45 protein-coding genes and 1 pseudogene (2 of these 46 cut by a window edge) are annotated in these 57,671 nt (G+C 73.7%); 21 read left to right on the top strand and 25 right to left on the bottom strand.

Annotation, left to right across the window (positions count from 1 at the left end; genetic code table 11):
* A protein-coding gene (locus tag ABTY04_RS05120) for a M56 family metallopeptidase (RefSeq protein WP_352211936.1) crosses the window boundary here: on the top strand, positions 1–849 show its 3' portion. 90 nt of this gene lie to the left of the window's left edge; only the last 849 of its 939 coding nucleotides appear in the window; its start codon lies off the left edge, out of view; its stop codon occupies positions 847–849.
* Here the strand turns inward: ABTY04_RS05120 and ABTY04_RS05125 are convergent.
* Entirely contained in the window at positions 842–1,612 is a 771-nt protein-coding gene (locus ABTY04_RS05125; protein ID WP_352211937.1) for a dienelactone hydrolase family protein, read from the bottom strand. The genes ABTY04_RS05120 and ABTY04_RS05125 overlap by 8 nt on opposite strands.
* A 357-nt stretch (positions 1,613–1,969) precedes the next feature.
* Here ABTY04_RS05125 and ABTY04_RS05130 point away from each other — a divergent pair, with 357 nt between their 5' ends.
* The gene (locus tag ABTY04_RS05130) at positions 1,970–2,599 is read left to right on the top strand and encodes a TetR/AcrR family transcriptional regulator (protein WP_352211938.1); all 630 of its coding nucleotides are present in this window, start codon (positions 1,970–1,972) and stop codon (positions 2,597–2,599) included.
* A 12-nt stretch (positions 2,600–2,611) separates the two neighbouring features.
* Here ABTY04_RS05130 and ABTY04_RS05135 read toward each other — a convergent pair whose 3' ends face one another.
* A complete protein-coding gene (locus ABTY04_RS05135) occupies positions 2,612–4,096 on the bottom strand; it encodes an LVIVD repeat-containing protein (RefSeq protein WP_352211939.1) in 1,485 nt (494 codons plus the stop codon).
* Between the two features lie 78 nt (positions 4,097–4,174).
* Between ABTY04_RS05135 and ABTY04_RS05140 the strand changes: the two genes are divergently transcribed.
* Positions 4,175–4,837 carry a DUF305 domain-containing protein gene (locus ABTY04_RS05140; protein WP_352211940.1) on the top strand — a complete coding sequence of 221 codons (663 nt, stop codon included), beginning with the start codon at positions 4,175–4,177 and terminating at the stop codon, positions 4,835–4,837.
* Between the two features lie 52 nt (positions 4,838–4,889).
* On the top strand, positions 4,890–6,257 hold the full coding sequence (locus ABTY04_RS05145; protein WP_352211941.1) for an FAD-dependent oxidoreductase: 1,368 nt from the start codon (positions 4,890–4,892) through the stop codon (positions 6,255–6,257).
* A 247-nt stretch (positions 6,258–6,504) separates the two neighbouring features.
* On the opposite strand, the gene ABTY04_RS05150 is transcribed toward ABTY04_RS05145, so the two are convergent.
* Complete coding sequence (locus ABTY04_RS05150; RefSeq protein WP_352211942.1) at positions 6,505–7,863, bottom strand: wax ester/triacylglycerol synthase family O-acyltransferase; 1,359 nt, start codon at positions 7,861–7,863, stop codon at positions 6,505–6,507.
* Between the two features lie 215 nt (positions 7,864–8,078).
* Here ABTY04_RS05150 and ABTY04_RS05155 point away from each other — a divergent pair.
* The 3 genes and pseudogenes from ABTY04_RS05155 (at position 8,079) to ABTY04_RS05165 (ending at position 10,908) form a co-directional block, all read left to right on the top strand.
* Positions 8,079–9,166, top strand: a pseudogene (locus ABTY04_RS05155) (WD40/YVTN/BNR-like repeat-containing protein).
* A 23-nt stretch (positions 9,167–9,189) separates the two neighbouring features.
* Positions 9,190–9,876, top strand: a complete 687-nt coding sequence (locus ABTY04_RS05160) for a uracil-DNA glycosylase (RefSeq protein WP_352211943.1) — start codon at positions 9,190–9,192, stop codon at positions 9,874–9,876.
* Between the two features lie 111 nt (positions 9,877–9,987).
* Complete coding sequence (locus ABTY04_RS05165; protein WP_352211944.1) at positions 9,988–10,908, top strand: sirohydrochlorin chelatase; 921 nt, start codon at positions 9,988–9,990, stop codon at positions 10,906–10,908.
* Positions 10,909–11,034: 126 nt separating this feature from the next.
* Here the strand turns inward: ABTY04_RS05165 and ABTY04_RS05170 are convergent, their stop codons facing one another.
* The 6 genes from ABTY04_RS05170 to ABTY04_RS05195 all read right to left on the bottom strand — a co-directional run bounded on the left by ABTY04_RS05170 (position 11,035) and on the right by ABTY04_RS05195 (position 18,995).
* Positions 11,035–12,102, bottom strand: coding sequence for a lactonase family protein (locus ABTY04_RS05170; protein ID WP_352212148.1), 1,068 nt, complete (start codon positions 12,100–12,102; stop codon positions 11,035–11,037).
* 76 nt (positions 12,103–12,178) lie between these two features.
* Positions 12,179–13,315, bottom strand: coding sequence for a nitric oxide synthase oxygenase (locus ABTY04_RS05175; protein WP_352211945.1), 1,137 nt, complete (start codon positions 13,313–13,315; stop codon positions 12,179–12,181).
* A 297-nt stretch (positions 13,316–13,612) separates the two neighbouring features.
* On the bottom strand, positions 13,613–15,106 hold the full coding sequence (locus ABTY04_RS05180) for an FUSC family protein (RefSeq protein ID WP_352212149.1): 1,494 nt from the start codon (positions 15,104–15,106) through the stop codon (positions 13,613–13,615).
* Between the two features lie 305 nt (positions 15,107–15,411).
* Positions 15,412–16,083, bottom strand: coding sequence for a class I SAM-dependent methyltransferase (locus ABTY04_RS05185; RefSeq protein ID WP_352211946.1), 672 nt, complete (start codon positions 16,081–16,083; stop codon positions 15,412–15,414).
* A gap of 112 nt (positions 16,084–16,195) precedes the next feature.
* Positions 16,196–18,355 carry an FUSC family protein gene (locus ABTY04_RS05190; RefSeq protein ID WP_352211947.1) on the bottom strand — a complete coding sequence of 720 codons (2,160 nt, stop codon included), beginning with the start codon at positions 18,353–18,355 and terminating at the stop codon, positions 16,196–16,198.
* Positions 18,356–18,401: 46 nt separating this feature from the next.
* Positions 18,402–18,995, bottom strand: coding sequence for a histidine phosphatase family protein (locus tag ABTY04_RS05195; protein WP_352211948.1), 594 nt, complete (start codon positions 18,993–18,995; stop codon positions 18,402–18,404).
* A 132-nt stretch (positions 18,996–19,127) separates the two neighbouring features.
* Between ABTY04_RS05195 and ABTY04_RS05200 the strand changes: the two genes are divergently transcribed.
* Positions 19,128–19,832: a YoaK family protein gene (locus ABTY04_RS05200; RefSeq protein WP_352211949.1), complete on the top strand. Its 705-nt coding sequence runs from the start codon at positions 19,128–19,130 to the stop codon at positions 19,830–19,832.
* 89 nt (positions 19,833–19,921) lie between these two features.
* A complete protein-coding gene (locus ABTY04_RS05205; protein ID WP_352211950.1) occupies positions 19,922–20,557 on the top strand; it encodes an RNA polymerase sigma factor in 636 nt (211 codons plus the stop codon).
* Here ABTY04_RS05205 and ABTY04_RS05210 read toward each other — a convergent pair.
* Genes ABTY04_RS05210 through ABTY04_RS05220 form a run of 3 tightly spaced genes read right to left on the bottom strand, consistent with a single transcriptional unit; the run spans position 20,484 to position 24,526 of the window.
* The gene (locus ABTY04_RS05210; protein ID WP_352211951.1) at positions 20,484–21,506 is read right to left on the bottom strand and encodes a MerR family transcriptional regulator; all 1,023 of its coding nucleotides are present in this window, start codon (positions 21,504–21,506) and stop codon (positions 20,484–20,486) included. The genes ABTY04_RS05205 and ABTY04_RS05210 overlap by 74 nt on opposite strands.
* A gap of 36 nt (positions 21,507–21,542) precedes the next feature.
* Positions 21,543–22,916, bottom strand: a complete 1,374-nt coding sequence (locus ABTY04_RS05215; RefSeq protein ID WP_352211952.1) for a cryptochrome/photolyase family protein — start codon at positions 22,914–22,916, stop codon at positions 21,543–21,545.
* The gene (locus tag ABTY04_RS05220) at positions 22,913–24,526 is read right to left on the bottom strand and encodes an SDR family oxidoreductase (protein WP_352211953.1); all 1,614 of its coding nucleotides are present in this window, start codon (positions 24,524–24,526) and stop codon (positions 22,913–22,915) included. Before ABTY04_RS05220 ends, ABTY04_RS05215 begins: the two co-directional genes overlap by 4 nt.
* Positions 24,527–24,659: 133 nt before the next feature.
* Here ABTY04_RS05220 and ABTY04_RS05225 point away from each other — a divergent pair, with 133 nt between their 5' ends.
* Both ABTY04_RS05225 and ABTY04_RS05230 read left to right on the top strand, forming a co-directional pair.
* Positions 24,660–25,139, top strand: coding sequence for an Lrp/AsnC family transcriptional regulator (locus ABTY04_RS05225; RefSeq protein WP_352211954.1), 480 nt, complete (start codon positions 24,660–24,662; stop codon positions 25,137–25,139).
* Positions 25,140–25,238: 99 nt separating this feature from the next.
* Positions 25,239–26,600, top strand: a complete 1,362-nt coding sequence (locus ABTY04_RS05230; RefSeq protein ID WP_352211955.1) for a cytochrome P450 — start codon at positions 25,239–25,241, stop codon at positions 26,598–26,600.
* Between the two features lie 6 nt (positions 26,601–26,606).
* Here ABTY04_RS05230 and ABTY04_RS05235 read toward each other — a convergent pair whose 3' ends face one another.
* Both ABTY04_RS05235 and ABTY04_RS05240 read right to left on the bottom strand, forming a co-directional pair.
* A complete protein-coding gene (locus ABTY04_RS05235) occupies positions 26,607–27,467 on the bottom strand; it encodes a hypothetical protein (RefSeq protein WP_352211956.1) in 861 nt (286 codons plus the stop codon).
* A complete protein-coding gene (locus ABTY04_RS05240; protein WP_352211957.1) occupies positions 27,464–32,683 on the bottom strand; it encodes a caspase family protein in 5,220 nt (1,739 codons plus the stop codon). The genes ABTY04_RS05235 and ABTY04_RS05240 overlap by 4 nt, the downstream gene beginning before the upstream one ends.
* Before the next feature lie 212 nt (positions 32,684–32,895).
* Between ABTY04_RS05240 and ABTY04_RS05245 the strand changes: the two genes are divergently transcribed.
* Positions 32,896–34,020, top strand: a complete 1,125-nt coding sequence (locus ABTY04_RS05245; RefSeq protein WP_352212150.1) for an FAD-dependent oxidoreductase — start codon at positions 32,896–32,898, stop codon at positions 34,018–34,020.
* Here ABTY04_RS05245 and mltG read toward each other — a convergent pair.
* Together mltG and ABTY04_RS05255 are read right to left on the bottom strand one after the other, a co-directional pair.
* A complete protein-coding gene (gene mltG, locus ABTY04_RS05250) occupies positions 34,017–34,901 on the bottom strand; it encodes an endolytic transglycosylase MltG (protein WP_352211958.1) in 885 nt (294 codons plus the stop codon). The genes ABTY04_RS05245 and mltG overlap by 4 nt on opposite strands.
* Before the next feature lie 63 nt (positions 34,902–34,964).
* Positions 34,965–36,899, bottom strand: a complete 1,935-nt coding sequence (locus ABTY04_RS05255; protein WP_352211959.1) for an ABC transporter ATP-binding protein — start codon at positions 36,897–36,899, stop codon at positions 34,965–34,967.
* Between the two features lie 86 nt (positions 36,900–36,985).
* Here ABTY04_RS05255 and ABTY04_RS05260 point away from each other — a divergent pair, with 86 nt between their 5' ends.
* The 4 genes from ABTY04_RS05260 (at position 36,986) to ABTY04_RS05275 (ending at position 44,207) form a co-directional block, all read left to right on the top strand.
* Complete coding sequence (locus ABTY04_RS05260; protein WP_352211960.1) at positions 36,986–37,486, top strand: MarR family winged helix-turn-helix transcriptional regulator; 501 nt, start codon at positions 36,986–36,988, stop codon at positions 37,484–37,486.
* 27 nt (positions 37,487–37,513) lie between these two features.
* Positions 37,514–40,450: an FAD-binding and (Fe-S)-binding domain-containing protein gene (locus tag ABTY04_RS05265; RefSeq protein ID WP_352211961.1), complete on the top strand. Its 2,937-nt coding sequence runs from the start codon at positions 37,514–37,516 to the stop codon at positions 40,448–40,450.
* Between the two features lie 134 nt (positions 40,451–40,584).
* Positions 40,585–42,429 carry an ABC transporter transmembrane domain-containing protein gene (locus ABTY04_RS05270; RefSeq protein ID WP_352211962.1) on the top strand — a complete coding sequence of 615 codons (1,845 nt, stop codon included), beginning with the start codon at positions 40,585–40,587 and terminating at the stop codon, positions 42,427–42,429.
* On the top strand, positions 42,426–44,207 hold the full coding sequence (locus ABTY04_RS05275; protein ID WP_352211963.1) for an ABC transporter ATP-binding protein: 1,782 nt from the start codon (positions 42,426–42,428) through the stop codon (positions 44,205–44,207). The genes ABTY04_RS05270 and ABTY04_RS05275 overlap by 4 nt, the downstream gene beginning before the upstream one ends.
* Positions 44,208–44,305: 98 nt before the next feature.
* Here ABTY04_RS05275 and ABTY04_RS05280 read toward each other — a convergent pair whose 3' ends face one another.
* The gene (locus tag ABTY04_RS05280) at positions 44,306–45,097 is read right to left on the bottom strand and encodes a metal-dependent hydrolase (RefSeq protein WP_352211964.1); all 792 of its coding nucleotides are present in this window, start codon (positions 45,095–45,097) and stop codon (positions 44,306–44,308) included.
* A gap of 145 nt (positions 45,098–45,242) precedes the next feature.
* Here ABTY04_RS05280 and ABTY04_RS05285 point away from each other — a divergent pair, with 145 nt between their 5' ends.
* The 3 genes from ABTY04_RS05285 to ABTY04_RS05295 all read left to right on the top strand — a co-directional run bounded on the left by ABTY04_RS05285 (position 45,243) and on the right by ABTY04_RS05295 (position 49,181).
* On the top strand, positions 45,243–47,765 hold the full coding sequence (locus ABTY04_RS05285; RefSeq protein WP_352211965.1) for a DEAD/DEAH box helicase: 2,523 nt from the start codon (positions 45,243–45,245) through the stop codon (positions 47,763–47,765).
* 79 nt (positions 47,766–47,844) lie between these two features.
* On the top strand, positions 47,845–48,747 hold the full coding sequence (locus ABTY04_RS05290; protein ID WP_352211966.1) for an acyl-CoA thioesterase: 903 nt from the start codon (positions 47,845–47,847) through the stop codon (positions 48,745–48,747).
* A 32-nt stretch (positions 48,748–48,779) separates the two neighbouring features.
* The gene (locus tag ABTY04_RS05295; protein WP_352211967.1) at positions 48,780–49,181 is read left to right on the top strand and encodes a YchJ family protein; all 402 of its coding nucleotides are present in this window, start codon (positions 48,780–48,782) and stop codon (positions 49,179–49,181) included.
* On the opposite strand, the gene ABTY04_RS05300 is transcribed toward ABTY04_RS05295, so the two are convergent.
* Together ABTY04_RS05300 and ABTY04_RS05305 are read right to left on the bottom strand one after the other, a co-directional pair.
* The gene (locus ABTY04_RS05300) at positions 49,145–50,041 is read right to left on the bottom strand and encodes a DUF6397 family protein (RefSeq protein WP_352211968.1); all 897 of its coding nucleotides are present in this window, start codon (positions 50,039–50,041) and stop codon (positions 49,145–49,147) included. The two genes, ABTY04_RS05295 and ABTY04_RS05300, sit on opposite strands and share 37 nt — an antisense overlap.
* 90 nt (positions 50,042–50,131) lie before the next feature.
* On the bottom strand, positions 50,132–50,530 hold the full coding sequence (locus ABTY04_RS05305) for a roadblock/LC7 domain-containing protein (protein ID WP_030296771.1): 399 nt from the start codon (positions 50,528–50,530) through the stop codon (positions 50,132–50,134).
* A 107-nt stretch (positions 50,531–50,637) separates the two neighbouring features.
* Here ABTY04_RS05305 and ABTY04_RS05310 point away from each other — a divergent pair, with 107 nt between their 5' ends.
* Positions 50,638–51,066 carry a PPOX class F420-dependent oxidoreductase gene (locus ABTY04_RS05310; RefSeq protein ID WP_352211969.1) on the top strand — a complete coding sequence of 143 codons (429 nt, stop codon included), beginning with the start codon at positions 50,638–50,640 and terminating at the stop codon, positions 51,064–51,066.
* A 32-nt stretch (positions 51,067–51,098) separates the two neighbouring features.
* Here the strand turns inward: ABTY04_RS05310 and ABTY04_RS05315 are convergent, their stop codons facing one another.
* Genes ABTY04_RS05315 through ABTY04_RS05335 form a run of 5 tightly spaced genes read right to left on the bottom strand, consistent with a single transcriptional unit; the run spans position 51,099 to position 56,202 of the window.
* Complete coding sequence (locus ABTY04_RS05315; RefSeq protein WP_352211970.1) at positions 51,099–51,782, bottom strand: GTP-binding protein; 684 nt, start codon at positions 51,780–51,782, stop codon at positions 51,099–51,101.
* Complete coding sequence (locus tag ABTY04_RS05320; RefSeq protein ID WP_502996560.1) at positions 51,782–52,171, bottom strand: DUF742 domain-containing protein; 390 nt, start codon at positions 52,169–52,171, stop codon at positions 51,782–51,784. The genes ABTY04_RS05315 and ABTY04_RS05320 overlap by 1 nt, the downstream gene beginning before the upstream one ends.
* A 17-nt stretch (positions 52,172–52,188) precedes the next feature.
* Entirely contained in the window at positions 52,189–52,632 is a 444-nt protein-coding gene (locus tag ABTY04_RS05325) for a roadblock/LC7 domain-containing protein (RefSeq protein WP_352211971.1), read from the bottom strand.
* Complete coding sequence (locus ABTY04_RS05330; protein WP_352211973.1) at positions 52,632–55,349, bottom strand: sensor histidine kinase; 2,718 nt, start codon at positions 55,347–55,349, stop codon at positions 52,632–52,634. The genes ABTY04_RS05325 and ABTY04_RS05330 overlap by 1 nt, the downstream gene beginning before the upstream one ends.
* Positions 55,350–55,395: 46 nt before the next feature.
* Positions 55,396–56,202, bottom strand: coding sequence for an MHYT domain-containing protein (locus tag ABTY04_RS05335; protein ID WP_352211974.1), 807 nt, complete (start codon positions 56,200–56,202; stop codon positions 55,396–55,398).
* Positions 56,203–56,390: 188 nt separating this feature from the next.
* Between ABTY04_RS05335 and ABTY04_RS05340 the strand changes: the two genes are divergently transcribed.
* A complete protein-coding gene (locus tag ABTY04_RS05340; RefSeq protein ID WP_352211975.1) occupies positions 56,391–56,990 on the top strand; it encodes a class I SAM-dependent methyltransferase in 600 nt (199 codons plus the stop codon).
* 67 nt (positions 56,991–57,057) lie between these two features.
* On the opposite strand, the gene ABTY04_RS05345 is transcribed toward ABTY04_RS05340, so the two are convergent.
* A protein-coding gene (locus ABTY04_RS05345; RefSeq protein WP_352211976.1) for an oxygenase MpaB family protein crosses the window boundary here: on the bottom strand, positions 57,058–57,671 show its 3' portion. Its footprint extends 301 nt past the window's final position; only the last 614 of its 915 coding nucleotides appear in the window; its start codon lies beyond the right edge, outside the window; its stop codon occupies positions 57,058–57,060.

Consider the following 57,671-nt stretch of genomic DNA (forward strand, 5'->3'; position numbering starts at 1 on the left):
GAGCCCGTCGTCGCCTTGTGGGTGTGGCAGTGCGTGGTGGGCGCGGTGCTCCTGTGCTTCGCGCTGTCGATGCTGCTGAGCGCGGCCGCCGCCTGGCTGGCGGTCCGGGGCCGGCTCTTCGCGGCGGCCCCGCACGGGGTGGTCGACGCGTACGCGCTGGGCCCGACCGGCGGCCCCTGGGCCGTGGGGACCGCGCTGGCGCTGGCGGGCGGCGGGCTGTGGACCGGAGCCCGGCTGACCCGGGAGGTGCTGCGGGCCCGGGCCCGGCGCCGGGCGCGGGGCGCCGAGCTGCTCGTACGGGCGCCGCTGCTGCCCGGGGAGGACCCGGCCGGGGCGCGGCTCGTCGTACTGGAGGGGACGCGGCCCGACGCGTGGTGGCTGCCGGGCGCGGCCCCGCAGCTGGTGGTGACCACGGCCGCGCTCGGGCGGCTCAAGGGGAGCCAGCTGGATGCGGTCCTGGCGCACGAGCAGGGGCATGCGCAGGCCCGGCACGACTGGCTGCTGCACTGCTCGCGGGCGCTGGCGGGGGGATTCCCGCAGGTGCCGGTGTTCGCGGCGTTCGAGGCGGAGATGCACCGGCTCGTCGAACTGGCCGCCGACGACGTGGCCTCGCGGCGGTACGGGAGGCTGACGATCGCGCTCGCGCTGGTCGGGCTCAACGAGGACCGGGGGGTGTTCGGGCCCTTCCCGGACCCGCAGCCCCACGTGTCGCAGCGGGTGCGGCGGCTGCTGTCGGCCGCGTCCCGGCTGTCGGCGGGCCGCCGGCTGCGGCTGACGGCACTGGCGACGCTGGTCCCGGCGGTACCGCTGGTGGTGGCCCTGATGCCGGGCCTGAGCGCCCTCACCTGAGCGCGCCCGGGCCTGCGGCGGGGTCCTGCCGGCCGAGCTCGGCGGCGAACAGCTCGCACACCCGCCCCCACGAGTCCTCGGCGGCGGCCTTGTCGTACGGTTCGCGCCCGGGGAAGAAGAAGGCGTGCCGGGCGCCCGGATAGACGATCTCCTCGTGGCGTACGCCGGCCGCCGTGAGCGCCCCGGCGATCTGCGTGCGCTGCTCGGCGTCGATGACGTGGTCGAGCTCCGCGAAGAACATGAGCACTCGCACGTCGCGGTCGGCGATGGCCCCGGTGGCCTCCAGCAGCGGCTCGGGACGGCTCAGCGCGGTGCCGGCCGCGGGCAGCCAGCCGGGGTAGAAGACCGCCGCCGCAGCAAGGTCGAGCCGGGTGGCCGCGAAGTAGGCGATGTGCCCGCCCAGGCTGAACCCGAGCACCGCGGTCCTGTCCGCGGCCTGCTCGTGGGCGCGGACGTGGGCGATCGCGGCGCGCAGGTCTTCCTCGACGCCGTCACGGGTCAGGCGCCCGAGCAGCTCGAAGGCGCGTTCCCTGTTGGCGGCGCTCTCGGTCAGGCCGGAGGCGGTCTCGGCGCCGGAACGGTGGTAGAGGTCCGGGGCGATCGCAACGTAGCCGAGCGCGGCGACCTGCCGGACGATGCCGCGGACGTCCTCGGTCACCCCCCAGAGCTCCGAGCCGACGAGCACGGCCGGGTGGCTGCCGGATCCCGCGGGGCGGGCCAGGTACGCGGTCATCGGCGCGGCGCGGCCGGTCGTGATCTCCACTTCACGTGCAACGATCTCGCATGCCATCGGGATCCCCTCGCGCAGAGCGTGAAACGGTCAACTCCCCGAGCCTGCCACGGCACTGACGGAGTGTGGGCATCCGTATCAACGCCCGGACCGGCATGCGGAGCGGCGTACGACGAACCGGGTCGCGCGGAGTCTGCACGCGCAGGCCGTCTCTACACCGCGGCTCCCACATCGTGCGGGTGCGCATCGGTGCCGGGTCCGGGTAGGCCGAAATCCGTCGTCCCGTGGGGTGTGGGCGTCCCTGCTCTGGGCGATCCCCCGCGTCGCCCAGAGCAGGCGACCCCGTGCGCTGAGTATATTGGCCGGGAGCCAGTCAACGCAGGAGTAAGCATGTCCCCGCGCAGCGCATCGGTCAATGAAGAATTGCGCAGACGTTCCCGGGAGCGACTGCTCCAGGCCACGGTCGAACTCGTCGCCGAGCGCGGCTACGAGGCCACGACGCTCGGCGACATCGCCGACCGGGCGGGCGCGGCCCGCGGCCTGGTCTCGTACTACTTTCCGGGCAAGCGGCAGCTGCTCCAGTCGGCGGTGCACCGGCTGATGCACCTCACGCTGGAAGCGGCCCTGGAGCGGGAACCGCGCAGCGACGACGGCCGCGAGCGGCTCGCCCGGGCCGTCGACGCGGTACTCGGGCTCGCCCGGGACGAGCCGCTGCTGATGCGGACGCACATGGCGGGCATCCTCCAGGCCGAGGGGTTCGTGCAGTGCCCGGAGCAGCAGCGGCTGGCGGAGCTGCTCCGGGACACGGTCACGCGGTACGGCTCGGCGGACGTGGACACCGACTACCCGCTGCTGCGGGCGCTGCTGATGGGTGCGGTGGTCGCGGTCCTCCTGCCGGGGGCTCCGATGCCGCTGGCGCGGCTGCGGGCGGAGCTGTTCCAGCGCTACGGGCTGGACTGGGAGCTCGGCGTCCCGCCGGACGGCGGACCGCCCGGCGGAACGTTTCCGTCAACGGACTAACACCGGCCGGCGTCAGTGATAGGCGGGCTGGCTCTGCACGTTGAGCCGGTCCATCCACACCCACTTCGCGCTCTCGGTGCGCCAGTCGTCGATCCGCAGCACGTCGAGGCCCTTGACGATGTCGTTCGAGTAGATGTGGCCGTTGTAGTAGTACGCCGACCAGGACCCGCCGAGCCCGAGCTTGTCCGTGGTCAGCGGCCCGCGCTCGAAGTAGCCGATCTCCCGGGGCCGCGCGGAGTCGGTGAAGTCCCACACCGAGACGCCGCCCTGGTACCAGGCCTGGACCATGATGTCGCGGCCGCCGCCGACCGGGATCAGCGAGCCGTTGTGGGCCACGCAGTTCTCGGTGTCGGCCTGGAGGCGCGGGATCTTGAAGTAGCTGCGGAACACGAGCTTGCGCTGATCGCCGCGGCCGGTGATGTCGTAGATGCCGTCGGCCCCGCGGTTCGGGCCGGTGGCCTCGTTGCAGGTGGCGCCGCCACCGCCGCCGAGCTCGTCGGTGAACACCACCTTGTCGGCCTTCTCGTTGAAGGTCGCCGAGTGCCAGAACGCGAAGTTCACGTTGTCCTGCACCCGGTCGATGACCCGCGGCTGCTCGGGCTTGCTGATGTCGAAGAGGATGCCGTCACCCATGCAGGCGCCGGCCGCCAGCTTCTTCGCGGGCAGCACGGTGATGTCGTGGCAGCCGGTGGTCTTCGAGACGCCGGGGTTGGTGGGCGCGCCCGGGTTGCCGCCGTCCGGGAAGAGGACGGGGAAGGCGACGACCGCCGCCTGCGTGGGGTTCTTCTTCGGTACCTTGACCACGGAGATGCCGTCGTGCGGCGGCTGGCAGTCGGGGAACGCCTCGTTCGGGGAGTACGAGGCCACGTAGAGGTAGATATCGCGCTCGCCCGGCACCAGGGTGTGGGTGTGGGAGCCGCAGGCGGTCTCGACGGACTTGATGTACTTGGGGTTCTTCTTGTCCTTGATGTCGAAGATCTTGATGCCCTCCCACGAGGACTTCTCCGTCGCGGGCTGCGAGACGCTGTTGCAGGAGTCGTCGCTGCGCGAGGAGTCGGTGGAGAGGAAGAGCAGGTCCCCCTGGACGGACACGTCGTTCTGGCCGCCGGGGCAGAGCACGCGGCTGACGACCTTCGGGGCCTTGGGGTTGCCGATGTCGTAGACCGTGAAGCCGTTGTAGTTGCCGGCGTAGGCGTACTTGCCCTGGAAGGCCAGGTCGGAGTTGATGACGCCGGGGTCGGCGCTCGGGATGTTGGCCAGGGGTTTGACGTTGGCGCTGTGCACGATCTCGTCCTGGCCGGGGATCTCGCCCGGGGCGAGCGCGCGGCCGGTGGCCGGTTCCGGCCCCTGCGAGGAGGCGCTCCCGGGGGATAAGTCCCCCGGATCCGGGGTGGCGGCCGCGGGACCGGCCGTGAACAGCGCGGTGAGCAGCCCGGCCGCGGCCACGGCCGCCCCCAGACTCCTGTGCCGCACTCTGGTGGTGTGCTTCGAGGTCACTGTGCCCTCCCATGGGAGTCCGATCGGTTCCGTTCGGCGTGGGAACGGAACCAGGACCCCGGCAGTATGTTCCTTTCCATGGACATGGCAAATGGCTTACTCGGCCGAACCATCCGCGCGGTCGTCGCCGCGGGGATCCTGCTCGCCCTGGCCGGCTGCCGGGACGGCGGCGACGGGGCGAAGGACGGCGGGGCGAAGGGCGGTGCGGCGGCGGTCATCGCCCCCGGCAGGCCGGGCGAGAAGGCCCGGACCCTCTCCCCGGAGGAAGCCGGCCGGCGGCTTCCCGACGACAGCCCCAACGCGGCGGACCGGGCCTACGTGCAGCACATGGTCGATCACCACCGGCAGGCCCTCACCATGAGCGCGCTGGCCCCGGCGCGGGCCTCGGCGGACGGGGTCAAGCGGCTCGCCGAACGGATCTCGGCGGCCCAGCAGCCCGAGATCGGAGCGATGGAGAAGTGGCTGGCCCGCTACCCGGCCCCCTCCGGAGCCCCGGCCGGCCACGACCACGGCGCGATGCCCGGCATGGCCACCGCGCAGCAGCTGAAGGAGCTCGGCGAGGCGAACGGGACCGACTTCGACCGGCTCTTCCTCACCCTCATGACCGCACACCACGAGGGCGCGGTGAAGATGGCGGGCGAGGCCCTGGCCGCCGGAAACAACGGGGCGGTGGAGGAGATGGCCAACGAGGTGGTGGCCACCCAGACCGCCGAGATCCACCGGATGCGCGCGATGGGCTGACGTCCGCGGGGCCCGGTGTCATGCTGGGAGCACCTGCGGGAGGAGCTCCGCCGTGCTTCGTGTCGCCGTCGTCGGTTCGGGCCCCAGTGGGGTCTACGCCGCTCAGACACTGGTCCAGCAGCGTGAGGTGCCGGGCATCCGCGTCGACGTGCTGGACCGGCTGCCCGCGCCGTACGGGCTCGTGCGCTACGGGGTGGCCCCCGACCACGAGAAGATCAAGTCGCTCCAGGGCAGCCTGCGCACCGTTCTGGAGGACGAGCGGATCCGCTTCCTCGGCAACGTCGAGGTCGGCGGGCCGCGGCTGTCGCCTCAGCGCCTGCTGGAGCTGTACCACGCGGTGGTGTATTGCGTGGGCGCCGCCCGCGACCGGCTGCTCGGGATCCCCGGCGAGGAGCTGGCCGGAGTGCACTCCGCGACGGCTTTCGTCGCCTGGTACAGCGGGCACCCGGACGCCGTGGGCGAGACCTTCGACCTGTCCTCGGTGGGCTCGGCGGTGGTCGTCGGCGCGGGCAACGTCGCCGTGGACGTGACGCGGATGCTGGCCCGGGGCGAGCCGGAACTGGCCCCGACCGACATGCCGCAGCCGGCCCTGGGCGCGCTCGCGGAGAGCGGGGTGACGGCTGTGTCGATGGTGGCCCGGCGCGGGCCCTCGCAGGGCAAGTTCACCACCAAGGAGCTGCGGGAGCTGGGCACCCTGCCGGGTGTGGCCGCCGTCGTGGACCCCGCCGAGCTCGCGCTCGACCCCGCGTACGCCGACCCGGCCGCGGCGGCCGCTCTGCCCGCGCCGGCCCGGCGCAACCTGGAGGTGCTGCGCGGCTGGGCGGAGCAGGACCCGGGCGACGCCCGGCGCCGGATCGGCCTGCGGTTCTACCTGCGCCCGGTGGAGGTGCTGGCCGGCCCCGGGGGCCGGGTCTGCGGGATGCGCTTCGAGCGGACCACCCCGGACGGCCGGGGCGGGGTCGCCGGGACAGGCGTGTACGAGGACATCGAGGCGCAGCTGGTGCTGCGTTCGGTGGGGTACCAGGGCGTGCCGCTGCCCGGCCTGCCGTTCGACCCGGTGAAGGCCACCGTCCCGCACGCCGCGGGCCGGGTGGTGCGCGCCGGCCGGGCCTCGGTCGGCGAGTACGTGGCGGGCTGGATCAAGCGCGGCCCGACCGGGGTGATCGGCACCAACCGGCCCTGCGCCAAGGAGACGGCGTCCTCGCTGCTCCAGGACGCGGCCGCGCTGGCCCGGCGGGAGCTGCCCGACGACCCGCTGGACGCACTGCGGGCGGCGGGACTGCACCCGGTGGAATGGCCCGGCTGGCTGGCGATCGAGGCGGCCGAGGCCGATCTCGGCCGTTCGCTGGGCCGCCGCTCGGTGAAGATCCCGGACTGGCCGGGTCTGCTGACCGCGGCGAACGCCGGCGCGGGTGCCTGAGCCGGGCCGGTGCCCGTGCCCGGCCCATGCCGATGCCGGTGCCCGTGCCCGTGCCCGGCAGGTACGGGACCGGCGCGGCGCCGACGGCTGCGCCGGTGCGTGCCGGTGCCTGGTGCGCCGGGCCCGGCGGCTGTGCCTGCGGCCAGGGCAGGGCCTGCGCGACGGCTGCGGTGAGCACACCGTGTGGCCGGGCACGCCGCCGAACGGCGACCTGTACGGGAGCCGCCTCACGACCAAGATGCTCGTCCTACGAGACCTCCCTTACAAGCGCGTCGAGCTCGGCGCGCAGCGCCTCCGCGAGGTCCCCCAGGTCCGGTACGGCGGCGGCGTCCGCGACCAGGCCGTAGTGGACCGTGCCGTGGTACGTGGAGACCGCGACCGCCAGGGAGTGGCCGCGGGCGAGCGGGGCGAGCGGATAGACCTCCCGGACCCGGCTGCCGCCGAGCGAGAAGGTGAAGCTGGGCAGCGGGACGCTGGTCACCAGGATGTCGAAGAGCAGCCGCGCCGCCTGGGCGACCAGGGGCCCGCCGAGCCGGTGGCCGAGCGGGTGGACGTGATCGGCGAGCAGGGCGACCGCCCCGGCGCCGCGGGCGGGTCCGGCCTCCTTGTTGCGGTCCATGCCGGTCCGCACCCGGTCCAGGCGCAGCAGCGGGTCCGGCTCGGCGAGCGGAAGCCTGAGCAGGTAGCCGGAGAGCCGGTTGCCGTACTTCGCGGCGCCGCCGGGCCGGCGACGGGAGACCGGTATCAGGGCGCGCGGGCCGGGCCCCTCGGGCACGGGGTCGCCCCGGCCCACCAGCCAGCGCCGCAGGGCGCCCGCGACGAGGGCGATCAGCACGTCGTTGACGGTGCCTCCGGCGACCTTCCGGATGCGGTTGACGTCGTCCAGGTCGAGCGCGAGCCCGGCGACCGCGCGGGTGCCGGTCCGCACCTGGAGGGCCGTCAGGGCCTCCGGGACGCCGAGGGGAAGTCCGGCGCGGGCCACGGACGCGCCGATCTCCAGGGCCTGGCCGACGTCCTGGACGCGAGCGGCCAGGATCCCGGGGAGGCTGCGCAGGGTGGCCGCTGCGGGCTGCGGCGCGGGGGGCGTCCGGGCGGGTCCCCGTGCGGGCGCGCCCTCGTCGAAGAGCATGGCCGCCAGCGCGAGGGCCCCGAGCCCGTCGGCGAGGGCGTGGTGGAACTTGAAGAGCACCGCGAAGGAGCCCGGGTCCGGCCCGGCCAGGACGTGCGCCTCCCAGGGCGGCAGGCCCCGGTCCAGCGGCCGCGCCATCAGGGGTCCGGCGGCGGCCTGCGGGTCGGGGGTGCGCAGGAGGAACACGTGCCTGGCCGGGTCGAAGTCCGGGTCGGACGACCAGGCGGCCGCGCCGATCGGCAGCAGCACGTCGTGGATGCGGCGGCGCAGGCCGGGGACGGTGGCGCAGCGGACCGTGAGCAGGGCGGCGGCGCGGACGGCGGCGTCGGCGCCGGGACCGGCATCGGCGGCCGGGCCGGCGCCGGGGTCCTGCGGGGCGGCTTCGAAGACCGCGAGGGCGCCGAGGTGCATGGGGTTGGCCGCGGATTCGATCCGCCAGAAGGCGAGGTCGAGCGGTGAGAGGTGCTCGGTTGCCACGTATTGCCTCTCGCGTGCGGCGGCAGAGGTGGAAGTCAACCCCCTTCGGCCGCCTACGATCAAGTAGCCACCCTTTGAATACGCCTGTTGATCGATGGCGACCGGCTGGTCGGCCCATCGGTGCGGCTGCCCGGCCGCTGTCGGCGGGCGGGTGCAGACTGGCTGAAAGGCGCTCAGCACGACGACCGGGACAGCCCGGTCCGGAGGTGTCGACCATGTCAGAGGTGCTCCTGCTCGCGGGCACGCGCAAGGGCCTCTTCATCGGCCGTCGGAAACACGGCTCCTGGGAGCTCGACGGACCCCATTTCAGTGCGCAGGCCGTCTATGCCGTCGCGATCGACCGGCGCGGGCCCGCGCCCCGGCTGCTCGTCGGCGCGGACAGCTCGCACTGGGGGCCGTCCGTGTTCAGCTCCGACGACCTCGGGGCGAGCTGGCAGGAGCCGGCCGCGCCCGCCGTGCGGTTCCCGAAGGACACCGGGGCCTCGCTGGAGCGGGTCTGGCAGCTGCATCCGGCCGGACCCGAGGCCCCGGACGGGTGTACGCGGGGACCGAGCCCGCCGCCCTGTTCCGCTCGGCGGACCGCGGGGAATCCTTCGAGCTGGTCCGCGCGCTGTGGGAGCACCCGAGCCGCAAGAGCTGGGTGCCGGGCGGCGGCGGCGAGGGCCTGCACACGGTGCTGACCGATCCGGCCGATCCCGACGCCGTGACGGTGGCGGTCTCCACCGCCGGGGTCTTCCGCACGAAGGACGGAGGGGCGAGCTGGGCCCCGTCCAACGAGGGGGTCTCGGCGGTGTTCCTGCCGGATCCGCATCCGGAGTTCGGCCAGTGCGTGCACAAGATCGCCCAGGACGCCGGTGACCGGAAACGGCTGTACCTGCAGAACCACTGGGGCGTGTACCGCAGCGACGACGCCGGGGACCGGTGGAGCGACATCGGCGGCGGGCTGCCCTCCGACTTCGGCTTCGCGGTGGCCGCGCACCCCCACCGGCCGGACACCGCGTACGTCTTCCCGCTCAACGCCGACTCCGACCGGGTCCCGGCGGAACACCGGTGCCGGGTCTTCCGCACCCGGGACGCGGGCGCCACCTGGGAGCCGCTCACGCGCGGGCTGCCGGCCGGGGACCACTACGGGACGGTGCTGCGGGACGCCCTGTGCACGGACGACGCGGACCCGGCGGGGATCTACTTCGGCAACCGCAACGGCGAGCTGTACGCCGGCGAGGACGACGGGGACAGCTGGCGGCTGCTGGCCGGGCACCTGCCCGATGTCCTGTGCGTGCGGGCGGCGGTACTGGCGCACTGAATCGGCCAGTAGAGTGACTCACCGTGGCAGCACGACCGTTGAACGAGATCGTCGAGCCGGGCTGGGCCCGGGCTCTGGAACCGGTGGCCGGGCAGATCGCCGCGATGGGCGACTTCCTGCGCGCCGAGATCGCGGCGGGCAGGACGTACCTGCCGGCCGGGCAGAACGTGCTGCGCGCGTTCCAGCAGCCCTTCGACGAGGTGAAGGTGCTGATCGTCGGCCAGGATCCGTACCCCACCCCGGGGCACGCGATGGGCCTGTCCTTCTCCGTCGCGCCGGACGTCCGCCCGGTGCCGCCGAGCCTGGACAACATCTTCCGCGAGCTGTACGCCGACCTGGGCGTGCCGCGGCCGGCCAACGGGGACCTGACCCCCTGGGCCCGGCAGGGCGTGCTGCTGCTCAACCGGTCCCTGACCACGGCGCCGCGCAAGACCAACGGGCACAGCGGCAAGGGCTGGGAGGCGGTCACCGAGCAGGCGATCCGGGCGCTGGCGGCGCGCGGCAAGCCGCTCGTGTCGATCCTGTGGGGCAGTGCCGCCCGCAATCTGCGGCCGCTGCTGGGGCAGTTGCCGGCGGTCGAGTCGGTGCACCCCTCCCCCATGTCCGCCGACAAGGGGTTCTTCGGCTCCAGGCCGTTCAGCCGGACCAACGACCTGCTGGCCCGCCAGGGAGCCCAGCCGGTGGACTGGCGACTTCCGGCCGCCGGTTGATCATTTTCGGTTGAACGGTATACGACATTCAACGGATAAATACGGACAGAAGCCGCCTGATAAGGCCCTGCCCGAACACTCGGTTCCGATAAGCCAGTAGCATGCGGCGCCATGAGCTCCCCCACTGGGCCCGCAAATGGCCTGCCCGTACGAATGCCGCGACCCCGCCCTGCCGGACGGCACCGCCGACCCGAGCCCGCGGTGGCGCCCGAGGGCGCGCCCGCGCTGGTGCTCGCCGTGCCCGGTGCCCCCTCGGCCGCCTCGCGGGGGCTCGCGGAAGAGATCATCAGCATCGGCCGCTCCGAGCTGCCGGGCCTCGACGCCCGCATCGGCTTCCTTGAGGGCGACGACGCCGAGGGCTCCGAGTTCCCCGCCCTCTCGGGCGTGCTGACCGCGGTCGCGGCCGAGCGTGTCGCGCGCGCGGAGTTCGCCCGCGCCGCCGGCCACGAGGTGCCCGCGCCCACCGGCCCGGACGCCGTGGTCGTCCCGCTGCTGGCCGGTCCCGACGCCGATCTGCTGCGCCGGATGCGTCAGGCCGTCATGGACTCCTCGGCCGCCGCCGAGCTGGCCGAGGTGCTCGGCCCGCACCCGCTGCTCGCCGAGGGCCTGCACGTCCGGCTCTCGGAGGCGGGTCTGGCCCGCGCCGACCGCGCCCGGCTCTTCACCGTGACCACCGCCGCCGACGGCATCATCGTGGCCACCACCGGCGGCGAGGAGGCCGTCCAGGTCGCCGGGGTCACCGGCATGCTGCTGGCCGCCCGCCTCGCGGTACCCGTCAAGGCCGCCGCCCTCGACCAGGAGGGCTCGGTGGCCGCGGTCGCCGAGCAGCTGCGCAGCGAGGGCTCCACGCAGCTCGCGCTGGCCCCCTACCTGATCGGCCCGGAGGCCGCCGAGGGGCTGCTGGACACGGCCTGCAAGGAGGCCGACTGCGCGGCCGCCGAGGTGCTCGGTGCCTACTCGGCGCTCGGCAAGCTCGTCGTCACCCAGTACTCCGCGGCGCTCGGCATCACCCAGGGCGCCGCCGCCCACTGAACCTCCCCCGGATCACCGTCCGGAGGGACCGTCAGGACCGCGTGAACGAGGGCCCGCGCCCCGGGAGCCATCCCCGGGGTGCGGGCCCTCGCGCGTGCGATCGGGTGCGGCGCGGCTGCGGTCGCGTCAGCCGAAGACCACACAGGTGGCGGCCGGCACCGCCACCGAGCCGGCCCGCCGCGGCTGCCCGGTCAGCGGGTCGACGTCGAACCAGGTGACGTCCCCCGAGCGCTCGTTGGCCGCGTACAGCCTGCGCCCCGAGGGGTCGGCGGCAAGGTCGCGCGGCCAGCTGCCGCCGCATTCCACGCTGCCGGTGCGCCGGGGCTTCACCGCGCCGCCGGCGAGCGAGAGGGTGACGATGGCGTCGGCGCCGCGCACGGCCGCCCACACGAAACGGCCGTCGGGAGAGACCACCACGGCCGAGGGATAGGCCCGTACGGCCCCTGGAGCGCCCGTGGAGGCCACCGGGACCTCTTCGGTCGGTTCCAGTTCCCCGGAGCCCGGGTCCCAGCGGCAGACGGTCACCTGCGGCTCCAGCTCGTGCAGGACGTAGACCACCTCGCCGCCCGGGTGGAAGGCGAGATGGCGCGGGCCCGTCCCGGCGCGCAGCGCGGTCTCGCCGTGCAGGCGCAGTGCCCCGGTGGCCGGGTCCGGTGCGCAGACCCGGACCGAATCGGTGCCGAGGTCCACGCTGAGCACCCAGCGGCCGCTCGGGTCGGGCAATACCTGGTGGGCGTGCGGCCGTTCCTGGCGGCTCGGGTCGGGGCCGGAGCCCCGGTGGACCAGGACCGAGGCGGGTCCGGACAGTGCGCCGTCCGCGGCGAGCGGGAGGCTGCTGACGCTGCCGGACGTGTAGTTGGCGGTCAGCAGCCGGCGCCCGGCCACGCTGAGGTGGGTCGGCCCGGAGCCGCCGACCCGGACGGCGGGGCCGAGGGCGGTGAGGCCGGCGCCGGCGGGCCGGAAGGCGCCGGCCGCGCCCTGCTCCGTCTCGCTCACGGCGTAGAGCACCCCGGTGCTCCGGTCGAAGGCGAGGTACGAGGGGTCCGCGACCGCGTCGGTGGTGGAGAGGAGGGTCAGCGCACCGGTTTCCGGGTTCACCGCGGCGGTGGTGATGCCCTGGCCGCCTGCCGAGGTGAACGAGCCGATGTGGACCCGGTGCCCGCCGCCGCGGCCCGCGCCGTCCGTGCCGTCCATGCCGTCCGCGCCGCCCACAGGGAGCCCCTCTCCACGTTCCGGATCGATCCGTGCGAAGCCGACGGTAACAGAAGGTCTAGACCAGACCCCGTCCTTGGGCGCGTTCCTGCGCGCCGGGGTGGTGCACGTACGCCGTCGTGCTCGGCCGGTCGTCGTACGTGCGGTGGAAGACCGGCGTCGCGGAGCCCGAGATCGGCGGCACGATCCAGGACCAGTCGGCGCCCACCTCGCGCCCCTTGCGCTCCTCGCGCTCCATGTGGCTGAGGAAGCGCCGGGATTCGGAGTGGTGGTCCGCGATGGTGACACCGGCGCGGTCGAAGGAGTGCAGCACGGCCCGGTTGAGCTCGACGAGTGCGCGGTCCTTCCAGAGCGAGCGGTCGCTGGACGTGTCGAGGCCCAGGCGCCGGGCGACGGCGGGGAGGAGGTTGTAGCGGTCGGTGTCCGCGAGGTTGCGGGCGCCGATCTCGGTTCCCATGTACCAGCCGTTGAAGGGCGCGGCCGGGTAGTGGATGCCGCCGATCTCCAGGCACATGTTGGATATGGCGGGTACGGCGTGCCAGCGCAGCCCCCAGTCCGCCCAGCCGGCGTCTTCGGGGTGCTCGATCGGGACCTCCAGCACGGCGTCCGCGGGGGTGTCGAACCAGCGGGGCTTGTCGTCGACGCCCTGGACCACGAGCGGCAGCAGGTCGAAGGGGGTGCCGGCGCCCCCGGCCCAGCCGAGGCCGAGCAGGGCGCTCGTGAGCGGTGCGTTGCGGGCGTCGCCCACGGTCACGGAGTGGTGGTCGCCGTAGCCGGCATACCGGACGAGCTGTTCGCTCCAGATCAGCGGTCCGGGGCGGTCCGGGGTGTCAGGGGCGAAGACGGTGATGGTGGGTCTGACCCGGCCGCCGTTGGTCGCCTCGCGCAGGTGCTCGAAGCACTCCGCGGCCATCTCGTCGGCGCCGGTGAGCTCGCGGCGGTCGCGCACCCGCAGCGAGTTCCAGTACAGCCTGCCTATGCAGCGGTTGCTGTTGCGCCAGGCGACGCGGGCCCCGTGCACGAGCTCCTGCGAGGTGTGCCGGTAGCCCCCGGTCTCCGCGAGCTCGGCCCGGACGGCGGCGAGCCGGGCCCGCGGATCACCTGCCTGCGGATGCTCCCGGTGGAAGAGCCGGATGAACTCCTCGGCCGCTTCCCACACTTGGGCTGTGGTCGAGCGCTGTTGAAGGATTTCCATCCCGGGCGGTTACCCCCTGTCCGGCCAGATCCACCCTGTACGTGCCGCACGAATGTGCATTCAGCACTCACCCGTTGTACATGCCGCAGGTCAGCGGCATACGGCACACACGTCCGAAACACTCCACCGGGTGATCTCCGGGCCAACGCCCTGCGGAGCGGACCTGACAGGGCGTAAAATTCGCCGGCGCCATGGCCGTGACCTCGGGAATCATGCACAGGACCGGCTCATGAACGGCGCCTGCCTGGTACCACGGCCCGGGTGCGGCGGTACCGGGCAGCCCGCCTCCGGGCCGGATCAGGCGCTGATGACGAGGGGAGAGCGCGGGTCGGTGCGCAGCGGGGCGTGGAGGGCCACGAGGGCGTGCTCCAGGCCGTGCAGGTGCGCGAGGGCGGGTTCCGCGGCGGCGTGCCGCGGAGGGGTGGGAACGACGAGTTCCGCCGTCTCCCACGGGGCGGTCAGCGCCTCCACCGCGGCCTCCACCCGCCAGCACGCGGCGGCCAGCCGGGCGTCGTGCGAGGCCTGCGGGTCGGCGGCGACGGCCACCAGCCCGCGCACCTCGCGGGCGCAGTCGTCGAGCAGCCCGAGGACCTGTCGGGCCCGGGCCTTGCGGGCGCGCAGCGGGCTCAGCGGGTGGACGAGGGGCGCGAGCGCCATCCGTACGCGGCCCAGCAGCAGTTCGAGTTCGGCCGCGTGGGGGGCGGGATCGGCGTCGGGGTCCCCTGCGAGGCGGTCGAGGGAGGCCGCGGTGGAGGCCCGTACGCAGTGCAGGGCGCGCTGGATCCAGGCGTCGTTGGCGGCGTGGGTGGTCACCGGGAGGACGAGCACCACGGCGAGGGCGGCGCCCAGCGCGCCGATGGCGGTCTCCTGGAAGCGCAGGAGCAGCAGGCCGGGGTGGAGAACGCCGAGGAGTCCGTAGAGGAGCCCGGCCATGACGGTGACGAAGAACATCATCCAGGAGTACGAGGGCGCCGCGGTGTAGAAGATCCCGAAGACGCAGACGGCAACCAGTACGGCCGTGGGCGCGGGCGCGCCGTGCAGCGGTACGGCGATCAGCAGCCCGGCGGCGATGCCGACGACGGTGCCCAGGACCCGGCGGAACCCTCGGACGAGGGTCTCGCCCCGGGACGCGGTGTTGACGAAGATCCACCAGGCGGTGCCGACGGCCCAGTACCAGCGGTCGTCCGACAGTGCCTGGCCGATGCCGAGCGCGAAGGCACATGCGGCGGTGGCCTGGAAGGCCTGGCGCGTGGTGGGCCGGGCCAGGCCGGTGCCGGGCAGGCCGGGCGGCGCGGCGGGCGGCGGGGTGCGCCGCTCGATGGGCCACAGGAGGAACCGGACCGCTCCGGCGCAGAGCAGCGCCAGCGAGACGGCGGCGTACAGCTCGGGCAGCTGGGCGGGTACGGCGTGCAGGAACTGCGTGACGAAGAACATCATGAAGCCGAAGATCCCGAGGGCGTGCCCGCGCGGCCCCCAGCGGCGGGCGTAGACCCCGGTGAACACGACGGCGAGGAAGGCGGCGTCCCGGGCGAGCGGCATCCCGTGCAGGCTGGTGGCCAGCACGAGGACGGGGAAACCGGAGACGGGCAGCAGCGCGCTGGTCAGGCGCTGGGCCCGGACGGTCGGGTCGAGCACGGTGAACAGGGTGAGCAGGGCCGCCAGTCCTCCGGTGATGGAGGCGGTGAGGGAGAGACCGCACAGCTCGGCGACCGCGACGGCGAGCCCGACGCCGAGCGCGGCCCGCAGCGAGTTCCTCAGTCTCAGACGCCCCGGATCCGGAGCCACGAACATCCTCTTCACGGCGGTGTGCCGCCCCCCTCAAGATGGTGCGCGCCGGCCCGGCGGCCGCCCGGGGGTGGTGGGCGGCAGGCGGACACGGCGAAGGCACCGCGCTCCGGACCGGCCTCGTTGCCGCCCGGCGCTGCGCGGCGCCGAAAGTACATGGATACCGCACAGATAAACATCCGAAGGCCCACTGGCTCAACACGGCATCGCATCACTGGGCCAATGGCCCAGTTCCAATCGGCGCGGATCGGCCACGCGGCAGCCAACGGACCAGCGCTCGCGGGAGCGGCCGGTCGGCGGCGGATCCGGGCTCAGACCCGGCGGGCGTAGCAGAAGAAGTGCTCCTCGGGTTCGACGGACGGGACGGGTCCGGCGGTGGCGTCGGCCCCGGAAGGCCCGGCTGCGCCCGCCTCGGGCCGGAACAGCGCCGTGTGGTGCTCCAGCACCTCCAGCCCGGCCTCGCCCAGCAGCCGCAGGTGCTCGGCCGCGGACAGGCTGCTGACGGTGACCTCGTGCCCCATCCACACGATGTCGAGGTCGCTGATGTCGCCCGGCACGGTGGCCATCACGAAATACCCGCCGGGCGCCACCCACGACGCCATCCGCTGCAGTGCCGCCGCGACCTCCTGCTGGGACATCACCAGCAGCGGGAAGAAGGCGCACACCGCGTCGAAGGCGCCCTCCGCCGCCGTGTACCTCCGTACGTCGGCCTGTTCGAAGCGGGCCTGCGGCACCCGGGACCGCGCGAGGTCGACCATGTGCGCCGAGACGTCGATGCCGGTCACCGCGCAGCCCGCCCGCACGAGTGCCTCGGCCGTCGGACGGCCCGTACCGCTGCCGACGTCGAGCACGCGGGCTCCGGGGGCGAGCCGGGCGGTGAGCCAGTCCAGTGCGGCGAGCTGCCCGGGGACTCGCCCGAACACGTCCTCGTACCGTGCGCCCACCTCGTCGAACACTTCCGCTGCGGACTTGCCTCCACTCATCGGCACCCCTCGATTCACGTCGTGCTCCTGCGGCCCGCCCGGCCGGTCCGGACGCCGTGGGGCTTCTGCCCGGGCGTGCGCAGGGGAAACGGGGGCTCTCCGTGCCGGGGCCTCACCGCGTGGCGTGGGACGCGGCGGCGACGCGGCCCGACTCGATGAGGTCCAGGTCCGCCGTGAGCGCGTCGAGCCAGGCCGTCGCGGTGTAGTAGGCGAACCCGGCGTCGGGGGGTGCTGCCCGGCGTGGGGCGCCGGTGGCGGCCGGAACCCGGGTCCCGCCCGGACCGGGTGGCCCGGGCGGCCCCAGGCGCCCGATCGGGCCGGCCGCGCGCGGGGCGTCGGCCCCCGCGGCCGCCTGCCGCAGCCTGGCCGCCACGCGGGCCGCGTACGCGCGCAGCTCGTCCGCCTCACGCGCGGCGGGCGTCCCGTCCCTGGCGTCCAGGACGCGCCCGGCCCCCCAGAGCACGTGGTGCCCGGTCATCACCGCGGCGTGCCAGTCCTGGCCCGGACCGGCCGGCCGCTGCGTCTCGCTCTGGTACTGGGCGTACGCCGACTCGGCCATCGTGAGCGTGATCCGGACCCGGTGCGCGTCGGGCCCCGGGGGCCGCGGCAGTCCACGGGGCGCGACGACTGCGGCGGTGGTCGCCTCGACGTCGTCGGCGGCGGCGCGCAGCAGCCCGGCCACGGCCCGCCCCAGTTCGTCATGGGCTCCGCGCGGCCAGGCCAGCAGACCGCAGACCAGGCCGATCGCGCTGCCGATGAGCACGTCCATGAAGCGGACCCCGGCGAGCCGCCAGGTCACGGCGGACAGCTGGGCGAACGCGACGGCAACGACGAGTGTGAACAGCGCCTGCGCCCATCCGGCCCCGCGCACCGGACCGATGGTGAAGGCGGCCAGCATCAGCAGCGGCAGGGCGATCATGTATACGACGCCCGTCCCGCCGGCCAGCGCGAGGACCGTGCCCGCGGCGAGAGCGCCCAGGCTGGTGCCGATCAGTGCGCTGCGCACCGTGGCCCGGGTCTGCACGGCGGTGGTCCGGGTGAGGCTGAGGACGGCGAGCATCGCCCAGAAGCCGTGCGGGAGCGACCCGACGCCCGCCACGGTACGGGCCACGGCGAGGGCCAGCGCGATCCGTACGGCGTTCTGGAAGTGCACGGATCGCGGTCCGGTGTGCGCGACGATCCGGTGCCACCACAGCACGGCCGAGTTGTGCCCGGCGTACCAGAACGCGGCCGGGGGCTCGACGTCCCCGGCCGCCACCTGCCCACGGACGGCGAGGTCGGCTGCGGTGCGCAGCACCAGCGCGGCGTCCGCCACCTCCAGCAGGGCGGCCTGTCTGCGGCGGGACTCCGGCGCGGCGGCCGGGGCGGCGGCGTTGCGGGCGCGCAGGCGGCGCAGCTCCGCGGAGTCCGCCGCAGGGGTCTGCCGGCTGCGCAGCAGCACGGCGGTCCCGGCCGCAGACTCCCGGACCGCGCCCAGGAGATCGAGTCCGGCCTGTCTCGGCCACCGCCCGGCCGGCGGTGCGGGCAGGTCCCGGAGCCGGGCGAGCAGGGTGCGCGCGGCCAGCCCGGTGTGGGCCAGCGCCCGCTCCCGCAGACCGGGCCCGGCGGGCCGTTCCGCCTCGGGCACCATGGAGGCCCGCAGCCCCCCGGCGGTTGCCAGGGCCCGGTCGGACTCCGCGGCGGCGAGCAGGTGGGACGGCCGCTCCAGCGCGGCGGCGCACCGGGCCGCCTCGGCCGCGGCATCCGCGGCCCGCTGCGCGTACGTGGGCGGCCGGTGGTCGGGCAGCACCAGCGCCTCGGCCGCGATCAGCAGGATCAGGCCGGTCACGGTGCCGGCCAGCCGCTCGTCGAGGGTGTGCGGGGCGTACGGCGGGAAGCTCGGCAGGATGTACATGAGCTGGAGCCCGGCCGCGGCTCCGGCCGGACGGGGCCCGGCCGCCGCCGAGAAGGCCACGCAGAACCCGATGACCGCCATGCCGGCCACGGCGCTCCAGGTCCGTACGGCGAGGAAGGTGCCCAGGGTCACCAGGACGACGGCCACGGGGAGCAGCCTCGCCATGACCGCGGCCCGCTGCCGTCCGGTGCCCGGGATCCGGGAGAGTCCGGCCAGGGAGACGGCGGCGAAGAGGGCGTAGACCGCGCTGACGGGCCGGTCGAACCCGTACAGGAACACGTAGAAGCCGGTGCAGGAGGCCAGCGTGGTCCGGACGGCCCGGCGCGCGGCCGCCGGCAGCGCGCCGGTACCCGTACGGAGTTCCCCAAGGGCTCGCACGGTTTCAGAGTCGCACGGGATCCGGCGGGTCTCTCGGCGTGGCGGATCAGGGGTGGGTGTTCCAGCCCGCGATCACCGGAAGGCCGTGCTCGGTGGACAGGATGCTGACCGTGCCGGTGCGCAGCAGGAACAGCCGACCGTGCGGCGGGGGCAGCCCCAGGTAGCGGGCGGTGAGGACGCGCAGGAAGTGGCCGTGGGCGACGAGCACGACGTCTCCGCGGTCCTCGGCGAGGACCGCGGCCGCCTTGGCCAGGGCGCGGTCCGCGCGGGCGCCCACCTGGGCGGCGCTCTCGCCGGGGTGCTCCGCATCGCCGGGTGGGACGCCGTCGGTCCACAGGGACCAGTGCGGTCTGCCCTGCTGGATCTCGGCCGTGGTGACGCCCTCGTAGCCTCCGTAGTCCCATTCGCACAGGTCGGGGTCGCAGACGGCGCCGCTCAGTCCGGCGAGCTGAGCCGTGGCCACGGCCCGGTGCAGCGGGCTGGTCAGCACCAGGGCGAAGCGCCGGTCGCGGAAGTACGGGGCCAGTGAGACGGCCTCCTCGACACCGGCGGCGCTCAGCGGCACGTCGGTCCGCCCGGTGTGCCGCCCCGTGGCACTCCACGCCGTCTCGCCATGCCTCACCAGCAGCAGGTCGCTCATTCTTCGGACCATAAGCCCTCCGGCATGTCGGCGCGGAGGACCGGGGGCGGCATGTCACCGTCGGGCGTCATGGACGTGAACACCTGGCGGGTCGTGGCGGGCACGGGCCGGCCCGCGGAATCGGCCTGAGCGGTGGGCGCACACCCGCTGCGGCCGCCGCTGACCGCGCTGATGGTCGTACTGACCGCCGTGACCGGAATGATCGAGGCGGTCAGTCTGCTCGCGCTGGGCCCCGTGTTCACGGCGATGCAGACCGGAAACGTGCTGTTCCTGGCATTCGGGGCCGCCGGACAGGGACACCTCCCCACCCTGTCGCCCGCGGTGTCGCTGGCCGCCTTCGCCCTCGGTGCGGTGTGCGGAGCCCGGCTCGAAGCCGCCTCGGAGGCGCGCGGACGGCGCTGGTTCGTGATCGGTCTGGCGCTCGAAGCGGGGCTGATCCTGGTCGCGGCGGGCGCCGGGTGGGGCGTGACACCGCGTTTCGGAGATCCGACCGCGCGGCACATGGCGGTGGCGGCACTCCTGGCCTGCGCGATGGGAATGCGCAACGTCACCAGCATGCGGGTGAACGTGCCGGGGGTGCCGACCACCCTGGTCACCCGCTCCATGGCCTTCGTCCTCGGCGGGTCGGCCCTGGGCCGGGACAGCGCCTTCGGATACGGGACGGCGGCCTGGGTGCGGCGGGCCGCGGCCATCCTCGCGATGTTCACCGGCGGGCTGGCGGGTGCGCTGCTCGTGGGGGCCGGCTGGCCGGTGAACTGGCTGCTGGTGCCTGCGGCCGGGATGGTGCTGGCGACGGGACTGGCGTATCTGCCCCAGCCCGGGCTGCACACGGTCTGACGCACCGGGCTGCCGGCGCGCCGCCGGGGAGATTCGATGCGAAAACGCTGCGAGTGGCCCGCCCGGCTGGTACTCGTGAGGCTCGGACCATGGACGGAAAAGAACGCACGGAGTGCGTCGTGCCGGGACGCTCGACGGACCATCCGGCCGGTCTCCCGGCCGATGTCGCAACAGGACTCGCGGCCGGTTTCGCGGCGGGCGACGAGCGCTGCATGGAGGCGGTCTACCGGCGCTGGCGGCCGCTGGTCCACTCCCTCGCCCACCGGCGCCTGGGCGACGACCGGGAAGCCGAGGACGTCACCCAGCAGGTCTTCCTCGCCGCCTGGCACGGCCGGCGCCGCTACCGGCCCGGGCCCGGCGGCCTCGGCGCCTGGATCACCGGCATCACCCGTCACAAGGTGGCCGACGCCCTGGAGGCGCGAACCCGGCGGGCCCGGGCGGCCGCGGCCGCCGCCCGCGTCGCCCCCGGTGCGGCCGACCGCCCCGGAAGCCGGCCGCGCCAGGAGTGGGAGCAGGTCCTGGACCGGGTACTGGTCCTCGGGGAGCTGGCCAGGCTGCCGTCCGAACAGCAGCGGGTGCTGCGCCTCGCCTTCTACGCGGACCTGACGCAGACACAGATCGCTGACCGCACCGGGCTGCCGCTGGGCACCGTCAAAAGCCATATGCGGAGGGCTCTGCACCAGCTGCGCCGGTCGCTGCCCGCGGCAGCGCCAGCGACTCGATGACCGCGAGGCCCGAGCGCAGCCCGTGCAGCCGCTCGGTGCGCGGGGCCGGCGCGCCCGCGCTCCAGCCGGGGCCGGCGAGCAGCAGCGCCGCGTGGGCGCGGGCGCCCCGCAGGCCCCACTCGATGGCGGCCACCGACCGGGCCAGGGCCGGATCGGCGGTCGCACGGGACTGCGCCCACAGGACGACGGCCCGCGGGCCGGTACGCCGCACGGCGTCGTGCAGGGCTTCGGCGGGCAGGGCCGCACCGAACATCCGTGCGGGCAGGCTCCGTTGGCCGAGGGCCGCGGTCAGGGCCTCGATGGGCAGGCTGTGCTGCTCGCCGGGCACGCAGGCCAGGAGCACGGGCGGACTGCGGGGTGACTCGGGCGCCGGCCGGATCCGGTGCAGCGCCGCGGAGATCTGCCAGGACAGCAGGTGTTCGACCTCCACGTAACGCTCCCCGGCGGAGGCCCATTTGCGGCCCACGGCGTGCAGGGTCGGTGCAATGACCTGCTCCCAGGCGGTGACCAGGCCGTGCTCGGCCAGGGCCGCCTCCAGCAGCTCCGCCACGGTCGGCGCGTCCAGGCGTACGGCGGCCCGCGAGAGCCCCCGGCACTCCGGGCGGACCGCCCCGAGCGGGAGGGCGCTCGGCCCGCCAGGGGTCGGCGGCGGTGCGGGCGCCACGGCCTCGGCGGGGGGCGCGGCGGGGGCGTCGGCGAGTGCGGCGCGGGCCGCTTCGGCCGGCGGCACCCCGTCGGCGGTGAGCCGGCACATCAGCTCCAGCCGGGCGATGTCCGGCGGGGTCCAGCGGCGGTGCCGGCCGGCCTCGCGGCGGGCGGGGCCGATCGCGTACCGGCGCTCCCAGGAGCGCAGCGTGGTAGGTGAGACCCCGAGGCGGCGGGCGACCGCACCGGTGCTCAGCGCGGCGGCGGGCAGGTCCTGCGGTGGTGTCTGGGGCACGCGGTCCACCCGCTCACGATACGGCTCCGGAGCCGGGCAGGGCGCTCACCCGGCTCCCCGTCCCCGCCGGAACCGGTCCAGCCCGTCGGCGAGTTCCACGATCCGGTCCGGGTAGGCGTACCGGGCCCGCTCCGCGGCGGGCAGCCGCCAGGGCTCGTGCACCTGCGGGGCGTCGAGCCCGGCGAGCTCGGGCACCCAGCGGTGCACGTAGCGGCCCGCCGGATCGTGGCGCAGGCCCTGCCGGACCGGGTTGAGGACCCGGTTGGGCCGGGTGTCGGTGCCCGTCCCGGCCACCCACTGCCAGTTGAGCTGGTTGTTGGCGAGGTCCCCGTCCACGAGGAGGTCCAGGAAGTGCCGGGCCCCGGTCCGCCAGTCCACGTACAGGGTCTTGGTGAGGAAGCTGGCGGTGAGCAGCCGGCCCCGGTTGTGCATCCAGCCCTCGTGGCGGAGCTGGCGCATGGCCGCGTCGACCACCGGGTATCCGGTGCGGCCCTCCTTCCAGGCCTCGGTTTCCTCCTCGGCGGCCGCGCCCGTGCGCCAGCGGTCCCCGCGGTCGCGGTAGTCCCGCACGGCGGTCTCGGGCCGGGCGGCGAGCACCTGGTGGTGGAAGTCGCGCCAGCAGATCTGCCGGACGAAGGCCTCGGCGCCGGGGCCGCCGGCGGCGCGGGCACGGTGGACGGCCTCGGCGGGCGAGAGGGTGCCGAAGTGCAGGTGCGGGGAGAGCCTGGAGGTGGCGTCGCCCGCCAGGTCGTCGTGGGAGTCCTCGTAGCGGGACAGGCCCGCGCGCAGCCAGCGCCTAAGGAGCTCGCGGGCCTCGCGTTCGCCGCCGGGAGCGAGGCCCGGGGAGACACCGGTGACGGACCGGCGCCGGGGCAGCGGGTCGGAGCCGATGCCGTCGGGCACGCGGACGGTGCGCGGGGCGGCGGCGACGGCGCGGGGCGGCAGTTCGGTCCAGCGGCGGAAGTACGGGGTGAAGACGGCGAAGTGGTCGGAGCCGGCGGGCAGCACGGCCCCCGGGTCGACGGCCGTGACCACCGCCCCGTGCACGTAGAGCCGCCGGCCCTCGGCTTCGAGGGCGGTGCGCAGCCCTTCCTCGCGGGCGTGGGCGTAGCCGCTTACCCCGGCTGCCATGTGGACCTCGTCGGCGTCGCACTCCCGGACGAGGGCGCAGACCTCGGCGACGGTGTCGCCGGAGCGCAGCACGAGGCGGCCGCCCCGCTCGCGCAGTGCGTCGTGGAGGCCGGCCAGGCAGTCGGCGAGGAAGGCGAGCCGGTTGGGCGCGGCGAATCCGGCCGCGTCGACGGCGCGGTCACGGACGAAGAGCGGCACCACCCGGTCGCAGGAGGAGAGGGCTGCACGCAGCGGCGGGTGGTCGTGCACGCGCAGGTCGGAGGTGTACAGCACCACCGCGACGTTCATGGCTTCTCTCGCTCCGCATCGGGGCCGGGGGGACGGTCGCCACCCGGTGTTTCGGGCGATCCGGGCCGTACGGATGCGGATGCGGATGCGGATGCGGAGACGGATGTGGCGGCTTCGTCGTCCAGGCGGCGCGCGGCGCGGGCGATGTTGCGGGCCATGCCGCCGAAGACGAAGGCGTGGAGGGGCGACACGCTCCACCAGTAGAGGTGGCCGAGCAGCCCGTGCGGATGGAACAGGGCCCGCTGCCGGTACCGGGCACCGCGGCCGGAGGCCGCGGCCGGGTCGGCGTGCATCTCCAGCCAGGCCAGGCCCGGCAGGCGCATTTCGGCGCGCAGGCGCAGCAGCCGGCCCGGTTCGATCTCCTCCACCCGCCAGAAGTCCAGCGAGTCCCCCACCCGCAGCCGGGCCGCATCGCGCCGGCCGCGCCTGATCCCGACCCCGCCGACGAGCCGGTCCAGCCAACCCCGTACGGCCCAGGCCAGCGGGAACGAGTACCAGCCGTTCTCCCCGCCGATGCCCTCCACCACCCGCCACAGCGCGGCGGGAGAGGCGTCTACCGCCAGCTCCCGCCGGTCGGTGTAGAGGCTGCCGCCCGCCCAGTCGGGGTCGGTCGGCAGCGGATCACTGGGGGCGCCCGGGATCCCGGCCGAGGACCAGCGCGTGGTCACCTTCGCCTCGCGCACCCGCTGGAGGGCCAGGGACACGGCCCGGTCGAGGCCGATGGGGGCGCCGGGCGGATCGGGGACGTACCGCGCGATGTCGTGTTCCGCGCACACCACCTCGTGGCGCAGGGATTCGGCGAGCGGCCGGGCCAGGGCCCGCGGCACCGGGGTGACCAGGCCGATCCAGTGGCTGGACAGCCGCGGAGTCAGCATCGGGACACGGAGGATGAACCGCGGGGGCAGCTGCGCCACGACGGCGTAACGGCGCATCATCTCCTCGTACGTGACCACGTCGGGGCCGCCGATGTCGAAGGCGCGGCTGACCTCGGGCGGCATGGCGGCGCTGCCGACGAGGTAGCGCAGGACGTCGCGGACGGCGACGGGCTGCACACGGGTGCCGACCCAGCCGGGCGTGACCATGACCGGCAGCCGTTCGGTCAGGTAGCGCAGCATCTCGAAGGACGCCGAGCCCGAGCCGATGATGACGGCGGCGCGCAGGACGGTGGCCGGCACCCCCGAGGCGAGGAGGATCTCGCCGACCTCCGCCCGGGACCGCAGGTGGGGGGACAGGTCGCGGACCGGGATCCCGGCCGGGGTGAGCCCGCCGAGGTAGACGATGCGGCGGACGCCGGCCGCACGGGCCTGCTCGGCGAAGATACGGGCGGCGGCGCGGTCGCGGTCCTCGAATCCGGGGCCCGCGCCGAGCGCGTGGACGAGGTAGTAGGCGACGTCGATGCCGCGCAGGGCCGCCGCGACGGACCCCGCGTCGGTGACGTCGCCGCGGACCGCCGGGGCGCGCCCGGCCCAGGGGTGGTCGCGCAGCTTCTCCGGGGACCGGGCCAGACACCGGACGCGGTGTCCGGCACCGAGCAGTTCGGGCACCAGGCGGCCGCCGATGTATCCGGTGGCCCCGGTGACCAGGCAGTGCAGACCGGTGGTGGCCGTCATCGCTGTCTCCGCTCCTCGTCGTCCTCGTCGCGCGTCCGCAGTCGGCGCCCCCGTAAGGGATTCCCGCAGACCGGCGCCTGCGGATGCACGACGACGACGGGGCACCCCGCCGGGCCGTTGGTACAGTCGCGACATGGCGGTGGACGAACTCGACACCCGGATTCTGCGCCTGCTGATCGAGCAGCCACGCACCAGCGTCCGCGAGTACGCCCGGCTCCTCGGCGTGGCGCGCGGCACCCTTCAGGCCCGGCTGGACCGGCTGGAACGCACCGGGGTGATCACCGGCACCGGTCCCGTGCTCTCCCCCGCCGCGCTCGGGCATCCCGTGCTGGCCTTCGTGCACATCGAGGTCACGCAGGGACACCTGGACGAGATCGGCGAGGCGCTGGCCGCCGTACCCGAGATCATCGAGGCCTTTTCGATCACCGGCGGCGGGGATCTGCTGACCCGGGTGGCGGCCCGGGACAACGCGCACCTGGAGGACGTGATCCAGCGGCTGATCCGGCTGCCCGGCGTGGTCCGCACGCGTACCGAGGTGGCGCTGCGCGAGCGGGTCGCGCACCGGCTGCTGCCGCTGGTCGAGTCCGTGGGACGGGCGGCCCGCAAACCCTGACAGGACGGCCGGGGCAGGTACACGACCGGCAGAACGGCCTCGGCGGATGAGTGGCGCAGGGCTCTGGCGGGCTGGGCGGGGCGCTGTCACCATGCGGGCGTGACCGCCACCCTGCCGCCCCGGGGCGCCGAGCGCGGACCGCGCCGGTGGCCCCTCCTCGGGAACCTGCCCGCGTTCGCCCGTGATCCGCTGGCCTTCTTCGAGTCCCTGCGCGACGAGTACGGCGACTGGGTGCCGTGGGCGCTCGGGCCGAAGCGCAACGTGCTGGTGTCCCGGCCCGAGCACGCCGCCGAGTTGCTCGGTGCGGTCGAGACCACCTTCGCGCCGCAGGAACTGGGCTGGGCCTTCCGGCAGTTGCTCGGCAACGGGGTCGTCGTCGCCACGGGCGAGGACTGGCGGCGCAAGCGGGCGCTGGTACAGCCTGCCGTCCGGCCGCGTCAGGTGCGCTCGTACGCCGCCACGATGGTGGAGTGCGCCGACGCGCTGGCCGGCGCATGGGCGGAAGGCGCGCGGATCGAGGTGCACCGGGAGATGGCCGGCCTCACCCAGCGGATCGCGGTGCGCACCCTGTTCGGCGGCGACGCCGCCGGCCGGGAAGCCCCCATCAGCGCGGCCATGGCCGCGGCCCAGCGGGAACTGGGTGCCGAGTTCCGCGGGCTGACGCTGTTCCTGCCGGCGTGGGTGCAGACACCCGGGCGGCGCCGGATGCGCGCGGCGGTGGCGGTCCTCGACCGGGAGATCGAGCACGTCATACGGGAGCACGAGGAGGCCTCGGCCGGCGGGGCTGGGCGGGACGACCTGCTGGGCCGGCTGCTCGCGGCCCGCGACGAGCACGGCGGCCCGCTGTCCCGCACGGAGCTGCGGGACGAGTCCATCACGCTCTACATCGGCGGCCACGAGACCACCTCCACCACCCTGACCTGGGCCTGGCAGCTGCTGTCGGGCGCCCCCGGGGCGAGGGCCCGGCTGGACGAGGAGCTGGAGCGGGTCCTCGGCGGACGGCTGCCGACGTACGACGACCACGCGCGGCTGACCTGGACCCGGCAGGTGGTCAAGGAGTCGCTGCGGCTGTATCCGCCGGTCTGGCTGATCTCGGCGGTGGCCGGGGAGGGCGCGGTGATCGGCGGGCGGCCGGTACCTCCGGGCACGGGGGTGTGGACCAGCCCGTGGTCGGTGCACCGGGACGCGCGGTGGTTCCCGGACCCGGAGGCCTTCCGCCCGGAGCGCTGGGACGCGGACGCCCCGCATCCGGTGCCGGAACACGCCTGGTTCCCCTTCGGCGGGGGGCCTCGGGCCTGTCTGGGCGCCCGGTTCGCCCTGGTGGAGGCGGTCCTGGTCCTGGCGGTCCTGGCCCAGCGCTTCCACCTGGACACGGGCCCCGCCCCGGTCCCGGTTTTCCCCGGTCTCACCCTGCAGCCCACCTGCCCGGTCCCGGCGACCCTGCGGCGGGCCGGGCCGTAGCCGGCGTCACCGCGCGTGCCCTGCCAGTGCCTCGGCGATGACCCGCCCGGTCGGGGCCGCCGTCAGGTAGGGCCGTACGTCGTGCGCCCGGGCCCCGTTGTGGATCGGAAGGTCCCGCACCCGGTCACCGAACAGGGGCCCCAGCTCCTTGGCCAGGGCCACGAGGTCGCCCCCGTCGGCGATGTTGACCCACTGCCGCACGGGGGCGGGCCAACGCCCCCGGCTGTGCGTCGGCGCAGGCCGGAGCCGGTCGAAGACGATGTTCCGCACCCCGAGCGGGGACCCCAGTGTCACCAGGGCCACGTCCGGCCGCTCGGGCCGCGCACACAGGGCTTCGTACGCGACGACGGAGCCGAGGGAGTGCGCGACGACCAGCTCGGTCCGGTCGGTGAGGGTGTCGGCGAGCCGCTGCCCGATCGTGTCCCGCAGGGCGGGCTCGGTGAAGTACCGCCGGACCTGCCTGGCGGCGCCGATCATCAGCCGTTCTCCGATGCCGGCGAAGAAGGCGGAGTGGCTGAGCGCGTCCAGGGCCCGCTGCACGAGGTGCGGGGTGCGCAGCCGGGTCCTGTCCCCCGGTCCGGGGACCCTGCTCTCCAGCCGGGCGGCGTGCTCCCACCACTGGAGCAGCAGTTCGCGCTCGATGCCGTCCTCGACGTCGCCGGCGTCGAGCTCGGGGACGCCCGGCCCGCGGTGGCCCTTCTGCCGGAAGAGGTCCCCGTAGAAGGCCATGGAGACCTCCTCGCGCGGGACACCCGGCCCGGATCCGAGCGTGAGCCCGTCGCTGAGGGCGGGGTACCACTCGGCGAGCAGGGTTTCGGGGCCCAGGACCTCTTGGGCGATGCCGTGGACGAGGACGATGCGGCTCACGGTCGGGCCTCCGTCAGGCTGAGGGCGACGACGCCCATGTCGGTGGCGACGCAGATCCGTCCGGCGGGGTCGACGGCGAAGCCGTTGATGCTGCTGCCGATGTGGATCTCCGTCGTCCAGCTGGAGCGGATCATGTTCCACACCCGCATCAGGCCGTAGCGGTCCGCAGCGATGAGGGTGGGCGTGCCGTGGACCTCCGCGACGCGGATCGCGCTGACGCCCGCGGAGAAGGTGGGGAACTCCCTGCGCAGCCGCCAGCCGTGTTCGTGCGTGTGGACGCGCAGGCTGCCGTCGCCCGATCCCGTGACGACGAGGTCCTCGCCCGCGACGCGGGCCAGTTCCAGACCCGTCGCGCCCAGGTCGTGCCCGCCGAGCGGATCGGCGACCGGCCGTCCTGTCCTGAGGTCCCAGAGCCGTACGGTCCCGTCGTAGGACGCGCTCGCGACGATGTGCGCAGCTCCGAGGACGCCGGTCCGCAGGGCGGTGACCAGGGCCGTGTGACCGGTCATGGGCGCGCCCACGGGTGACTGCGTGCGCAGGTCCCAGGCCTGCAGGGTGTAGTCCCGGTCGACCGACACCACCAACTGCCGCCCGTCCAGCGCATGGGCCGCGGCCTGCCACGAGGTACCGGGCCGCTTCGTGATCCGGCCGCGCGGTCCGAGGCTCCACACGTCGGTGCTCAGCCAGCTGCTCCGTACCACCACGGTGTCCCCGTCCAGGCAGGCCGTGGTGACGTGGTTCAGCGCCTGCGAATCGAAGGGGAGCTGCGGCGCCACCTGCCTGCCGTCGGCCAGGTCGTGGAGACGGACCACCCCGTCGTCCCCGCCGGTGACCACCAGGTCCCGGCCGTCCCCGCCGGGGACGATGTCGGCGGACTGCAGCGACTGGTCCACTCCGCACAGGGGCTCGCCCACCGGCTCCATCGTGGCCAGGTCCCAGATGCGGACGTCCAGCGACCCGGCGGTGACGGCGACGGGCGCACCCTCCACACGGCCGAACACCACGGGCGTCTGCGAGCCGGTGGGACCCATCGAGTAGAACGCTTCCAAGGGCGGGCCGAGCAGTTCCCGCGTCTCCAGGTCCCAGATGCGCACGGCGTCGTCGAGCCCGCTCGTGGCGAGCACCGCTGCGTCACCGATCCGGCCGAGTGTGCCGGCCAGCACGAAGCCGGTGTGCCCGTGGAACGGTCCCGCCACCCGCTTGCCCTCGGTCAGGTCGTGGACGTTCACGTCGTTCCCGGCGATGGAGGACAGGACGACGGCGCGCGCCCGGTGGAAGGCCACGCCCACGATCCGGGCGGACAACGTCACGTCCATGACCTCGAAGTGGGCCGCGGGCCGGGGGGTCTGCGGGGTGCCGTCGCCGGTGAGCCGCCAGAGGTAGGCGTGGCCGAGGAGGGTGGAGAGCACGATCTCCATCCCGCGGCCCGCTCGCCGCACCTTCAGATGCTGGATGCCTCCCACATGGCCTGCCAACGGCGAGCCGACCGCCGCCCCGGTGGCGGCGTCCCACACCCGGGCCGTGCCGTCCTCGCTGCCGCTGACCACGACCGGTCTGCCGTCGAGTTCGCCGAACGCCAGGCAGCGCACCGCGTTGGTGTGCCCCACCAGGACGATCCCCCCGGCGGCGGCCCGCAGCGGCTCCCACAGCCGGACGGTGGTGTCGGAGCCTCCGGTCGCCACGCGCAGCCGGTTGTGGACCACTGCGCAGGCCACGGCGAACACCTGCCCGGTGTGCCCTTCCATCGGAGTGCCCAGCTGCTCCCGGGTCGACAGGTCCCACACCCGGGCGGTGCCGTCCTCACTTCCGGTGACGACTCTCGGCGACCCGGGCCCGGCGCAGAAGTCGATGGCGCAGACGGGCCGCGTGTGGCCCTCCGGCGGCTGGTCCGCCGCCAGGTCCCAGATCCGGGCCGTACGGTCGTTCCCGACCGTGACGGCGAGCGCGGACTCTCCGTGGTTGACCAGCGCGGCGGCCGTGATGTCCTCCACGTGGCCGCGCAGTTGGTGGGCGAGCGGCTGCAGCGTCTGCAGGTCCCACAGGCGGGCGCTGCGACTGCCGCTGGTCAACGCCACCGGGCGGCCGCCGAACTCTCCCGCCGTCGCGGAGAACACCCCGCTGCGGGTGAGGTGGACGTGTGCCATGACGGGCTCCCCGATCTGGCGGCGCCCGGCCAGGTCCCAGCGGCTGAGCATGCCGGCCTCGTCCCCGACCAGTGCCACCGTCAGGTCACCCAGCCGGGCGAGGCACACGGCCGTGACGGCCATCGCGGGGCCGATCAGCGGACTGCCGTCCAGGCGGGCGTCGCCGCCGTCCAGGACGTCGGAGAGGTCCCACACGTGCACGGCCTTGTCCGCGCCGCCGGTGACGGCGATCGGGCGGCCGTCGAGCTCACCGAGGTCCGCTGCCCGGACGGAGCGCCGGTGGGCGCTGAGCTCGCAGCCGAGCTGGCGGCGTTCGACCAGGTCCCAGACCCGGGCCGTGCCGTCCGCACTGGCCGTCAGCACCACCGGACGGCCTCGGACGGCGCCGATGACGATCGATTCGACGCGGTTGGTGTGCCCGCTGAGGGGCGCGCCGTACTCCTGGCCGGCCGACAGGTCCCAGATCCGGACCGTTCCGTCGTCTCCGCCGGTCAACGCCACGGTGTAGTCGCCCAGTTCCCCGATGGCCAGGGCGCTCACACCGATCCCCACCGGGAGCGGGTCCCCGATCTGTCGCTGTGCCTGGAGGTCCCAGACCAGGGCGGTGCGGTCCACGCTGCCGGTGACGGCGATCGGGCGCCCGTCGAGCAGGCCCACCGCAACGCAGGTCACCGCGCGGCCGTGCCCGGCCAGCAACCGGTGGACCCCGCTCGCGGACCACCAGGCCCAGCTCGCCGACCAGGGGCGCAGCACGGACAGCTCCTCCACCCGGCCCGCCAGGCCGTCGGCTCCGCAGCGGCGGGCCGAGAGCTGGAGGTCTGCGGCCCGCTCACCGAGCGGGCGGTCGGCGGTGAGCCGGTGGGCGACCTGCTCGTAGGCCCCCCGGATCCGGCGGGCGCCCTCCCCCTCGATGGCGGCGAACGCCCGCAGCAGCGAAAGGGGTTCGCCGGCGAGCAGGAAGCCGGGGTCCTCGATCAGCTCGACGAGCCGGCCCGCCGCCGCGGCGTGCGTGGCCAGGTGCTGGCGTACGTACGCCACCGCGGCGAACCAGTCCGGACGGCCCTCGGCCGCTCCGGGTACCAGCGAGCGCAGTGCCTCGACCACGGCCTGCTGGATCTCGGCCGGGGGCCGGTCGGCGGTGGCGCGCAGGTGTTCGGCGAGTGCCTTGTGGTAGAGCCGGTAGGCGGAGCGCCGGTCGTCGTCGATGACCTCGGCGACGTAGGCCTCGCCGACGTCGAGTACCCAGGTGACGTCCGCTTCGGAGCAGGGGACTCCGGAGATCACCGAGGCCAGCGCGGTCCAGACCCTGCCGCGCGGCAGCCCCTTGCCCTCCGAGAAGGCCAGTGCCAGCAGCATCCGCCGGACCCGGGGCTCGTCGGGGCCGAATCGGGCCAGGTAGTCGTCGAAGGCCTCGCCGACCTCGCTGGGCAGCTTCTCCGCCCAGTCCGGCCTGTCGATGTCGACGGCGTCCTTGTCGGAGCGGAGCGTACGGGCCGTCGTGCGGGCGTAGAGGTAGACGCCGGCTGCCTTGTCGGCCACCTTGCCCGCCACGGTCCGGGCCAGCCCGGGCCGGTCGCGGTAGGGGGTGCGCACGTCGGCCTCCTCGGCGGCGAGCAGCACCCGGGCGACGTATCCGGTGACGTCCTCGTGGCCTGCCCGGTACTCCTCGCGGTCCAGGTCCATGCAGACGAAGGTGGGGCCGAGCGGGGTCACCAGTTCGTGGCGGGTACCGACGAGGAGTCGTACGCCCTGGATCTCCGACATGGGGCGGAGCAGTTCGCGGGTGATCCTGCGGGGTTCGCCGTGGCCGCCGGCGTCCGCGGCGGTGTCCGACCCCGCTTCGTCGACGGCGTCGACCACGATGATCAGCGGGGGGCCGTGGCGGCCGCGACGGTTGAGTTCCTGGAGCAGCGCGGCCGCGCCGTCGGCCTCGGTGCCGAGGGCGGAGGCGATGCGGTCGACGATCTCCTCAAGCCGCTTGTGCCGGGCGTGGACGGCGGCGGTCACGCATCCTGCGGGAACCACCGTGCGGGAGTCCACGTCCGTCAGGTCGAGGCGGGACCGGTACGCCTCGTCGGAGAGGGCGACGATGCGGCCGAGGACCGCGGACTTGCCGCAGCCCGGGCTTCCGGTGACGACCCGCCCGCGGCCGTCGCCGCCGGCGGCGGTCAGCCAGGCGACGAGCTCGGAGAGGACGGCGACCCGGCCGCTGAAGTAGAGGCCCTGCTCCGATTCGAATTCCACGCCGCGCGAGCGCGGGCCGAAGTGCTCGGTGAGATCGCGGGCGACGACGCGGCGCTGGACCTCCAGGTCCGTGCCGAGCGGGGGTAACTCCTCGCGGTAGCCGGCGTTGGCGAGGAACGGCGCGAGGCCGGTGACCAGTCCGCTGGCCAGTTCGGCGCGCTGGCCGCGGCCCTCGGCTTCGAAGCGTTCGTTGACGGCCTTCACGAGCTCGGTGAGGTCGAGGTACTGCTGGCGCTGCCCGGTGCGTTCCGTGGTGGTGGCGACGGCCTCGCCCAGCGCCGCGACGAAGGCCCCGTCGTCGGCGACGTCCTTGCGCCGGGCGGAGGCCAGGAACCACAGACCCGCGGAGGCGTCGGCCGCCGCGCCCCGGTAGACGATCGTCTGCAGCGCGACGGCCGAGGCGTCCGCGCTGCCCGCACCGCCGGAGCAGGTGTCCAGGATCAGCAGCAGGTGGCGCAGGCCTCCCTTGCAGAGGATGCGGACGAGATCCTCAGTGGCCAGGGCGGTGGCGGCGAGGTCCGCGTCACGCGAGTCCCAGCACAGCAGGTAGTGCCGGTCCCGCTCCTCGACGGCTCCGTGGCCGGCGAAGTAGACCACCACCACGTCGTCTCCGGTGAGGTCTGCGTCGGCGGACCAGTGGCGGAGCTTCTGGCGGAGCTGGTCGGCGCCGTCGTACTCACCCAGTCCGGAGAGCACCGGCGTGTACCCGAAGGAGGTGAAGAGCGCGGACATCGCGCGGAGGTCCGTGGGCACGGAGGCCAGCTGCTCCTCCTCGGGAAGGTTGCAGTACCGGCCGCTGCCCATGCCGATGAAGAATCGTCGCCCCACCCAGCCGCCCCCGCCGCTCGCCGCCATCGCCCGTGATGGGCTTCGACCTTCGACCTTCGACCTTCGACCTTCGACCTTAGCGAGCGGCCCGCCCCGGCGCAGCGGCATCTGCCGAGCCTCGTCCGCATCGCGGAGGGCCTCTTGCCGTGCCGTTGTGGAGGGCCGGGAAGATCCGCCAGGTCCGGCGAGTTGGTAGAACCGTGAACGAAATCATGCAGGGTGCGGCCGCCGGAGTCGGGGATCGGGTCGAGGTCGTCGACGTGGTGGTCGTCGGCGCCGGGCAGGCGGGACTGTCCAGCGCCTATCACCTGGCGCGGGCGGGGATCGGCCATGTGGTGCTCGACCACGCACCGCACCCCGGTGGCGCGTGGCAGTACCGCTGGCCCTCACTGACGTACGGCAAGGTCCACGGGATGCACGCGCTGCCCGGCATGGAGCTCACGGACGCCGATCCGCTGCGGCCGTCCTCGGCGGTGATCGGGGAGTACTTCGGTGCATACGAGGACCGGTTCGGGCTGCGCGTTCGGCGGCCCGTGGACGTCACGGCGGTACGGGAGGGCGCCGACGGGCGGCTGCGGGTGGAGTCCTCGGCCGGGACCTGGTCCGCACGGGCCCTGATCAACGCGACCGGGACCTGGGACCGCCCGTTCTGGCCGCGCTACCCGGGCCAGGAGACCTTCCGGGGCCGCCAGTTGCACACCGCGGACTACCCGGGTCCGCAGGAGTTCGCCGGGGCCCGCGTGGTCGTGGTGGGCGGTGGCACCTCGGCGGTGCAGCACCTGCTGGAGATCGCCGAGGTGGCGGCGGAGACCACCTGGGTGACCCGCCGGCCCCCGGTGTTCCGCGACGGGGGCTTCGGCGAGGCCGAGGGCCGGGCCGCGGTGGCCCTGGTCGACGAGCGGGTGCGCCGGGGACTGCCCCCGCAGAGTGTGGTCAGCGTGACCGGGCTCCCGCTGAACGAGGCCGTCCGGGCCGGTCTGGCCTCGGGGGTGCTGGACCGGCAGCCCGTGTTCGACCGGATCACGGCGACGGGCGTCGCCTGGGCGGACGGGCGGCGGGTGGAGGCCGATGCGATCCTGTGGGCCACCGGGTTCCGGGCCGCCATCGACCACTTGAGCCCACTGCACCTGCGCGAGCCCGGCGGCGGCATCCGGGTCGAGGGCACCCGCGCGGTCCGCGACGAACGGATCCATCTGGTCGGCTACGGACCGTCGGCATCCACCATCGGCGCCAACCGTGCCGGAGGCGCCGCGGTCCGCGAGATCCGCCGCCTGCTGGCACGGGGCGCCGACGGCCCCCGGGAGCCGGCCGCCGCCCGCTCCACCGGGACGGTCTAACCGGCGCGGGAGCCCGCCTGGGCGCGCCGTCCGGTGTCCCCTCCGCTCCCCGCACCGGTTTCGGCGCGGATCCGGTTGAACTCCGCGACGTGCCTCTTGTGCTCCTCGTACGTCGCCGAGAAGCGGGTGTCCCCCGGCTTCACGGTGACGAAGAACAGCCAGTCGCCCGGCGCCGGCGCGACGGCCGCGGCCATGGCGTCCAGGCCAGGGCTGTTGATCGGCGTCGGCGGGAGCCCTTGGCGCCGGTAGGTGTTGAAGGGGCTGTCGATCCATGTCTCGCTGAGCTTGGTGTCCACCGTGCTGCGGTTCAGCGCGTAGTTGATGGTGGAGTCCATCTGGAGCGGCATGGACCGGGCCAGCCGGTTGTGCACCACCCGGGCGACCCGGCCCTGGTCGGCGCGTGATGCGGCTTCCGCCTCGATGATGCTGGCGAGCGTGGCCGTCTGGTACGGGGTCATGCCGTGCGCCTTGCCGCCGTCGGCGACGGCCTTGGCCGCGAGCTTGCGGTTGGCCGTCTGCACCATGTACGCGAGCAGGGTGGCCGGCGTGGACTTCGAAGTCACCGGGTACGTCGCCGGGAACAGGAAGCCTTCCGGATTGCCCTTCGCCTCAGCGGGCAGGGCAAGTCCGGCCGTGGCGACCGCCGCCTTGGCGGAACCCGCCGGGAGCTTGAGCTCGCGGTCGATCGCGGCGTACACCTGGGGCGCCCGCCAGCCTCCGGGAATCGTCAACTGGCGCGGCTTCTCGGGGGCTTCCCCGCTCCGCAGCAGCGGAAGGAGGGCGACCGCACCGATGGCGAGCAGCATGCCGAGGAAGAGCGCCAGACGGCCCCGGCGGGTGAGCCGGGAACCACGCAGTGGCGGCAGGTACTCATGACGCATGCAGGAACGCTAACCTGCGAAATGTCATATTTCCGGCATCACGCCCGCATATCTGTCATACGATCACACGTTTACCGGCGTGGGTTGCGCGGCTCCCCCGGCCGGCCCGGTCGGGTCGACCGGCCCGACCGCCGTGGCCGCCGACGCTTCCCGGACCATGCGGGCGGCGGCCGTCTCCGGCGTGAGCGCGGCTTCGCGGTCCCTGCGGACCAGGGCCGCGTACCGGCCGTCCGCCTCCAGCAGTTCCTCGTGCGTACCGCGCTCGGCGATGCGGCCCTTGTCCAGGACGACGATCTGGTCGGCGTCGCGGACGGTGGAGAGCCGGTGCGCGATGGTGATCGTGGTGCGCCCCTGGGACAGATTGTCGATGGCCCGTTGCACGGCATGCTCGGTGCGGGTGTCGAGGGCGCTGGTGGCCTCGTCGAGGATCAGCACCGGCGGATCGCGCAGGATGGTGCGAGCGATGGCGAGGCGCTGCTTCTCGCCTCCGGAGAAGCGGTAGCCGCGCTCGCCGACCAGGGTGTCGTACCCGTCGGGCAGGGACTCGATGTGCTCGTGGATCTGGGCCGCGCGGGCCGCCTCGGCGATCTCCTCGTCGGTGGCGTCGGGCTTGGCGAAGCGGAGGTTGTCGGCGACCGAGGCGTGGAAGAGGTAGGTCTCCTGGGAGACCACGCCTACGGAGCGGGCCAGCGAGTCGAAGTCGAGGTCGCGTACGTCCACCCCGTCGAGGGCGACCCGGCCGCCGGTCACGTCGTAGAGCCGGGGCACGAGGTAGCTCAGCGTGCTCTTGCCCGAACCGGTCGGGCCGACCACCGCGAGCGAGCCGCCGGCCGGGACGGTGATGTCGATCCCCGTCAGCGTGGGCCCGTGTTTGACGTCGTACGCGAAGTGCACGTCCTCCAGCCGGACCTCGCCCCGGGCCCGGTCCAGGCGCACCGCGTCCGCGCGCTCGGTGATGTCCACCGGCAGATCGAGGTACTCGAAGATCCGGGCGAACAGGGCGAGCGAGGTCTGGATCTGCACGCCGGTCGACAGCAGGCTCACGGCGGGCCGGAACAGGCCCTGCTGGAGCGAGACGAAGGCGACGAGAGTGCCGACCGAGAGCGAAGGGGCACCCGACTGGAGCGCGATGCCTGCGGCCCAGTAGATCAGCGCGGGCATGGCGGCCATGACGATGCCGATGGTGGACATCCGCCAGCGCCCTGCCATGCTGGAGCGCACTTCGAGGCCGACGAGCTTCTCGGACTCGTCGGAGAAGGACCGGGTCAGCGAGTCGGCGCGGCCCATCGTGCGGCCGAGCAGGATGCCGCTCACCGACAGCGACTCGGTGACCGTGGCGGCCATGGCGGCCATCTGCTTCTGCCGCTGAAGCGTGATCTTCTTGCGCTCGCGGCCGACCCTCCGGCTGATCCACACGAACACGGGCAGCAGGAGCAGCGAGACGAGGGTGAGCCGCCAGTCGAGCGCGAGCATCGCGACGATGGACGCGATCACGGCCGTCAGGTTGGAGACGAGCGAGGTCGCGGTCGAGGTGACCGTGGCCTGCATGCCGCCGATGTCGTTGGCGATGCGGGACTGCACCTCGCCCGTCCGGGTGCGGGTGAAGAAGGCCAGCGGCATCCGCTGGAGCTGGGCGTACACGGCGGTGCGCAGGTCGTGCATGACGCGCTGGCCGACGGTGGTGGAGATCAGGGTCTGGAGCACGCCGAAGACGCTGGTGACCACGGCCGTGAGGATCATGCCGAGGGCGAGCAGGCTGAGCAGCCCGGTACGCCCCTCGGGGATGGCGACGTCCAGGATCTCCTTCAGCAGGAACGGCGAGGCCACTCCGACCAGAGAGGAGGCGCAGACGAGCAGCCCCACGACGGCGAGGCGGCCGCGGTAGGGGCGGAACAGGCCCACGATCCGGCGCAGCTCACGCGGCTGCTCCGCGGGGGCGGGGCGGTTGGGGTCGAGTGCTTCTTTCGATGGGGTCCACTTCGGCTCTTCGGGGCGCATGGGCCTCCTTCTGACGAGACTCGAATGAGCATAGCTCATTGTTACCTATGCTCACAATGAATCTGGTCCTGGTACTGTTCCCCAGTATGAGGACCGCTTCCGAAACCGACAGCACGGACGGCGTGCTCGCCGAACAGCTGCTGCGGCTGACCCGCCGGCTCCACCGGATCCAGAAACGCCATCTGGAACCGCTCGGCATCACCCCCGCCCAGAGCCGGCTGCTGCGCCTCGTCTCGCACTACGACGGCGACCAGCCGCCCCGGATGGCGGACCTCGCCGCCCGCCTGGAAGTCGTGCCCCGCGCCGTGACCACGCTCGTCGACGGCCTGGAGGCCGCCGAGTGCGTGCGCCGCGCACCCGACCCTGCCAACCGGCGCGTCATACGGATCGAGCTCACCGAAACGGGCCGCGCCACGCTGCGCCGGCTGCGCAACGCGCGAACCGACGCGGCAGAGGAGATCCTGGCTCCGTTGACCGCCGGGCAGCGCGAGGTGCTCGGCGGCCTGCTGGACGCTCTGACGGACGCCCCGACGGAGCGCCGCTGCGGGGAAGGCCCCCCGAGACCGGGACAGGGCCCCTCGGACTAGGCCGAACGAGTAGGCAAGGGGTCGCGCATGCCGCTGCTGGAACCGAAGCCCGGCGCCCTGCGCCCGCACGGCATCGGCGGCCCCGCCCCCGACCGGGTCCCGGAGCACCGTGCCGCCGGCACCCCGGAGCCGCTGCGCACCGAGCTGACGGAGCTGCTGGGCGCCGGGAAGGTGCTGTGGAAGGTCTCCGACCTGGTCCGCTACGCCTCCGACGCCTCGCCGTACCGGTTCGTGCCGCAGGTGGTGGTGGTCGCCGAGGACATCGACGACGTCTCCGCGATCCTCTCCTACGCCCACGGCCGCGGGCGCGAGGTCGTCTTCCGCGCCGCCGGGACCTCGCTGAACGGCCAGGCCCAGGGCGAGGACATCCTGGTCGACGTCCGCCGCCACTGGGCCGGCGTCGAGGTGCTGGAGGAGGGCCGCCGCGCCCGGATCCGGCCCGGCACGACCGTGGCACGGGCCAATGCCGCACTCGCCCGCCACGGCCGCGTCCTCGGCCCCGATCCGGCGAGCGCCATCGCCTGCACCGTCGGCGGAGTCGTCGCCAACAACGCGTCCGGCATGACGGCGGGGACCACGAGGAACTCGTACCGCATGCTCTCCTCCCTCACGTTCGTGCTGCCCGGCGGCACCGTCGTGGACACCGCCGACCCGCTGGCGGACGAGGAGCTGGCACGCGCGGAACCGGCGCTGTGCCGCGGGCTGATGGAGATCAAGCAGGAGATCGAGGCCGACCCGGAGCTCGTCGCCCGGATCCGGGCCAAGTACGAGATCAAGAACACCACCGGCTACCGCCTCGACGCGTACCTGGACGGCACCACCCCCGTGGAGATCCTGCGCGGGCTGATGGTCGGCTCGGAGGGCACGCTCGGATTCATCGCCGAGGTCGTCTTCGACACCGTGGCGCTGGACCGCAAGCTGACCAGTGCCCTGCTGTTCTTTCCCTCGCTGCCCGCCGCGGCCGCCGCCGTACCGCTCTTCAACGAGGCGGGCGCCCTCGCCGTCGAGGTGATGGACGGCAACACCCTGCGGGCCTCGGTCAGCGTCGACGGCGTCCCCGCCGACTGGGCCGGGCTGCCGAAGGGCACGACCGCCCTGCTGGTGGAGTTCCGCGCCCCGGACGAGGCGGGCCGGGCGGAGTACGAGCGCCGCGCCGCCGAGGTGCTCGCCTCACTGGAGCTGGTGGCTCCGGTGGCCTCGGTCACCAACACCTTCACCCGGGACGCGAAGACGATCAACGGCTACTGGAAGGCCCGCAAGGCGTTCGTCACCGCCGTCGGCGGGGCTCGCGCCCCCGGTACCACCCTGATCACCGAGGACTTCGCCGTGCCGCCCTCCAGGCTGGCCGAGGCCTGCGAGGCGCTCCTCGCGCTCCAGGCGGAGCACGGCTTCGACGCGGCCGTCGCCGGCCACGCGGCCCACGGCAACCTGCATTTCCTGCTCGCCTTCGACGCCGCGAAGCCCGTGGACGTCGAACGGTACGGGGCCTTCATGGACGCCTTCTGCCGGCTCACGGTGGAGCGGTTCGACGGCTCGCTGAAGGCCGAGCACTCCACCGGCCGCAACATGGCCCCGTTCCTGGAACTGGAGTGGGGGCCCAGGGCCACCGAGATGATGTGGCGGACGAAGCGGGTCGTCGATCCGGACGGGCTGCTCGCCCCGCGCATCCTCCTCGACCGCGACCCGACGGCACATCTGCGCGGACTGAAGACGATCCCGCGCGTGGAGGCGGTGGCCGACCCGTGCATCGAGTGCGGCTTCTGCGAACCGGCCTGCCCCAGCGAGGACCTGACGACGACGCCTCGCCAGCGGATCGTGCTGCGCCGCGAGATGATGCGCCAGCAGCCCGGATCCCGCGTGCTGGACGGACTGCTCGAAGCCTACGGCTACGACGCCGTGGACACCTGCGCGGGCGACTCCACCTGCAAGCTGGCCTGTCCCGTCGGCATCGACACAGGAGCGCTGATGCGGGACTTCCGCCACCGCCGGCACGGCCCGCGCGAGGAGCGCGGCGCCGAGCTCGCGGCCCAGCGGTTCAAGGCCGTGGAGCGCGCCGCCCGGCTGGCCGTGGCAGCCGCAGACAAGATCACCGACCGGGTCGGCAACGGGCTGCTGGAGGCGGTCACCGGGGCCGCGCGCAGGGCCGTGCGCCCGGACCTGGTGCCGGAGTGGCTGCCGCAGATCCCCGGCGCGGCCGCCGGGAAGCTGCCCGGTACCCGGCGGGTGGGCGCGGCAGCCGTGTACTACCCGGCGTGCGTGAACCGCATCTTCGGCGGCCCCGGGGACCGGCCCGGGCCCTCCCTGCCCGAGGCCGTGGTGGCGGTGTCGGAGCGGGCCGGGAAACCGGTGTGGATCCCGGGCGACGTCACGGGCACCTGCTGCGCGACGATCTGGCACTCCAAGGGCTACGACGCCGGGAACCGCGTGATGGCCAACCGGATCGTCGAGGCCGCCTGGGGGTGGACCGCCGGCGGGCGGCTGCCGCTCGTGGTCGACGCCTCCTCGTGCACGCTGGGCATCGCGCACGAGGTGGTCCCGTACCTGACGGACGACAACCGGGCGCTGCATGCGGAGCTGAAGGTCGTCGACTCCGTCGTGTGGGCGGCGGACGAGCTGCTCCCGCACCTGGAGATCCGGCGCACGGTGGGCTCGGCCGTGCTCCATCCGACCTGCTCGATGCTCCACTTGGGCGACGAGCCGCAGCTGCGCGCCGTGGCCGAGGCCTGCGCGACGGAGGTGGTGGTCCCGGACGATGCGGGCTGCTGCGCCTTCGCGGGCGACCGGGGCATGCTGCACCCGGAGCTGACCGACTCGGCGACGGAGCGCGAGGCGGCGGAGGTGACGTCACGTGCCTTCGACGCGCACTTGTCGGCGAGCCGGATGTGTGAGGTGGGCATGGACCGGGCCACCGGCCGGAGTTACCGCTCGGCGCTGCTGGAACTTGAGTGGGCGAGCCGCCCTTGACCTGGCGGGACGTGGGCCGGCGGGCCGCAAACCCCGTCGCGTAAGGCTTTGGCCAACGCAAAATGGATTGCCCGGGACCGGTCCGGAAGGCGAACCTTTTTCGGTTTGAACCACTCGACCAGTCATGGGGCGTCATGCAGATCAGCGATCTTCCGTATCCGGATCCCGGGGTACCCGACGCCCGCTCCGGCCCGCGCTTCCTGTTGTGGCTGGGGCGCGGCCAACTCGGCGGACAGGTCAGGAGCCTGTGCTGGGGACTGGTGCACTTCTGCGGCATCGCCGGGCTGCCGTACGCGGTGGGTCTGGGTGTCGACGCGGTCGTACGGCGCGACGGCACCCGGCTGCTGCTGGTCGGCGCGCTGCTGGCACTGATCGGCATCGCCATCGCGGCCGGCGACGCAATGCTCCACCGAACCGCCGTCACCAACTGGATCACCGCTGCCGCGCGCGTGCAGCAGCTGCTCGCCCGCAAGACCGCCGAGCTGGGTTCCGCCCTGACCCGGCGGGTCGCGGCGGGCGAAGTGGTCGCGGTCTCCACGGGAGACGTCGAGAAGATCGGCTGGTTCGTCGAGGCGGCGTCCCGCTTCCTCGCCGCCGCCTTCGCCGTCGTGGCCATCTGCGTCGGCCTGCTGTTCTACGCGCCCTCGATCGGTGTGGTCGTCGCGATCGGCGTCCCGGTGCTCGCCCTGTCCGTACTGCCGCTGCTGCCGCGCGCCACCCGGCGCGCCGACATCCAGCGCGAGAAGGCCGGGAAGGCCACCGAACTGGCCTCCGACACCGTGGCGGGCCTGCGCGTGCTGCGCGGCATCGGCGGCGAGGAGCTGTTCTTGGGCCGCTACCGCGAGGCCTCGCAGGAGGTCCGCAAGGCGGCCGTGCGCAGCGCCCGGATGTGGGCGCTGATCTCCGCGATCCAGGTGCTGCTCCCGGGCGCCCTGCTGATCACCGTGGTCTGGTACGGCTCCGTGCTCGTGCTGGACGACCGGCTGGCGGTGGGTGAACTCGTCGCCGCGTTCAGCGCGGTGGCCACGATGCTCTACCCGCTTCGGCACTTCGAGGAGATCGCCATGGCGTACTCCTTCTCCCGGCCCTCCGCCCAGCGGGCCGCCCGGGTGCTGTCGCTGACGCGTACCGAAGCCCCGGTGCCGGCGGCGCCCGCCACCGGGACGGCGCAGGTCGCGGCTCCGGCGCCGGGCGGGGACCTGTACGACCCCGCGACGGGGCTGCTGGCCCCGGCGGGCCGGTTCACCGCCGTGGTGTGCGGGGACCCGGACCTGGCGGGCAGGCTCGCCGAGCGCCTCGGCGGTCATCCGGCGGACGACGGCCCGCCTGCCGCGCGGGTCTCGGTGCTGCTGGGCGGGGTCGCGCTGGACGAACTCGCACTGGACACCGCGCGCACGCTGGTCCTCGTACAGGACAAGGACCCGGTGCTGCTGTCCGGAACCCTGCGCGAGCTGTTCGCCGTACCGGCGTCCGGAGCCGTCGGGCCCGGGACGGCGCTGGCCGCCGCCCAGTGCGGGGACGTCCTGGACGCGCTGCTCCAGTCGGCGCCGGACGGGGTGGACGACCCCATGGACGCGCGGATCACCGAGCGCGGCCGGTCCCTGTCCGGCGGGCAGCGCCAGAGGCTCGCTCTGGCGCGGTCCCTGGCCACCGACCCGGAGGTGCTGGTGCTGGACGAGCCGACCTCGGCGGTCGACTCGCACACCGAGGCCCGCATCGCGGACGGGATCACCGCTCTGCGCTCCGGGCGCACGACGGTGGTGCTCGCCTCCTCGCCGCTGCTCCTGGACCGTGCCGACCGGGTGGTCCTGATCCACGAGGGCGCCGTCGCCGCGACCGGAACGCACCGCGAACTGCTGCACGGCGAACCGCTGTACCGGGCGGTCGTCACCCGGGAGACGGACGAGGAGCAGCGGGTGGCACGCATGGAACTGACCCGGATGGAAGAAGCACTCACAGAGATCGAGGAATCCGCATGATCGGCGTGGCGCCGCCGCAATACGATCCGGCGGCCCCCGAATCGGCCGCCACCCTGCCCGTGGGCTCGACGGCAACCGTACGGGGCTATGTCCGTGGCCTGCTGCGGCGGCACCGGCGGGCCTTCGTGGTGCTGGTGACGGTCAACGCGGCCGCGGTGCTCGCGTCCATGGTCGGCCCCTACCTGCTGGGCCGGGTCGTGGACCAGCTGGCGGCGGGGGCGCGCGAGCTCCACCTGGGGCGCGTGGCCCTGCTGTTCGCGCTGGCCCTGGTGGTCCAGACGTTCTTCGTCCGGCTGGTCAGACTGCGCGGCGCGATGCTCGGCGAGGAGATGCTGGCCGATCTGCGCGAGGACTTCCTGGTGCGGTCCGTGGGCCTGCCGCCGGGTGTGCTGGAGCGGGCCGGCACCGGTGACCTGCTGTCGCGGATCACCACCGACATCGACCGGCTGGCCAACGCGATGCGCGAGGCTGTGCCGCAGCTGGCGATCGGCGTGGTCTGGGTCGGGCTGCTCTTCGGGGCGCTCACGGTGACCGCACCGCCGCTGGCCCTTGCCGCGCTGGTGGCGCTGCCGGTGCTCGTGATCGGCTGCCGCTGGTACTTCCGGCGGGCCCCCTCCGCATACCGGTCGGAGGCGGCCGGGTACGCGGCGGTCGCGGCCGCGCTCACCGAGACGGTGGACGCCGGCCGCACCGTCGAGGCACACCGCCTCGGGCCGGGCCGGATCGCCCTGTCGGAGCGGCGGATCAAGGAGTGGACGGCCTGGGAGCGGTACACCCTGTACCTGCGGACGGTCCTCTTCCCCGTCGTCAACGTCACCTACGTGACGATCCTCGGCTCCGTGCTGCTGATCGGCGGCTACTGCGTGCTCCGGGACTGGATGTCGGTGGGGCAACTGACCACGGGGGCTCTGCTGGCGCAGATGATGGTCGATCCGATCGGCCTGATCCTGCGCTGGTACGACGAGCTGCAGGTCGCCCAGGTCTCTCTCGCCCGCCTCGTGGGCGTACGGGAGATCGAGCCGGACGCGGGCGACGCGGCCGTCTCCCCGGCGGGGCGGGACGTCCGGGCCGACGAGGTCCGCTTCGGCTACCGGGAAGGGGTGGACGTGCTGCACCGGGTGTCCATGGCCGTGCCTCCGGGTACCCGGATGGCGCTGGTCGGCCCCTCCGGAGCGGGCAAGTCCACGCTGGGCCGGCTGCTCGCGGGCATCTACGCGCCGAGGACCGGCGAGGTGACCCTCGGCGGGGCGCAGCTGTCGCGGATGCGCGCGGAGCGGGTGCGCGAGCACGTGGCACTGGTCAACCAGGAGCACCATGTGTTCGCGGGCTCGCTGCGGGACAACCTCCGGCTGGCGCGCACGGGGGCCGGTGACACCGAGCTGTGGGCGGCGCTGGGCGCGGTGGACGCGGAGGGCTGGGCCCGGGCCCTGGAGGCCGGTCTGGACACCGAGGTGGGTTCGGGCGGTACGGCGCTGACCCCGGCGCAGGCGCAGCAGATCGCGCTGGCCCGGCTGGTGCTGGCCGATCCGCACACGCTGGTGCTGGACGAGGCCACCTCGCTGCTGGACCCGCGTGCCGCACGGCATTTGGAGCGTTCGCTGGCCCGGGTGCTGGACGGCCGCACGGTCATCGCGATCGCCCACCGGCTGCACACCGCGCACGACGCGGACGTGATCGCCGTGGTCGAGGGCGGCCGGATCAGCGAACTGGGCTCGCACGACGAGCTGGTCGCAGCGGACGGTGCCTATGCGGCCCTGTGGCGCTCCTGGCACGGCTGACCCGCCGCGCCCCGTACCGCGCCCTGTCGTTCGAGGCCCCGGTCCCCGCTGCTGCGCGGAGACCGGGGCCTTTGCGCTGAACGGGCCGACTGAACGGACTAGATGAATCCGAGCGCGGAAGCTCCCCCTATGCCGCCGAGCAGCATGAACACGGGCATGAGGACCTTGAGCTCCACCCAGCTGCCGGCCCGGAAGCGCATCCCCTTGGGCGGGCCGATGGGGTACCAGCGCTTCCCTGCGATCGGGAGGGGCCACAGGATGGGGCAGCCGGAGACGGTGAGCGCGTCGCCGATGTCGTGGACGAGGGCGCCGAGCAGGATCGGCAGGCCGAGCCAGAGGTATTCCTGGCCGGGGCCGGTGAACAGCCATCCGGCCCCGTTGCCGGGCTGGTCGAGGACACCGGCCAGGATCCAGGCGCTCGTGGCGCCGAGCAGCCAGACGAGGACGTCGCTGGACATCCGGGCGGCCCGCCACAGGAGGCCCTCCACGGCCAGGACCAGGTGGACGAAGAGCAGGACGAGCACGCCCCAGCGGTCGGCGGTGACCGCCAGCGCGGAGGAGCCGGCGCCGATCAGGACGGCCCACAGCCAGGTGTGCGTCAGGGTGCGGTGGCCGCCGCTGCGACGGGCGTCCTTCGGGGCCCGGGTGGCCTTGTAGACGGCGTAGGAGATCTTGTCGACCACCTCGCACAGGCCCCGGGAGAGCGGGCCGAAGGCGCGGGAGATCGTCGCCGACTTGTGGTCCAGGTCGGGGGCGAGGGCGGCGCCGGCGCAGATGAGCGCGCCGACGACGAGAACCGGCCAGGGCATCGGGTGTCCGGCGGCCGCGGCCGCCGCACCCACCCCCAGCCAGGCTGCCGCCCCGGACAATGAGTGCGCCGGACCCATCATGGTCGTTACCCGCCCCAGTCGTGTGGTGGTCGGGCCCTGTTGACGGATTCGTTCGGGCCCGGTCGACGGCACAGCGTACCGTCGGTGATCTTCGATGCGTCCGCCGGTTCCCTCTTCGGGCGGGAAGCCAGGCAAGATGGGGGGTGTGACCCTCATTGATCAGCTCCCGCCGAACGCCGACCCCGACGCCCTCTTCGAGGCTTTCTCCTCGTGGGCGGAGGATCAGGGCATCACCCTGTACCCGGCGCAGGAAGAGGCACTCATCGAGGTCGTCTCCGGGGCGAATGTGATCTTGTCCACCCCGACCGGCTCCGGAAAGAGCCTCGTCGCCGCGGGCGCGCACTTCACGGCGCTCGCCCAGGACAAGGTGACCTTCTACACCGCTCCGATCAAGGCGCTGGTGTCGGAGAAGTTCTTCGACCTGTGCAAGCTCTTCGGCACCGAGAACGTCGGCATGCTGACCGGCGACGCCTCCGTGAACGCGGACGCCCCGGTGATCTGCTGCACCGCCGAGGTACTGGCCTCGATCGCCCTGCGTGACGGCAAGTACGCCGACATCGGCCAGGTCGTCATGGACGAGTTCCACTTCTATGCCGAGCCGGACCGCGGCTGGGCGTGGCAGATCCCGCTGCTGGAGCTCCCGCAGGCTCAGTTCGTCCTGATGTCGGCGACCCTCGGCGACGTGAAGCGGTTCGAGGAGGACCTGACCCGGCGCACCGGCCGGCCGACCTCGGTGGTCCGCTCCGCGACCCGCCCCGTGCCCCTGTCGTACGAGTACGTCACCACGCCGATCACCGACACGATCACCGAGCTGCTGGAGACCCGGCAGGCCCCCGTCTACATCGTGCACTTCACCCAGGCCCAGGCGGTCGAGCGGGCGCAGTCGCTGATGAGCATCAACATGTGCACCCGTGAGGAGAAGGACAAGATCGCCGATCTGATCGGCAACTTCCGCTTCACCACCAAGTTCGGCCAGAACCTCTCGCGCTACGTCCGGCACGGCATCGGCGTCCACCACGCCGGCATGCTGCCCAAGTACCGGCGCCTGGTCGAAAAGCTGGCCCAGGCCGGCCTGCTGAAGGTGATCTGCGGGACCGACACCCTCGGTGTCGGCGTCAACGTCCCCATCCGCACGGTGCTGTTCACCGCGCTCACCAAGTACGACGGCAACCGGGTCCGCACCCTGCGCGCCCGCGAGTTCCACCAGATCGCCGGCCGTGCGGGCCGGGCCGGCTTCGACACGGCGGGCTATGTGGTCGCCCAGGCGCCCGAGCACGTCATCGAGAACGAGAAGGCCCTCGCGAAGGCCGGCGACGACCCGAAGAAGCGCCGCAAGGTGGTGCGCAAGAAGGCTCCCGAGGGCTTCGTCGCCTGGTCGGACACCACTTTCGAGAAGCTTATCGCCGCCGACCCGGAGCCGCTCACCTCCCGGTTCAAGGTCACGAACATCATGCTGCTGTCGGTCATCGCCCGTCCGGGCGATGCCTTCCAGGCGATGCGCCACCTCCTGGAGGACAACCACGAGCCGCGCAAGGCCCAGCTGCGGCACATCCGCCGGGCCATCGCGATCTACCGCTCGCTGCTCGACGGCGGCGTGGTCGAGAAGCTCGACACCCCGGACGCGGAGGGCCGCACCATCCGGCTCACCGTCGACCTCCAGCAGGACTTCGCGCTCAACCAGCCGCTGTCCACCTTCGCTCTGGCCTCCTTCGACCTGCTGGACCCGGACTCGCCGTCCTACGCGCTGGACATGGTCTCCGTCGTCGAGTCCACCCTGGACGACCCGCGCCAGATCCTGGCTGCCCAGCAGAACAAGGAACGCGGCATCGCCGTGGGCGCGATGAAGGCCGACGGGATCGAGTACGAGGAGCGGATGGAGCGTCTTCAGGACGTCACCTATCCCAAGCCGCTGGAAGAGCTCCTCTTCCACGCCTACGACGTGTACCGCAAGAGCCACCCGTGGGTCGGCGACCACCCCGTCTCCCCGAAGTCGATCATCCGCGACATGTACGAGCGCGCGATGACCTTCACCGAGTTCACCTCCTTCTACGAGCTCGCCCGCACCGAGGGCATCGTGCTGCGCTATCTGGCGAGCGCGTACAAGGCGCTGGACCACACCATTCCCGACGACCTCAAGTCCGAGGACCTCCAGGACCTCATCGCCTGGCTGGGCGAGCTCGTCCGCCAGGTCGACTCCAGCCTGCTCGACGAGTGGGAGCAGCTGGCGAATCCGGAGGTGGAGACGGCGGAGCAGGCCCAGGAGAAGGCCGACCAGGTCAAGCCGGTCACGGCGAACGCCCGCGCCTTCCGCGTCCTGGTCCGCAACGCCATGTTCCGCCGGGTGGAGCTCGCCGCGCTGGACCACATCGAGGAGCTGGGCGAGCTGGACGCCGAGTCCGGCTGGGACGCCGATGCCTGGGGCGAGGCCATGGACGCGTACTGGGACGAGTACGACGACCTGGGCACCGGCCCCGACGCCCGCGGCCCGAAGCTGCTCCAGATCGAGGAGGACCAGGCGCACGGCCTGTGGCGCGTCCGCCAGACCTTCGCGGACCCGAACGGCGACCATGGCTGGGGAATCAGCGCCGAGGTCGACCTCGCGGCCTCCGACGAGGAGGGCCGTGCGATCATCCGGCTGACCTCGGTCGGCGAGCTCGGCGTGCTCTGATCTCCCCCGGACTCCGTCCGGGGGGACCCCCGACCCGCAAGCGACCGGCCCCGCCGGACCCGACAGTGGAGAACCTCTGATGACGAATCCGGCCGAGAGACTGGTCGATCTGCTCGACCTGGAGCAGATCGAGGTCAACATCTTCCGCGGCGCCAGCCCGCAGGAGTCCCTCCAGCGGGTCTTCGGCGGGCAGGTCGCCGGCCAGGCGCTGGTGGCCGCGGGCCGCACCACCGAGAGCGACCGCCCGGTCCACTCGCTGCACGCGTACTTCCTGCGCCCCGGCATCCCCGGGGTGCCGATCGTGTACCAGGTGGAGCGGGTGCGCGACGGGCGGTCCTTCACCACGCGCCGCGTCACCGCGGTCCAGCAAGGCAAGACGATCTTCAATCTCACCGCCTCCTTCCACCATCCGGAGGAGGGCAGCATCGAACACCAGCTGCCTCCCCGGCTCGATTTCCCCCACCCGGACACCCTGCCGAAGGTCGCGGACGAGATTCGCGAGCACTTGGGCGCGCTGCCCGAGGCGCTGGAGCGGATGGCCCGCCGCCAGCCGTTCGACATCCGGTACACGGACCGGCTCCGCTGGACTCCCGAGGAGCTCAAGGACGCCGATCCGCGCAGCGCGGTGTGGATGCGCGCGGTCGGCCCGCTGGGCGACGACCCGCTGGTGCACACCTGCGCCCTCACTTACGCCAGTGACATGACCCTCCTCGATGCCGTGCGCATCCCCGTGGAGCCCCTCTGGGGCATGCGCGGTTTCGACATGGCCTCGCTCGACCACGCCATGTGGTTCCACCGTCCGTTCCGCGCGGACAAGTGGTTCCTGTACGACCAGGAGTCCCCCATCGCGCACGGCGGCCGGGGCCTGGCCCGAGGCCGCATCTACGACGTGGAGGGCAGGCTGCTGGTCTCCGTCGTCCAGGAGGGCCTCTTCCGCCCGTACGCCGACAAGGCGGGCAAGCCGCCCGTGTCACCCCAATAGCCCGTCCCGTCCACGAAGAGCTGAGCACACCCATGCCCACCCCGGCCCTCCCCTGCCCCTGCGGGCTGCCCGCCGCCTACCCGGACTGCTGCGGCCGCTTCCATTCGGGCGCGCACCAGGCGCCCACCGCCGAGCTCCTGATGCGCTCCCGGTTCAGTGCGTTCGCGGTCGGCGACACCGCCTACCTGCTGCGCTCCTGGCACCCGAGCACCCGGCCCGGCCGGCTCGACCTGGATCCCGACCAGCGCTGGGAGCGCCTCGACGTCCTCGCCACCGAGCGCGGCGGGATGTTCGAGACGGAGGGCTCGGTGGAGTTCCGGGCGTACTACCGCGAAGGCCGGCACACCGGTTCCCTGCACGAGCACAGCGCCTTCACCCGGGAGGCCGGGGCCTGGGTCTACGTCGGCCCGCTCTCGCCCGTCGACTTCGACTGACCGCGGGCCCCGGTCAGCGCGAAGTCCAGGCTGGTGCGGTACCAGTGGATCTCGTCCGGCGGCTCCGCCCGTAACAGCCGGCGTGCGACGGCCGCCGCGGCCGGGATCTGCGGGTGCCCGTACGGCGGGGGCGGGGCGAGCGCGGCGAGCACGATCCGCTCCGCCGGATCGGGCACGGCCTCCCGCAGCTCCTCCTCCGGGAGTACGGAGGCCAGTACGGCAGCCCGCTCCCAGGGGTCGGCGGTTCGTCTCAGCAGCAGGCCCACATGGCGCCCGCGCCATTTCCGGGGCCTCAGATCCGCCTTGGCGGCCATCAGTTCCCGGTCCGCCGGGGGTGCGCTCCCGCGCAGCATCCCCGCCTCCCTACCGGCGAACTCCCGTAGCTCAGCTGCCAGATAGAGCCAGACCACCATGCGGTAGCGGTTGATCCGGTAGCCGACCGGGGTGATGTGCCCGCAGCGCGCGAGCCGGGTGAACCGGCCCGGGCTGATGCCGAGCACCCCGCCCGCAGCTTCGGCTCCGGCCACGGTTTCCACCCTCCCGCGCAGCGCGTCCGGGAATCCCTCGGACGACCGCAGCCGCTCCAGATCCGCCCGCGTGTAGCGCGCGGATCCGCCCGGCGCCGGCGGCCCGGCCCGGACGATGCCCAGCTGGACGGCCCGGGCGAACTCCGTCCGGGTCAGCCCCAGTTCCCGGGCGGCCCGGGCCCCGCCCACTCCCGTATCCGGCAGCAGGTCTGCCCGTACGACCGGGGGCCCGTCCACCCGCACCGCCCGCAGGGCGTGCGCCCGTGCACCCGGCAGGGCCGGCGCCCCGGAATCCGGCAGCGCGTGCCCCGACTGCTTCGTCGCGACCTCCATGACGGTCCTCCCCCACAAGTGACGATTACTCTGTGTGAAGACCGTAACTCAGCGCCACGACACCCGCGAGGCCTGTGGATAACTCCGGCGTCAGCCGCCGGTGATCCGCCGCTCCGCCACTCCCAGGTGCTCGCCCACCCGGTTGACCAGCAGTGTCATCTCGTACGCGACCTGACCAATGTCGGCCTCGGCGGCACTGAGAACGCACAGGGAACTCCCCGCGCCCGCCGCCATGACGAACAGGACACCGTCGTCGTACTCGACCATCGTCTGCCGTACCTCGCCGGCCCGGAAATGCCGCCCCGACCCCTTCGCCAGGCTCTGCAACCCCGCGGCCACGGCCGCCAAGTGCTCCGCGTCCTCCCGCGCGAGTCCCGCACTCGCGCCGGTCACCAGGCCGTCATTGGACAGCACCACCGCATGCCTGACCTGCTGCACCCGACGCGTCAGGTCGTCGAGCAGCCAGTCGAGCTGCTTGTCCAGTGCCATTTCGAGCCCCTCCCCGTTGACGCCGCCGGCGTGGCCGCGCCCCACCCCTCGTAGTAAGTGCCGCCAGCCTTCCCCACCAGCGCCTTTCCGGCAAGGAGGATGTCCCCATGGCGAAGAAGATGACTCAAGAGGAATGGCGGGCATTCGTCTCGTACGGGACCCGCACCGGCAAGCTGTCCACCGTCCGCGAGGACGGCAGCCCGCATGTCGCACCCATCTGGTTCGTTCTCGACGGCGATTCCTTCGTCTTCAACACCGGCAAGGGCACGGTCAAGGGACGCAACCTGCTCCGCGACGGCCGGGTCGCGCTCTGCGTGGACGACGACCGGCCGCCGTTCTCCTACGTCGTCCTCATGGGACGCGCCGAGATCAGCGAGGACCTGGAGGAGATGGTCCCCTGGGCGACGAGGATCGGCGCCCGCTACATGGGCGAGGAGCGTGCCGAGGCCTTCGGCCGCCGCAACGCCGTCCCCGGTGAACTCCTCGTCCGCGTCGGCATCGACAAGGTGATCTCCGTCGCCGGCGTGGCCGACTGACACGGGCGCCTCCTCCCCTGCCGCAGGCCGCCTCACACGGAATCGGCCTGCGGCTCCACCGAGTCCAGCAGCCGGGCGGTGTGCACCCGCCCGGCGTACTCGACCAGCCTGATCAGCACTTCCTTGCCCGAGTCCTTGTCCCGCGCATCGCACAGCACCACCGGTGTCCCCGGCTCCAGGTCCAGTGCCCGCGAGACCTCGTGCGCCCCGTACCTCCGTGCGTCCGTGAAGCAGTTCACGGCCACCACGAACGGGATTCGCCGGTGCTCGAAGTAGTCCACCGCCGGGAAGCAGTCCTCCAGCCGGCGGGTGTCCGCGAGCACCACCGCGCCCAAGGCGCCCTGCGACAGCTCGTCCCACAGGAACCAGAACCGGTCCTGCCCCGGCGTACCGAAAAGGTAGAGCGACAGCCCGGACCGGATGGTGATCCGCCCGAAGTCCATGGCCACGGTCGTGGTGGTCTTCTGGGCGACCCCGCCCGTGTCGTCGACCCGTTCACCGGCCTCGCTGAGCAGTTCCTCCGTCCGCAGGGGGCGGATCTCGCTGACCGCCCCGACCAGCGTGGTCTTGCCGACCCCGAACCCGCCCGCCACGAGTATCTTCAGCGCGAGCGCGGTCAGTTCCCCGTCTGCTTCCGGATCCTGAGCCTGATCCGGATCATGATCCGGGCCGGGCTCCGGGTCCGGTCCGCCGGGTCCGTCGTGGTGTCGTTCCATCACAGCGCTCGCAATCCCTCGATGACTTCACGCAGAATCCGCTCGTCCGGCAGCCGCGCGGGCGGCACCGGCCGGCTGACCTTGACGTGCCCGCCCTCCAGCAGGTCCCCGAGCAGCACCCGCACCACGCCCACCGGCAGGTCCGCGTCCGCGGCGAGCTCCGCCACCGACTGGGTCTCGGACCTGCAGAGCCCCAGCAGTGCCCGGTGTTCGGGGCCGAGCAGCGACTCGGCGGCCGCGTCCGGGCCCGCAGCGCCCCCGCCGTCCATGACGACCAGCGCGATCAGGTCGAACCGGACCCCGTGGGGCCCCGGCTTCGTGCGCCCGCCGGTCATGGCGTACGGGCGCACGAGCGGGCCCGCATCGGCGTCGTACCACTGGCCGTTCACGTACCGGGCCGCCGCTCTCAGCCCGCGGCCGGAGGCCGCGCCGCGAACCGGGTCGGTGTGTACAGGTGCTCCCCGACCCGCTTCACGAGCCGGGCCATCTCGTAGGCGATCAGCCCGATGTCGGCGCTCGCCGCGCTGAGCACGGCCAGGCAGGAACCGTCCCCGGCGGCGGCGACGAAGAGGAACCCGCCGTCCATCTCCACCATCGTCTGGCGCACGCCCCCGACGTGGAAGTGCCGACCCGCGCCCTTCGCCAGACTGTGGAATCCGGAGGCCACGGCGGCCAGGTGCTCCGCGTCCTCCCGGCTGAGCGCAGTGGACGCGCCCACCGCCAGGCCGTCGTTGGACAGGACCACGGCATGCCGGACCTCGCGGACCCGGACCACCAGATCGTCCAGGAGCCAGTCCAGTTCGCCGGACCTGCGGACGCCGTCGAGATGGAATCTCTCGTGCTCGATCATCACACTTCTCCTTCACTGCCTGCGTGGGCGGAGCTCTCCTGGGCGCCGCGGACCCAGCCGGCCCGGTAGGCCGCCATCCGGTCCCGGGCCTGCTCCGGGCTTCGCCCCTGCGGGTCTTCGGGCAGGCGCGCCCCGGCCGGGGACTTCGGGGCGGGGGTCTCGCGCAGCTGCGGGGCCAGGCTGGCCTGGCGTACGCGGCGCGGCAGTCCGGAGCCCGAGGGGTCGGATACGGAGGGGTCGGATACGGAGGGGTCGGATACGGAGGGGGAGCCTCCGGCGAGACGCGGAGCCGGTGCCGCAGCGGGCGCCGCGGCCGCCGCGGCCGCCGCGGCCGCCGCAGATACCGGAGTCGGGGCCGGTGAGGCCTGTGTGCGGGTGACCGCGCCCCCGGCACCGCGCGGCTGCAGCGAGGCCACCGGCGCCGGGCGCGGCACCTCCCGTGCGGGGCTCCGGTCCGGTGCCGGGATGCCGCGCGCGTCCTCCCGTACGACGGTGATCGCGGGCTGCTGCGGCGCCGTCCCCTCCGGTTCCGCCCGGGCCTCGACCGGCGCGGCCGGGTCCTCCCCCCGGCCCGCCGCCGACGCGGGGCCGGTCTCGATCGCGCCCTGGAGCAGGGCGTTCGGCAGGAGCACCACGGCGGTCGTGCCTCCGTACGGTGACGTGCGCAGGTGCACCCGCACACCGTGCCGGGCCGAGAGCCGGCTGACCACGAAGAGCCCGAGCCGGTCGCTGTCGAACAGGTCGAGAGCCTCGGACTGCTCGATGCGCCGGTTGGCCTCGTGGAGGGACTCGCGGCCCATGCCGAGCCCCCGGTCCTCGACCTCCAGGACGTATCCGGCGCCGACGGGCTCACCGCTGACGCGGACCTTGGTGTGCGGCGGGGAGAACTGCGTGGCGTTCTCGATGAGTTCGGCGAGCAGGTGCGTGAGGTCGGCGACGGCGCCGCCGATCACCGCGGCCTCCACCAGTTGGCGGACCTCGACACGCGGGTAGTCCTCGATCTCGGAAACGGCCGCCCGTACGACGTTCGTCAGCGGGACCGGCATCCGCCAGGCACGCCCGGGAGCGGCACCCGACAGGATGATCAGGCTCTCGGCGTGCCGCCGCATCCGCGTCGTGAGGTGGTCGAGGCGGAACAGGTCGCCGAGTTCGCCGGGGTCGTCGGCGCGCCGCTCCATCGAGTCGAGCAGGGTCAGCTGCTTGTGCACCAGGACCTGGCTGCGGCGGGCGAGGTTGACGAATACGCCGCTCACCCCGCTGGCCAGCTCGGCGCGCTCGACGGCCGCACTGAGGGCCGCCCGGTGGACGGTGGCCAGCGCCTCGCCGACCTGCGTGATCTCGTCGTCGGCGGGCGGTGGGGGCGGGGCCTCGGCCTCGACGTCGATGTCCTGGCCGGCCCGCAGCCGGTCCATGGCATGCGGGAGCTTGCGGTGGGCGATCTCCAGGGCGGTGTTGCGCAGCGAGACGAGTTCCACGACGAGGGCGCGGCCGATGCGTACGGAGATGACGAGGGAGGCGGCGACCGCGGCGAGGCCCAGCAGTACGGCGGCGCCGGCGGGGCTGAACTCGATGTGCGCGAAGGGGTCGGTGCGGTCGACGGCTCCGGCGTGCGCGGCGGCCGCGATCTCCCGCATCGAGGTGCTGATGCTCGCGTACGCGGCGTCCCAGCCGGCCGGCACACCGCGGACCTCCTTGGCCGGCCCGGCAGCAGACCCGGCAGCCGACCCGCCGCCTGATCCCGTGCCCGGCCCGGCAGCCGGGCCCGCACCCGCCGTGAGCACCCGGTCCTCGGCAGCGGTCAGCTCGGCGTAGGCGGCGCTCTTGGCGGCGGAGTGCCAGGCGGCCTGCTGGGCGGCGGGCAGGTCGTCGACGGAAGCCGCGGTGAGGGCGCGGCGGGTCTCGATGACGCCGGTGAGCCGTCGAAGCGTTTCCGTGGTGCGCGGGCCGGGTGCGGCGATGAGTGCGTCCTCACGGGCGAGGAGTTCCGCGGCGCGGGCGAATTCGAGCAGGACGCGGGCGTCGGGGCCGAGTTCGGCCTTCTCGCCGCCCGAGAGGGAGCCGTCGACGGCGAGCGCCTCGTCGACCACGCGGGTGTACGCCTCGTACGCCGCGTCCGGGGTCGCACGCCGGTCCGCGACGTCCTTGCGGGTGGCGCCGAGCTGGTCCGCTGCGGCCACGAAGGCCCCGACGCGGACGACGACGTCGCTCGGGTAGTCGCCGGACTCGGCGACGGTGTGCCGGTCGCCGAGCCGGAGCCGGCCGACGGCGGCGCCGGTGCGCCGCGACTGCTGTTCCAGGGCGGCGCCCTGGTCGGAGGCGGGGTCGGCCAGGTGGCGGACGGCGGCGCGCCGTTCGGCCTGGAGCTCGGTGACGGCGGCCGCGACGGGGGTGCGTATCTGCTCGTCGACCCGCTGGACTCGGGTGAGCCGGGCGATGTCCTGGGTGGTGCTGACGGTCGCGAAGCCCCAGAGCGCGAGCAGGGAGACGACCGGGACCATGAGGAGCGACACGATCTTCGCGCGGACGGTGGCCGGGCGCAGCCGCAGCCGGGGGGACCTGCCGTCGGGGGCGGACGCCGGGCCGGAGCGAGGGGTCTGCCGGTCCTGCTGCGCCGCCGGTTCCTCGGCGGGCGGTCCGGCGTGGGCCCGGCGGCCGCGCGCCGGGGGCGCGGGCAGCTGCGGCGCCGCTGCTTCCGGTTGTCTGCGGGGTCTGCGCATGGGCTCCTCGTTCCGGGTGCGGTCAAGCGGGGCGGTTCGGGCCGGGTCAGCGGGCCGGCGCGGGCGGTGCCGCCGCCGCGTGCGCCCGTGCGCCCAGATGCCGGGCGGCCGATGCGGAGGCGGCGCGTTCGTCGGCGGTCGGGGAGAGCGCGACGAACGCGGAGGTGATGAAGAGGTACGAGCCGAGCCCGACGGCGAGCGGGAAGATGAACTGCATCGCGGTGGCGCCGGGCAGTGCCTGGTCCGAGGGGACGACGCGGACGGCGACCGCGATCATCCCGGTGTAGTGCATGCTGCTGACGGCCGCGCCCATGACGAGCGAGGCGACGGCCACGGCGACCGGCGCCTTGATGTTGAGCGCGGCCCACAGCGCGGCGGTGGCCGCGACGACGGCGATGGCGACCGAGAGGCCGACCGTGAGCGGGTCGTACGAGATGCTGCCGTGCAGGCGCAGGGCGGCCATGCCGAGGTAGTGCATGCTGGCGACACCGAGGCCGGTGGTGAGGCCCCCGAGGACCAGGGCGCGGCGGCGGGCCCTGCCGTAGCCGACGGCGAACACCCCGGCGCCGACGACGAGCACGGCGACGAGCAGGCTGAGGATGGTCAGCGGCACGTTGTAGTGGATCTCGGTGCCCGTGACGTTGAAGCCGAGCATCGCGACGAAGTGCATCGTCCAGATGCCGGTGCCGATGGCGGAGGCTGCGGTGAGGAGCCAGTTGCGGCGGGAGGAACCGGTCGTCGCGGCGAGTGCGCGGACGGTGCAGCGCAGCCCGAGGGCGGCGCCGATGGAAGCCATCACGTATGACAGTACGGGTGTCAGCCAGCCATAGGCCGCGTGGTCGAGGTGTCCCATGGCCCCGGGACGCTAGTCCGGGTGAGGGCACGAACACGGGGAGCATTTCGAAAGCAACTGGAACTGCTGGAATATGACAGAGCTCGTCCGTCTTCGATCACGTCGCGTGCCGGCTTGCGCACGCACCGTACGCATCACATACGCCGCGCGCACCGCATGCCGAGTGTCCTGTGGGGGATCATGTCCACATGAGCGAAGACCACACGCACGTGCAGGAGTTCTTCGGCGCGCGCGCCGCCGACTGGGACCGGAAGTTCCCGGCGGACGGGCCCGCGTTCACGACGGCCGTGGCCGAGTTCGGCCTGCGCCCCGGCGACCGCGTCCTCGACGCGGGCTGCGGGACCGGGCGGGCCCTGACGGCACTGCGCGCAGCCGTCGGCCCGGCCGGCACGGTGCTCGGCGCGGACCTCACCCCACAGATGCTGGCCGCCGCGCGGCAGGCCGGGCGGGGCTCCGAAGGCGCACTGCTGCTCGCGGACGTGGCCCGGCTGCCGCTGCGCGACGGGGTGCTCGACGCCGTGTTCGCCTCCGGGCTCATCGCGCACCTGCCCGATCCCGAGGCGAACCTGCGCGAGCTCGCCCGCGTCGTCCGCCCCGGCGGCCGGCTCGCCCTGTTCCACCCGATCGGGCGAGCGGCGCTGGCGGCGCGGCAGTGCCGCGAGCTGACGCCGGACGACCTGCGGGCCGAGCCCAACCTCGGCCCGCTGCTCGCCCGTTCAGGATGGGACATGATCTCGTACGCCGACGAGGACACCCGCTTCCTGGCACTCGCGGTGCGCCGCGCCTGAACCGGCACCCCCCTCGCACACACCCGTACGACGGCACCTCGCCCGGGGTCCGCGGAGGCGCCCCGGATCACGCCGGAGGCGAAGCCTCGGCTCCGGCCGGCCGGCGCGGATGCGGCACGGGACATCCCCCCGAGCCGGGCACGGGGAACGTGCCGAGCTCGCCCACGTCGTAGCCGTGGGGGTAGCCCTTGATCTCCGGGTTCTGCCGGGCGTAGTGCGGGGCCTTGCGCGGCGGCAGCAGCCGGACCGCGCGGCCGCGCAGCTTCAGGGCGCCCCGGACCAGCCGCTTGACCTGCGGGCGGGGGCTCTCGTAGCGGAAGGCGGACAGAAGCGGCTCGTCGAGGAGGGCGAGGCTCAGCCCCCGCACGGCGGGAGCGAGCGGCGCCGGGTACCAGGAGGCCATCAGGCCGATGGTGGAGTCGGCGACCATGCGGCCGCCTTCGTCCCAGCCGAAGTGGGCCTCCTCGTAGGCGTTCAGGGTCTCCTCGAACTCCTCGTAGGAGCCCGGGATGTCCGTGATGCCCAAGTGCCGGCCGAGCGTGGCGTAGTAGTTCGCACTGGCCCGGCGCTCGTGGTGGGTCATCGGACGCCAGCCGTAGGCATCCAGCCAGCGCGCCGGAATCACCACGAAAGTGCACAGGACATAGCGCATGTCCTCGTTGCCGATGTCGTAGCTGCGGT

Source organism: Streptomyces sp. NPDC097981 (genome assembly GCF_040302565.1).
Taxonomy (GTDB): domain Bacteria; phylum Actinomycetota; class Actinomycetes; order Streptomycetales; family Streptomycetaceae; genus Streptomyces.

Coding starts and splice junctions, on each gene's coding strand:
- ABTY04_RS05215 (WP_352211952.1), bottom strand. CDS start 22,916: ATGAACGTCGCGGTGGTGCTGTACACCTCCGACCTGCGCGTGCACGAC.
- mltG (WP_352211958.1), bottom strand. CDS start 34,901: ATGCGTCATGAGTACCTGCCGCCACTGCGTGGTTCCCGGCTCACCCGC.
- ABTY04_RS05185 (WP_352211946.1), bottom strand. CDS start 16,083: ATGAGTGGAGGCAAGTCCGCAGCGGAAGTGTTCGACGAGGTGGGCGCA.
- ABTY04_RS05165 (WP_352211944.1), top strand. CDS start 9,988: ATGAGCTCCCCCACTGGGCCCGCAAATGGCCTGCCCGTACGAATGCCG.
- ABTY04_RS05205 (WP_352211950.1), top strand. CDS start 19,922: ATGGACGGAAAAGAACGCACGGAGTGCGTCGTGCCGGGACGCTCGACG.
- ABTY04_RS05325 (WP_352211971.1), bottom strand. CDS start 52,632: ATGATCGAGCACGAGAGATTCCATCTCGACGGCGTCCGCAGGTCCGGC.
- ABTY04_RS05315 (WP_352211970.1), bottom strand. CDS start 51,782: ATGGAACGACACCACGACGGACCCGGCGGACCGGACCCGGAGCCCGGC.
- ABTY04_RS05195 (WP_352211948.1), bottom strand. CDS start 18,995: ATGAGCGACCTGCTGCTGGTGAGGCATGGCGAGACGGCGTGGAGTGCC.
- ABTY04_RS05280 (WP_352211964.1), bottom strand. CDS start 45,097: ATGATGGGTCCGGCGCACTCATTGTCCGGGGCGGCAGCCTGGCTGGGG.
- ABTY04_RS05170 (WP_352212148.1), bottom strand. CDS start 12,102: ATGGACGGCACGGACGGCGCGGGCCGCGGCGGCGGGCACCGGGTCCAC.
- ABTY04_RS05245 (WP_352212150.1), top strand. CDS start 32,896: ATGCAGGGTGCGGCCGCCGGAGTCGGGGATCGGGTCGAGGTCGTCGAC.
- ABTY04_RS05270 (WP_352211962.1), top strand. CDS start 40,585: ATGCAGATCAGCGATCTTCCGTATCCGGATCCCGGGGTACCCGACGCC.
- ABTY04_RS05275 (WP_352211963.1), top strand. CDS start 42,426: ATGATCGGCGTGGCGCCGCCGCAATACGATCCGGCGGCCCCCGAATCG.
- ABTY04_RS05335 (WP_352211974.1), bottom strand. CDS start 56,202: ATGGGACACCTCGACCACGCGGCCTATGGCTGGCTGACACCCGTACTG.
- ABTY04_RS05225 (WP_352211954.1), top strand. CDS start 24,660: ATGGCGGTGGACGAACTCGACACCCGGATTCTGCGCCTGCTGATCGAG.
- ABTY04_RS05265 (WP_352211961.1), top strand. CDS start 37,514: ATGCCGCTGCTGGAACCGAAGCCCGGCGCCCTGCGCCCGCACGGCATC.
- ABTY04_RS05300 (WP_352211968.1), bottom strand. CDS start 50,041: ATGGAGGTCGCGACGAAGCAGTCGGGGCACGCGCTGCCGGATTCCGGG.
- ABTY04_RS05330 (WP_352211973.1), bottom strand. CDS start 55,349: ATGCGCAGACCCCGCAGACAACCGGAAGCAGCGGCGCCGCAGCTGCCC.
- ABTY04_RS05180 (WP_352212149.1), bottom strand. CDS start 15,106: ATGTTCGTGGCTCCGGATCCGGGGCGTCTGAGACTGAGGAACTCGCTG.
- ABTY04_RS05340 (WP_352211975.1), top strand. CDS start 56,391: ATGAGCGAAGACCACACGCACGTGCAGGAGTTCTTCGGCGCGCGCGCC.
- ABTY04_RS05305 (WP_030296771.1), bottom strand. CDS start 50,530: ATGGCACTGGACAAGCAGCTCGACTGGCTGCTCGACGACCTGACGCGT.
- ABTY04_RS05310 (WP_352211969.1), top strand. CDS start 50,638: ATGGCGAAGAAGATGACTCAAGAGGAATGGCGGGCATTCGTCTCGTAC.
- ABTY04_RS05295 (WP_352211967.1), top strand. CDS start 48,780: ATGCCCACCCCGGCCCTCCCCTGCCCCTGCGGGCTGCCCGCCGCCTAC.
- ABTY04_RS05175 (WP_352211945.1), bottom strand. CDS start 13,315: ATGGAAATCCTTCAACAGCGCTCGACCACAGCCCAAGTGTGGGAAGCG.
- ABTY04_RS05220 (WP_352211953.1), bottom strand. CDS start 24,526: ATGACGGCCACCACCGGTCTGCACTGCCTGGTCACCGGGGCCACCGGA.
- ABTY04_RS05260 (WP_352211960.1), top strand. CDS start 36,986: ATGAGGACCGCTTCCGAAACCGACAGCACGGACGGCGTGCTCGCCGAA.
- ABTY04_RS05255 (WP_352211959.1), bottom strand. CDS start 36,899: ATGCGCCCCGAAGAGCCGAAGTGGACCCCATCGAAAGAAGCACTCGAC.
- ABTY04_RS05290 (WP_352211966.1), top strand. CDS start 47,845: ATGACGAATCCGGCCGAGAGACTGGTCGATCTGCTCGACCTGGAGCAG.
- ABTY04_RS05130 (WP_352211938.1), top strand. CDS start 1,970: ATGTCCCCGCGCAGCGCATCGGTCAATGAAGAATTGCGCAGACGTTCC.
- ABTY04_RS05140 (WP_352211940.1), top strand. CDS start 4,175: ATGGACATGGCAAATGGCTTACTCGGCCGAACCATCCGCGCGGTCGTC.